Here is a 57,671-nt window from a genome sequence, read left to right as displayed (position 1 = left end):
TTGGTCCTGGCACGGTTGCACGGGCGGACGGTGGCGGGTGTGCCCCGTTGGGCGGTGTGGGTCGCGTACGGGATCTCGCTGACCGTGCTGCCCGCCGGGCTCTGGCGGATCCTGAGCGTCGACCTGCGGGTTCCGCTGATGGAAGCCCCGAGTGACGGCCGGCCGCCGCCGGCGTGGTTCGGCGGCGAGTGGTGGTACGTCATCGCGCTGAGCGGGGTCAGCGAGGCGCTGGCGTTCCTGGCGGTGGGCCTGGTCAGCGAGTGGGGTGAGGTGTGGCCCCGGTGGATCCCGCGCCTGGGCGGCCGCCGGATCCCGATCCTCGCCGCGGTCATCCCGGCCGGTCTCGGCGCGACGTTCAACACCCTGCTCTGGCCGTACGCGATGACCATGATCAGCATGGGACGGCGGGTCGACGGCGGCCTCGACCCCGGCGCGAACACCCACGGCTGGCAGGACGTCGCCTTCTACGGGGCGTACTGGCCGCTGGCCGCGTGGGGGCCGCTGCTCGGCATCCTCACCGTGCACTACTACCGCCGGCGCCGCGCCGCCGAGTCCACCGACGGCGAGACCCCTCGGCAGGCCGGCGGCGACGCTCGACGTCACGCCACGGCCCGTCGGCCGACCTGAGCCTGCCCGCGTCCGAGCCGTCCGCGGCTCGACCATCGAGGTCCGCACGGAGACGGCGGCGGTGTTCGAACGCCGAGAGGCGGCGGCTACTCGGCTCGACTTGCGGGGCCCCCGCCGCCCGGGGGCCCTCCCACCCGCAGGGACACGGTCCCGTGCAGCACACGGCCCGCCCTCTGCTCCTGTTCGAACCGCTGGTTGAAGACGTCCACACGTTCCTCGGGATCCAACTCGACCAGTCCGGGCGGCCAGGTCCTCGGCGGCACCAGGATCAGGATGACGCCGCCCCTGCCCTCGGCGGCTGCCAGCCAGCCCGGCGACGCCTCCACCCGGGTGTCCGGCTCCCAGATCTCGCGCCCGCCCACCAGCACCAGGCGCCGCACCCGACCGTCATCGATCTCGACGGCCCCGGTCGTCTCCGAAGGCTCGCCCGCCGCGAGCGTGAAGCCGCTGTCGACCGCGGCTTCGACGAACTCGGCGTAGAGATCGTCACCGACCTCCACGATCAGTTCCGCCAACGGCGGTCCCTGCGCCGTCTCCTTCACTGCCAGCGCCCACACCATCGGCGCCTGGGCCCGGTCGTCGTTCGTCTCGTTCGCCTCGTCAGCCACACCCACCCAACGAGCCGCGGACACCAATCGCTCCGGGGCACGCCACGATCGGCCGCCCCGTGCCCCGCGGCCCCGTGCCCCGTGCCCCGCGGCCCCGGACGGGCGGCGTGCGTCATCGGGTGACCGGGAGCCGTCCCGCAGGGAGCCGCGGAGGGGCCGCACGTCCGGAACCAACCGGCCCGGCCAGGCCGACGATGCCGTCCCATGGCCGCCAACACCGCGTCCCCCCTGGCCGCACCGTGGCCAGGGGGACGCGGTCGTTCCGGCGAAGCCGGGTAGCGGCCTACCTCAGCATTCCAGGACGCCCTTGGCGATGCCCTTGAATGCGCCGGTGAGCATCCCGATGGCGACTCCTTCGGGGCCTGTCAGCGCGCCCGTGACGCCTCCGACGACGATGTTGGTGCCGATCTTCTTGGCCATGCACTTGTCGTGCTCGTCGCTGTTCTTGTCGCCGGGGGCGGCCATGAGGGACTCCGCCGCCGTCATCGCCATGGCGGCCTTCGCCACGGCGGCGGGCTTGCCACTGCCCAGGGAGTAGGTCGGGGGCGTGATCGTGCCGATGACGGTGTCGCCGGTGATGCCTTCGATGGTCTGGGTGACAGTGTTGCCGTCCACGACGAGTCCAACCCGGTGGGTCGTGCCGTTGGTGTCCGTGACGGTCCCGGGCTGCACCGTGGCGACGGTGTTGCCGTTGGCGTCGTTGACCTGGACACCGCCCTGGTAGGCGGTCAGCCTGCCGCCCGCAGGCACGTCCATGGTGGCTTTCGCGGTCTTGGCGAGAGCGGCGGGCTTGACGTCGGAGCCGGAGCCACCGCCGGGCGCGTCCGTACTGGTTCGGGCGACGTACATCGTGGAGCCGGCCGCCGAGTTGATGACGGGGACGGTCACGGTGGCGTCGGAGGTCCACGGCTGGTTGTCGGTGTCGAAGGTCCACGTGCCGGTGACCTTCTTGCCGACGGCGGCGAAGTCGACCCATCCGTAGTTCTTGGGCGGGACGTCGATCGCGATGCCGTTCACGGTGGCCTCGTCGGACTGATAGGTCTGCGTCGCGGCGAGCTGGCTACTGATCATCGCCTGGACCGGGGTGGAGACGCCGACGGAGGTCGACACCCCCGCGGAGTACGACTGTGCCCAGCCGGAGTGGTAGATCGTGGTGAAGACCTGCTTCATGGTGCTGCCGGTGTCGTTGTACCAGACCGACGAGGCGGGCTGACGGGGCAGGACTTCGGGCTGCCCTTCGGACTTCTCGGTCCACGAGCAGGTGGAGGTCTTCTTCGCGCACAGGTCGGCGTAGTAGTCGAGGGCGAGGCTCCTCGCTTCGGCGGCCTTCGACGCGGGGACGGTCCATTCCTGGCTCGCACTGCCGTTGCAGACGTTGGGCTGGGCGAGGATGCCCCACAGGTGGAGGCCGCCGCGGTCGTCCATGCAGTACTCGGCGCCGCTGGTGTCGTCGCGACGCACGATGCCGAAGGTGTTGGGCTTGCCGTCGACGGGGCGGAAGTGCCACTGCTCGCCGTCCTTGCCGCAGGACTGCTGGATGGCGGGCTGGGAGGCGTACACGCACTTGCCGGAGGACGTACTGGCGAGGTTGAACATGCCGGGGGCACCGAGCTTGATCAGTCGCCAGTTGGTGTAGTTGGTGCCGTCGGGGGTGACGGAGATCTGGTTCCCGTCGTTGTCGCCCGTCGCGTTGAGGGTGCCGTCCGGGTTGGTGAAGGTGTAGGCGTCGGTCGTCGTCGCGGCGCTCGCCGGCATGGCGGCGAGGACGGGCGCGAGGAGGGCCAGGGCGACGGCCGGCGCGGTGAGGAGCTTCGCCGTCTTCTCTAGGGTCCGGTTCATGTTCTGCCTTCTCTGCTGGGCCGTGTCGTGGTCAGACGGTCGTCTCGCTGCTCGTGAGGGGGCGCAGGGCGGCAGCAGTTCGAACCGGGCGGTCCTGGCGGAACTTGCCTGAGTGGTGACGAAGCGAGCTGCCGCGAACACGTCAAGTCACGTTAACGAGGAGCGATGAAATCCCGGTGAAACGGCGCCGGGTGGGGCCGGGGCCGGTGTGCCGGCGCGGGGGCCGGGGAGCGGCGGACCGCCGTACTTGCCCCGGTTCGGGGCGCGGGATGACGCTGGAGAGGGGACGGGAACGGGTGCGGGAGGCGTTGGCCGTGGACGGTGACGGGACTGCGGGGCGGTCCGGCAGGGGCCACCGGAGCGTGCCGCACACGGCGGACCTGCGGGTGGAGGCGTGGGCGCCGACGGCCGAGGGCTGTATCGGCGAGCTGGTGCGCGGTGTGGTCGGCAGTTTCGCCGATCTGTCGGGGGCGCGGGTCGTCGGTGAGCGGGCTTGTGCGGTGCTCGCGGAGAGCGATCCGGATCTGCTCGTGGGTGTACTGGAGGAGGTCCTCTACCGGATGGACGTGCACGGCGAGCTGCCGGTGGCGCTCGCTTTGGGCGCGATCGAGGGCCTGGACGGGGCCCGGAGCATCGAGGTCCGGTTCCGGATGGTCGACGCGGCCACCGCCGAGCTGGTCGGCGCCGTGCCGAAGGCGGTCTCGCTGCACGGCCTGGAGCTGAGCGCGGGGCCCGGTGGTTGGACCTGTGCGGCCACGGTGGACGTGTAGGCGCGCGGGCGGCTCGGGTGGCGGGAGCGGGGTGAGTGAGGTGGAGATCGCACTGGCCGAGGCGGGCCACTGCCGCTGGCGCATCGAGCCGCGCCCGCCGATGCGGGTGCCGGGCGTGGTGTTCGCGAGCGGTGCGCTGCTGCCGCAGGCCGCCGGCGACCAGGCGCTGGAGCAGGTGGCGAACGTGGCGACGCTGCCCGGGATCGTCCGCGCCTCGTTCGCCATGCCGGACGTGCACTGGGGCTATGGCTTCCCGATCGGCGGGGTTGCGGCCACCGACGTCGGTCGGGGCGGTGTCGTCTCGCCCGGCGGGGTCGGCTTCGACATCTCCTGCGGCGTCCGGCTGCTGGCCGCCGGGGTGGCGCGGGAGGAGCTCGACGCCGAGCGGATCCGCCGCCTGATGGACCTGCTGGACCGCACCGTGCCGCGCGGACTCGGTCGCGGCGGTCTCTGGCAGCTCGCGGGGCCGCAGGAGCTGGACGACCTGCTGCTCGGCGGCGCCCGCTACGCCGTCGAGCACGGTCACGGCGTGCCACGCGACCTGGAGCGCTGCGAGGACCGGGGCGTGCTGGCGGGCGCGGCCCCCGGCGAGGTGAGCACCCGGGCCGTCGAGCGCGGGTTGCAGCAGGTCGGCAGCCTCGGCTCGGCCAACCACTTCCTGGAGGTGCAGGCCGTCGACGAGGTGCACGACCCGCAGACGGCCGCCGCGTTCGGGCTGCGGCCCGGGCAGGTCTGCGTGATGATCCACTGCGGTTCACGCGGGCTGGGCCACCAGATCTGCACCGACCACGTCCGCACGATGGACCGCGAACTGCACCGCTACCGGATCGAGCTCCCGGACCGCCAACTCGCCTGCACGCTGGTCGAATCGCCGCGCGGCTGCGCCTACCTGGGTGCCATGACCGCCGCCGCGAACTACGCGCGGGCCAACCGGCAGCTGCTCTCCGAGGCCGCCCGCCGTGCCTTCGCCACCGCGCTCGGGGTCGGGCTGGAGCTGGTCTACGACGTGTCGCACAACCTCGCCAAGCTGGAGGAGCACGAAGTGGACGGCGAGGTGCGCACGCTCTGCGTCCACCGCAAGGGCGCCACCCGCGCCCTGCCGCCCGGCGACCCCGACCTGCCCGGGGACCTCGTCGGAGCCGGTCAGCCGGTGCTGGTGCCGGGGACGATGGGCACCGCCTCGTACGTCATGGTCGGCCTACCGGGCAACGAGGCGTTCCACTCCGCCTGCCACGGCGCCGGCCGGGTGTGGAGCCGGCACCAGGCGCTGCGCGCAGTGCGGGGCGAGCGGCTCAGGTCGGACCTGGAGGCGAGCGGCATCGCGGTGCGGCCCGCCTCACTGCGGGCGCTGGCGGAGGAGACGCCCGAGGCGTACAAGGACGTGGACGCGGTGGCCGCCGTCACCGAGGCCGCGGGGCTGGCGCGGCAGGTCGTCCGCCTGGTGCCGCTGGGCGTGTGCAAGGGGTGAGGCCCGTCCGGAGGCCCCGCCCGGAGGGGCCCGTACGCGGCGCTGCGGCCGCGTCCTCGACTTCCCCGGCCGTGTCCCTCGACTGCCCGGCCCCGGCGCGCTTGGATGTCCGACACACGCCGACGCGCCGGGTGCGGCGCCGTCACAGGAGGTGGGCATGCCGGGGGACGCAACCGCGCCGGTGATCGAACTGAGCGCGCTCACCAAACGGTACGGCGCCACGGTCGGCATCAAGGACCTGGCCGTCACGGTCGCGGCCGGCGAGGTCTTCGGGCTGCTCGGCCCCAACGGCGCCGGGAAGACCACCACCCTGCGCTGCCTGGTCGGCCTGCTCAGCCCGAGCAGCGGCCGGGTGCGGGTGCTCGGGCTGGACCCGGTGGCCGACCACCGGAGCCTCGCCCCCGCGCTCGGCTACCTGCCCGGAGAGCTGCGGCTCTACCCCGAGCTCACCGGACAGCAGACCCTCGATCTGCTCGCCGCCCTCCAGGGCGCCCCGGTGCGTCGGCAGCGCGAACTGTGCGCACGGCTGAAGCTGTCCCCGGCCGACCTCGCCCGGCCGGTGGGCCAGTACTCGCGCGGCATGAAGCAGAAGCTCGGACTGGTCCAGGCGCTCCAGCACCAGCCCGCGGTGGTGGTGCTGGACGAGCCGAGCGAGGGGCTGGACCCGCTGGTCCAGGAGACCTTCTTCGAACTCCTCGCCGAGGAGACCGTGGCCGGTCGCACCGTCCTGCTCTCCAGCCACGTCCTGCCGGAGGTGCAGCGGACCTGCGGCCGGGTCGCCATCGTCCGGCGGGGCCGGCTGGTGACCGTCCGTTCGGTGGCCGAGCTGCGCCAGGCCCGGGCCCGACGCGTGCGCCTGCTGTTCGCCGACGGGCAGGGCGCCCGGCCGCTCGGGGCCGCCGAGCGGTGGTCGCCGCGCTGGGACGGCCGCCGGGTGGAGCTGCTGGTGCCGCCGGACGAGGTGGTGCCGGCCGTCCGCGGCCTGCTCGCCGAACTCCCGGTCGCCGACCTGACCGTGGAGGAGGCGGGGCTGGACGAGGCCTTCCTCGACCTCTACCGCTCCACCGACCGCGAGGCCGCCGAAGGGGAGGCCACTGAAGGGGAGGCCATCGCCGGAGGGGAGTCGACCGAAGGGGAGACCGCCGAAGGGGAGGAGCGATGACACCCGCGACCGTCAGCCGCCGCCTCCCGCTGGTCTGGCTGGCCCTGCACCGGCGCCGCCGGATGCTGCTCTCCCTGCTGTTTGGCATGATCGTCTTCGAGACCCTGATCGTGGTGATCGCGGGAACCATCCCGCCCACCGAACTCTTCGGCGCCCGCCGTACCCCGCCCGGCGCCTTCAAGGCCTTCAGCGGTTCCAACGGCGATGTGCCCATCGCCAGTTACCCCGGCCTGCTCGGCGCCGGACTGACCCACCCGTTCTGGATCGCGCTCCAGCTCACGGTGATCGGCTCGCTCGGAGCCGCCGCCGTCGCGGCCGATGTCGAGTCCGGCACCATCGAACTCCTGATGACCCGCCCGGTCTCGCGGCGACGGTTGCTCGCCGAACGGGCCGGTGCGCTGATCGCCGCCTCGGTGCTGCTCAACGCCGCCGCCACGCTGACCGTCGCGCTCGGCGTGGCCTTCTCCCCGCAACTGCGCGACGCGGTCCCGGAGGGCGGGGTGTTCGCCGCGGGACTGCTCGGCTGCGCCCTCGCGTTCTGCCTGACCGGCCCCGTGCTGGCGGTGTCCGCGCTCAGCCGGCGGCGGGCGCACGTGATCGGCGCGGCCGTCGCCTTCGGCGCGATCGGCTTCGCGCTCAACTTCATCGCGCTGGCCTGGTCCCCGGCCGCACCGCTGCGCTACCTCAGCCCGTTCCACTACTACGCGCCGGGCGACGTGCTCGCGCACGGCGGGGTGCCGTGGGCGGCGCTTGGCGTGCTCGTCGGAGTGGGGCTGCTCGGGTTGCTGGCCGCCTTCCGGCTGCTGGAGCGACGCGATCTGGCGATCTGACGTCGAACGGGTGACCGGAGGGTCGGACAGGTATGTGATGGCGTTCGGGTCGCTGCTCACCCACCTGGGTGGTGTGTTCAGGACAAGAGCCCGAATTTCCGATGGCCCCGATTCGCGGCCGCGAGCATACGGCCATGATCACCTTGCGCCGAACCACCGTCGCCGCGGCCGCCGTCTGTGCCGCGCTCATCGCCCCGCTGCTCCCCGCCACCGCCCAGGCGGCGCCGTTGCCCGCCGCCCAGGCCGCCCGAGCCGTCGCCGAACGCCGGGTCGACGCCTACCTGAACGGCATCCGGAACGACCCGGGCCGGCTGCGCGCTTTCCTGCGCGACCTACCCAAGGGCGGTGACCTGCACAACCACCTCTCCGGCGCGGTCTCCACCGAGCTGCTGATCCAACTGGCCGCCGAGGACGGGCTCTGCATCGACACCGTCACCCTGACCGCGCAGGTGGCGCCCTGCACGGCCACCGCCCGCCCGGCCGCCGACGCCGTCACCGACCAGGCGTTCCGCCGACAGGTGATCCGCGCCTGGTCGATGCAGGACTTCACACCCGGCGCCGAATCCGGCCACGACCACTTCTTCGCCACCTTCGGCAAGTTCGGCGAGGCCAGCTGGCGCCACCCGGGCCGGATGCTGGCCGAGGTCACCGAGACCATGGCCGACCAGAACCAGAGCTACCTGGAGACCATGCTCACCCCGGCCTCGTCGGGCACCGCCGCCCTCGCGGCCAAGGTCGGCTACGACCCGGACTTCGCCAAGCTGCGCGACAAGCTGCTCGCCGACGGCGGCATCGACGAACTCGTCACCCAGGCCCGCTCGGACGCGGACCGGATGCTCGAGGAGTACCGCACCACCGAGAACTGCGGCACCGCGAGCCCCGCGCCCGGCTGTTCGGTGACCGTCCGGATCATCTCCCAGGCCTCCCGCGCCGCCACCCCCGCCCGGGTGTTCGCCCAGCTCCTGCTGGGCATGGAACTCGCCAGCCGGGACGACCGGTTCGTCGCCGTCAACCTCGTCCAGCCCGAGGACTACCCGGCCTCGCTGGAGAACTACGAGCTCCAGATGCGGATGCTGGACTACCTGCACCCGCTCTACCCGAAGGCCCACATCTCCCTGCACGCGGGCGAACTGGTGCCCGGGCTGGTCAAGCCTGAGGACCTGCGGTGGCACATCCGGGAGGCCGTGCTGACCGGCCACGCCGAGCGGATCGGACACGGCGTCGACGTCGTCCACGAGGACGACTCCGAGGGGCTGCTGAACACCCTGGCCGAGCGACACGTCCTCATCGAGGTGCCGCTGACCAGCAACGAGCAGATCCTCAACGTCTCCGGCCAGGACCACCCCTTCCCGCTCTACCGCAGCCACGGCGTGCCCACCGCGCTGGCCACCGACGACCCGGGCGTCTCGCGCGGCGACATCACCGGGGAGTACCAGAAGGCCACGACCCGCTACGACCTCGGCTACCGCGACCTGAAGGACCTCGCCCGGAACTCGCTGGAGTACGGCTTCCTGCCCGGCCGCAGCCTCTGGAAGGACAGCGACCGCTTTCGCCCGGCGCCCGAGTGCGCGGGCGAGGCCCTCGGCAGCGACCGGCCCGGCAAGCGCTGCGCGGCGCTGCTGGCGGCCAGCCCGAAGGCGCAGCAGGAGTGGCGCCAGGAGCGCGGCTTCGCCGACTTCGAGACGGCAGTGCTGCGCCGCAGCTCCTGACGGGTGTCGCGGGGCCGCCGGGCCGCCTTCGTCACACCAGGTCGAAGGCGGTGGGGGCGTGCCCCGCCCGGATCCGGCGGGAGGCCTGTTCGGGGTAGCGGACCGTCTCCGAGTGGGCGTTCACCACCCGGGTGAGCTGCCGCTGCGGGTCGTAGGCGGCCCACCCGGGGTCGCCGGTGGCGACGAACCGGATCCAGGACCGCCGCAGCTCGTGGGAGGCGACGACGGCCTCCGGGCCGGGCGGGTCACCGAGGAACTGCCGGGCCGTCGGGCTGTCGAGGGTGCCGAAGGCCAGCGGGAGGTCCAGGCCGTGGCAGGCTCCGAGCAGCCCGCCCATGGCCGGGGCGGGGAGGGCCAGTTCGAAGAAGTGGGAGGTGTCGCCGGCCGCGGCGTTCCCTTCGGCCAGGTGTAGCGAGGGCATCCGGAACAGGGCGTCCGAGCTGACCGCCTCGAGCAGGTCCCAGGCGCCGGCCCCGGGTGGGCGGCGCGGTAGGCGTCCGGGCCGCCCGGCTGCGGGGCGAACAGGGTACAGCGGCTCGGCCGGGTGCGGCAGCTCGGCCGGGTGCTGCGGCTCGGCCGGCTCGTACGCGTGCGGCGCACCGGCCGGTTCGGAGGGCCGCTGACGGCGTGGCAGGCTAGCCGGGTAGCACCGCAGCCCGTGATCAGGAGCCCGCCCAATGGACCGACCCGCCGCCCTCCGCCTCGACGCCACCGCCTCCGGGCACCCGGCGGGCATCCTGGACGCCGCCGAGCAGGCCGAACGCCGGGGCATGGACCGGCTGGTGGTCGCCGAGACGGCGTACGACCCGTTCCTCCAACTGGCCCGGGCCGCCGACCGCACCGAGTCGATCGAACTGGCCACCGGCATCGCAGTGGCCTTCGCCCGCACCCCGATGATGCTGGCCTACCAGGCCTGGGGATTGCACGCGGCCTCCGGTGGCCGGGCCGTCATCGGGCTCGGCTCGCAGGTCAAGCCGCACATCGAGAAGCGCTTCGGGATGCCGTGGGACCGTCCGGCGGCCCGGATGCGCGAGTACGTGCAGGCGGTGCGGGCGATCTGGCACAGCTGGCAGACCGGTGAACGGCTGCGCTTCCGGGGCGAGTTCTACACCCACACGGTGATGACGCCGGTGTTCTCGCCGGACCCCGTCCCGGCCGGGGTGCCCCGGATCCTGCTGGCGGGCGTCGGGCCGCTGATGACCCGGACCGCCGGAGCGGTGGCCGACGGCTTCCTCAGCCACCCCTTCACCTCGACCGCCTACCTGGCCGACCAGGTGCTGCCCGGCCTCACCGAGGAGCGCGGCCGGGCCGAGGAAGCCGGCGCCGAGTGGACGCGGCGGCCGTTCGAGATCGTCGGAAACGTGCTCACCGCCACCGGCCGCACCGAGGAGGAACTCGCCGCCAACCGGGCCGGGGTGCGGGAGCGGCTCGCCTTCTACGCCTCCACCCCGGCCTACCGCCCGGTCTTGGCCCAGCACGGCTGGGAGGGACTGCAGGAGGAGTTGCACATCCACTCGGTGCGCGGGCGCTGGGCGGAGATGGCCGCGCTGATCGACGACGAGGTGTTCGACACCTTCGCGGTCTCCGGCTCGGTGGAGGAGGTCGCGCGGGAGGTCCATCGCCGCTACGCGGGGCTGGTGACCCGGCTGTCCGTGAACCTCCCGGAGGACGCGGACCCGGAACTCGGGCTGGATGTGCTGGAGGCGGTGCGGGCGCTGGGCTGAGCCGGTCTGGCGACCCCTTCCGGCGGGTGGGACCTGCCCGGCGGGCGGGACTGGTGGCCGAGTGCCTGCATCGGCTGGGCCGCCGGCCCGGCGCCTCGGCCGAACCGCGTCGGAGAGTCAACCGGGAGTCGCCGGCGCACTCGGACCGGTGAGCGCGGTCGGCGGTCGGCGCTCCATCGAGGCGGCAGGCGCCCGAGCCCAGCGCCCGGCGAGCACGGTGCCGACGACCAGTTGGAGCTGGTGATAGGCCATCAGCGGCAGCACCATCACCCCCGCCTCCGGCCCGAACAGCACGGCGGCCGTCGGCAGCCCGTTGGCCAGGCTCTTCTGCGAGCCGCACAGCACAGCCGCGATCGTCGCGGGGCGGTCCAGCCGCAACAGCCGGCACGAGCCGGTCATCGATCGACCCCTCTCCCCCGGCGGAGCGACGGGCCGACGCCCGCCTGGGGGCCGAGCAGGCCGCCGACCAGCGACCCGGCGCCGTCGTGGTCGCTGCCCGCCGAGCCGCTGCCGTTCTGCAGGTTGGCCGTGCGGTCGACCTCCAGCCAGGAGTCGGCGTTCGAGTTGTCGATGACCGTGATCAGGCTGCCGCCGGCCGAGGCGGGCGGAGCGCCGGCCGCGAGCAGGGCGCACGCGCCGGCCAGGACCAGCGAGAGAGCCCGCACCGCGTTGATCCGCACTCCGCTGATCCGCACCCCACTGGTACACGCTGCGCTGATCCGCCGTGCGCCGGCCTGAAGCGCGGCGCCCGACGAGGGAGGGGCGGGCCCGCGCGATCCGGCCGTCATCCCGTCACCGCCAGGAGCTGGCGGGATCGGGCGATGTTCCGCTCCAGCAATTCGGTGGATTCCCGCACTCCGACCTGCCGGCCCTCCCCGGCCGTCACCGGGAGCCGCCCGTCGGCGACCTTCAACCCGGCCAACGCCTCCTCCATCGCCCGGTGCGCCGCGAACAGACAGGGCGTGCTGTAGATCGCCACGTCCACCCCCAAGTCCGTCAGCTCGGAAAGCGAGAGCCGGGGGGACTTGCCGCCCGCGATCTGGTTGAACAGCAGCGGCTTGTCACCGACCACCCGGCGGATCCGGCGGATCCACTCCTCGTTGCGCACGCCGTCCACCAGCACCACGTCGGCGTCCGTCTCGGCGAGGGCGCGGGCCCGGCGCAGGATGTCCTGATCCTCGGACGCGTCGGTGCGGGCGACCACCAGGAGGTCGGTGCGGTTGGCGAGCACGAGGTCGAGTTTCTCCAGGTACTCCTCCAGGGGGAGGACCTGCTTGCCGTCGGCGTGGCCGCAGCGGCGCGGGCGCTTCTGGTCCTCCAGGATCACGCCCGAGGCGCCGATGCGCTCCAGCCGGCGCACCACGTGGCAGGTGACCTCGGGGTCGACGTAGCCGTCGTCGATGTCGACCAGCAGATGGTGCCGGGGGAAGGCCCCGCGCAGCCGTTCGACGAAGCCGACCATGTCGGGCCAGGCGATGAAGCCGATGTCCGGCAGGCCGTAGTAGGAGGCGGCGAAGCCGAAGCCGGAGACGAACATGCCGTCGTAGTGCTCGGCCGCGATGGAGGCCGAGTACATGTCGTAGACGCCGATCAGGGGCGTCGTGCCCGGGCGGGCGACCTCTGCGCGGAGCCGCTGACCGGGGCCGGCCTCGGTGAAACCGTCGAACACGGATCTCTCCTCACTCATGAAGTCTTTGCCTGGATTTGGCCTTTGCCAGACCGAACTGAGGTGTCTTCACTATGTGGGCTTTAGGGTTCCGTGGGCAAATCTTTAATGGCGATTCCACCGTAAGAGTGAAGCGAATTTGAAAATACGTCGGTCGTACCAACGGCGTGGAAAGCGTGACGCGCGCCAGCCTGGTCGGTGCAGCGTGCAGGGTGGAAGGGGGTGGGCGGGCATGGCCGCCGGGGCCGCCGGGTGCTGGGCTCGGTGTCGGCCCGCAGGCGCCCCGGACGGCGGGGCGGCGGCGCTCGCGTTGCGGGTCAGGCGTTCGGCGTCGGCCGGACGGCGCGGCGCTCGCGCAGCGTCCGCAGCACCCGGCGGGTCGCCCGGGTGGCGACCGGTGGCAGCAGGTCCAGGGCGAGGCGGCGGGAGGTGGAGCGCTGGACCGTCGCGGGCGACTTCATCTGGTAGTTGAGCCGCAGCACGCGCTGCCCGGCGATGGTGTCCTCGTCCACGGTGTAGCCCTCACCCTGCCAGTCGCGCTCCAGCAGGGCCTGCCGGACGGGCGCGGCGTCGCCCCACGTGCCGTAGAACTTCATCGGCGTGAGCAGCACCGGGCGCAGGCCACCGGTGAAGACCGCCTCCCAGACCGCCGCGGAGACGCCCGGGGTGTGCTCGGAGCGGTAGTCGTCCAGTGCGACCACGCCGTCCTCGGCCAGGGCGGCCCTGGCCACCGCTATGTCCCCGGCGACGTGTTCGTACAGGTGGGAGGCGTCCACGTGGACGAAGCGGCAGCTGCCCGCCGGGATCCGGCCATCGGCCAGCACCGAGGTGGGCGCCTGGACGATCTCGGGCAGCTCGCTGTGGAAGGCCAGGTAGTTGGACTCGAAGGCGCTGCGGGTGAGCGTCTTGCGGTAGGACATCGCCATCTCGGCGGCGTTGTCGGCGTCGCCCGCCTCGGAGTCGAAGAGGTCGCAGACGGTCAGCCGCTCGCCGGGTTGCAGGTGGTCGCCGAGCAGTACGGCGCTGCGGCCGAGGTAGCTGCCGAGCTCCAGGATGTCGCCCTTGACCCCGGCCGTGGACTGCCCGGACAGCAGGTGGGTGAAGGCCGCCCGGTCCAGACCGAAGAACCAGCCGGGTATGTCGTCCGGCTTCAGCGGCACGGGGCGGGCGGCTGCGGTCACTTCACTGGGCACGGCTGCCTCCAGGAGACGGGCGGAGCGCGGTGGTGGATCACGCCGCGGAGGGGCGCCGTGGACGTGAGGGAGGTCATCATAGCGACGCGCGCGCCGGGTTGGACCAGGTGCGGAACGGCACAAATCCGTTCCGCCGCCAGGCCGTTCGGCAGGGGACGAACGGCCTGGTCGTGGGCACGGTTCACGCGGCCCACTGTGCTGCGGCCACCGCCGCTGCGGCTGCTGCTCAGGACGGAAGGGTCGTACTACCGGTACTCCAGGCCGGCGATGGTCTCGATCAGCCAGGCCCGTTCGGCGGCGCTGGAGGCCCGGGCCACCAACAGGATGCCCCGCCGGAACGGATTCGGCTCGCGCTCGGCGGTGACCGGTTCGCCGGCGCCGTCGTAGAAGAAGCTGCTGGGAGCCTCCAGGAAGGCCAGCCGCCGGCGCAGGACGGCGGCCTGCCGGGGTGGGTCGGCCAGGTGGTGGAGAAAGGCGGCGAGCGCGAAGAAGCGCATCTGGTCGGTGATCTCCGCCTGTTCGGGGTCGGCCAGTCGCCGCAACAGTTCGGCCCGGCCCTGCTCGGTCAGTTCCAGAGTCTGGCGTGGCGCGGCCCCGGTGCCCGGTTCGGTGCGGCGGTCGAGCAGCCCCGCCTTCTCGAGTCGGCCGATGGCCGGGTAGAGCGCGCCGTCGCTGACCGGCTTGACGTGGCCGGTCAGGCCGGTGATCCGGGACTTGAGCTGATAGCCGTGCAGCGGCTGGTCGTAGAGGAAGCCGAGGATCGCGAGGGTCAGCACGGTCGGACCTTTCGTCGGAGTGCGCCCTGGTGCGCCGGCCATATTACCTCTTGCCGAGATACATCGATCCGATGTATCTCTCTTCGGGCATAGCTCGAAACGATGTAACCGCCTCGCGTCGGCGTCGGCGGTGGAACGAGGGGGGAACCATGGGCGGGCACCTGGCCCGACTGGGCGCACTGGCGGGGCCGGTCTACGTCGAACTGCTGTCAGGCGTGATCGCCTCGGTGATCGGCACCCTCTGGGTGGCCGGCCTCGGCGGAACCGCCGTCGCCGCCGTCACCCTGGCCGGCACCGTGGAGAACCTGCTGCTCGGGCTCGTCCTGGTGGTCTCCTCCGGCACCGCCGTCCGGCTCTCCCGGGCCCACGGCGCCGGAGACCACGACGAAGCAGCCCGTACCACCCGGGCCGCCTGGCGCCTCTGCGCCGCCGGCAGCCTCGCCCTCGCGGTGCCCGGCTTCCTGCTGCGCGACCGGCTCGCCGCCGCCTTCCTGGACGGCGAAGCAGCCACCCGGGCGGCCGACGACCTCACCGTCGCGTTCCCGGCCTTCGCCCTCTTCTTCGCCCAGCGCGTCGCCGACGAGCTCTTCAAGGGCACCGGCGACACCCGCACCCCCATGCGGATCGCCCTGCTCTCCAACGCCCTGCTGCTGGTACTGGACCCCCTGCTGATCCTCGGCCCCGGCCCGCTGCCCGCCCTCGGCGTCACCGGCGCGGCCCTGGCCCTGACGGCCTCCCGGGCGATCGCTCTCGCCGTCACGCTGCGCCTGAGATCGCGCGCCCGCGCGGCAGTACAGCAGTCCGGCGCGGTGGTCCGGGGCACGTACGCGGCGGCGCTGCGGATCGTCCGGGCGGGCGCGCCGTTCAGCCTGGACTTCACCGCCCGGATGGCCGTCGGCACGGCCCAACTCGCCGTGGTGGCAGGCTTCGGCGTGGCGGCGGTCGCGGGCTACGGCATCGGCTACCGGCTGCTGCTCGTCGTCACCATGGCCTTCTACGCCGTGCGCCAGGCGGCCGCACTCCGGGCCTCCCACCTCGCCGGCGCAGGCGACGGCGGCGCCCTGCAACCCCTCCGCCGAGCCGTCGTCCGGCTGGCCGCCGTGCTCGGCACCGGAGCGGCGGCGCTATCGGCCGCCCTCGCCGGCCCGCTGACCGCGCTGTTCACCGACGACCGCGCGGTCACCGCCCAGTCCGTCGGCTTCCTGCGCATGGCGGCGATCTACCTGCTCCCGTACTCCCTGGTCGTCACCCTCGGCGGAGTCCACCAGGCGACGGGCGCCGGGCGCTCGCTGGTGCTCTCGCTGCTGCTCGGCCTCGGTGCCCAACTCGGCTGCTCGCTCTGGCTGTCCGGCCCGCTGGGCGTGAACGGCGTGTGGCTGAGCCAGGCCGTCGGCGCGGCGGTGCAACTCGCGGCACTGCAGTTCCTCACCCGCCGCGAGCCGGCTCCGGCAGCGGCAGTCGGCGCGGCGCGGACACTGCAACCCGTCGAATGACGGGGCGGCGGCCGGTGCGGGCGGGTACGCGCGCGACGCGTGGCGTTCGAGCCGCGGGAGCGACCTACCACTTGACGAGCCGGCGCAGTTCGCCGAACGCTCCGCAGCCGCGACGCGGCCGGCCTGTTGCCGACGGACCGTACGGCCATGAGGCGGCGGGGCAGAGGGCGTTCATCTCCTCGGCGAGACCGCTGCACCGGGCACTGGCGGAATTCAGGGTACTTCTCGACGACCGCTCGCAGGGCGCACCGCAACGGCCCCTCGCGCGTACTCCACAGCCGACGCGCACGGACAAGCCTCCGGCCGGAGGCGTGATCGCGGGTCGCCAGCCGGCCAAACTTCGGTGAGACAGGTCAAGACTCCTTGAGACGAGTCACCTGTCCCGCGTCACCTCGACCGTTTCGTCAGGTGTAACTGACCGGCGCGGTCGAGCGCCTCTCGGTACGGTCAGCCCATGGAAGAGCTGCACGGCCTCGCCTCGGGTGTGGGGCGCCCCGTTCCCGCCCTCGTCGTTCGGATCTGCACATGGTGGTGAGCTGTGCAGTGTGCTCTGTCACTTGTACGCCGTGCTGAGCTGCACTGTTGATGGGGAATCGAACCCCTGCGTTGCTCTTCACGCGCCAAGGGCCGGATCAACCGCCGGCCGCGGTGTGTGCACGCCTCCGTGACGACTACCTGCTTCCCACACCCCGCCTTGGGGATCAGTCCTCGATCAGGTCGATCTCCCAGTTGGTGCGCTGGATCAGGGTGTCGACCTCTCGGATCTCCTTGGCCAGAACATCTGCCTGGGCGCGGAGCTCGGCGACCGGCAGGGCGGAGAGGATCCTGAGTTCCGACCGCAACTGCCGCACGGCTCCACGTTGATCACGCCCGGAGGCGGCGTCGGCGGCTGCCGTGATCACCGAGTGGCGCAGCCGCAGCACGTCCCGGCGGGCGAGGGCGTCGGTAAGGGGGCCGCCGCCCTCGATGATCGCGGTGGAGTTGGTCCGGTTGATCTGACGGATCAACCGCTCCAGCTCGTCCAGCACCTCCCCGGCCTGGACCAGGACCTCCGCCGCGTTCTCGGCCGGCTCCTCGCCCTCCTGGTAGCGGGCACTGCCGACAACGCGCGCTCGCAACTGCTCCACGTGCCGCACCGCGGCCGCGCGCTGGGCGAGCGCCTCAGCCAGTTTCACCGCGCCATCACCTCTACGTGCTGTTGATCGTCCGGTAAGCATGCACATCAGTGCCTGACCGCGCGGTCGGCGGGGTAGTGCTGAACTGCCGACCTGACCCGCAAGCACCGGGCGGGTTCATCGAACGGCACCACATTGACGGGGCCTCAGCAATGGAACCAAGCCGCCACATTGGTCGGCGGCGGTCGGAGCTGCGTGCTGCCGACCCCTGGGGGCTCCGGGCCGTCAGCCGGGGCGGACGGCCTCCCGGTGCGCCTCGGTGGCGACGGCGACCCGGAGGGCGGCGTCCACCCAGCTGCGGACGGCGGCCTGCGGGTCGCCGCCGCGCAGCGCGTGGGCGAGCGCCCGCAGCAGTCCGGTGGTGGTGGCCAGGCCGTCGCGGGCCAGCCGGTCGGCGGTGCGCTCCAGCCGGGTGAGGGCGGCCCCGTCCGGGTGGCGCAGTCCGCGGTGGGCGGTGTCGGCCAGGGCGGCGAGCGCCTCGGCGAGGCCGGCGGCGACCGGGTCGGCCGGCGGTGCTGCGGCGGGGGCGAGGGCGCCGGAGCCGCCGCCGGGTGCGAGGTCGGGGACGACCACGGTGCCGCCCGCGAGCAGTGCGACGGGTTCCAGCACGGTGCGGCCGGCGCGGCGCTCGACGGTGGCGCTGACGTGGGTGACGGTGTCGGAGGCGAGAGCCGCGGCGAGCGCGTCGAGCGCGCCGGGACAGGTCGGGTCGTAGGTGGCGGCGAGGGTGGCCGGGTGGCCGGCGGCGTCTCGGACGGTGGCCTCCAGCCGCTGCTCGGCCGCGTCGTAGCGGACGTCCTCGACCGCGGAGAGCGCCACCACGTGCACGGACTCGGCGGCGATCCGCGGCCGGACCAGTCGCGGCGGGCGGCCCTCCAGGCTGCGCAGCCGGGCGTCCAGGTCGGCGAGCAGCAGTGGGGCGGGCAGGTCGGTCCACGAGGTGCCGACCGGGGAGACGGTGGTGGCGGCGATTCGGCCCCGGCCGAGCCCCAGTTCGCGGGCGGCGCTGCGGACCGCGCTCTCGCTGACCACATTGCCGGCTGCGAGGGCGTCGAGGCGGTGGCCGGCGATCCGGCGGGCACCCAGCGCGTGCCCCGCGGGCGGACGGCCGTCCGCGGGCACCTCCCAGCTGCGGCGCAGCACCAGGACGGTCCCGGCGGACGGGTGGGCGAGGTAGACCTCGGCGGAGCGGATCGTCGCGGTGCCGCGTATCCGGCAGCCCAGCGCGGTGAGGCGCACCCGGCGCAGCGGCGTCTTGGCGGCCTCCCGGACGCCCAGCACCTCGGCCGGCGACGCCCCGGGGTGCGCGACGGCGCGGTGGCGGGCGTACAGCTCGGCCAGGAGCAGGGCCGCTTCCTCCGGCCGGTGGTCGGCGGCCCGGGTGGCGTACGCGTCGAGCTGGCCGATCAGGTCGGCGACCAGGCCGGCCGGCCAGTGCAGGGACCGGGCGGCGAGCTCGTCACGGACCCGGTGGAAGGCCGCGGTGAGGACGGGACCGGTGTGTACGGTGCCGTCGAGCAGCAGCTCGCGGGCGAGGTCGAGCGCGGTGTCCAGGGCGGTGCGCTGTGCGGCGTCCAGGACCGGTGCGGTGTCCGGGTCGGGCTCGGAGCGGCCGCCGAGGGTGACGGTCGGTCGGCCGTCGGCCGCCCGGAAGGCCCAGACCGCGAGGGTGATCATTTCGCCGCGGCGGTCCTGTGCCGCGTCGGTGACCGCGAAGCCCAGCTCGCCGGGGACCGGGAAGCGGACCGTGCAGGCGGCGAGTTCGGCGACCGGCTGCGGGGCATCCGGGCGTGCGTGGTGCAGCCGGGCGGTGTAGCCGCGCTCCAGCGTCCGGCGGGCGGCGGCCACGGCTCGGGCACCGACGGCGGCGGTCAGCGCTTCGTCGTCGAGCGCTCCGGGGGACCAGGCGGGGGCTTCGGGTGTCCGGGATTCGGGCGTCTGCGAGGGGTCGGGGGCTCCGGCGGCGCGCTGGTGGGCGACGACCAAGGCGATCCGGTGGCGGCACACGCCCGGCGCTCCGCAGGTGCAGCTGCCGCCGTCCAGCCCGGTGCCGGGCGGCAGGGCGACGGCGCTGCCGTCGGGGCAGGTGCCGCGCAGGGTGCCGTCCGGGTCGAGTACGGGCAGCGGCCCGTTGCCCGCCTCGACCTCCCGGGCGGCGCGCTTGACCAGACCGCGGTTGGCGAGGGCGGCCAGCGTCTCCGCGTCCAGCGCCAGCAGGTCGGCGCGGGGCACGGCGCTCATCGGCCGAGCCTCTCGGCGACGAACTCGGCCAGCATCCCCGGCGTCATCGCCCCCACGTGCGCGCCGGCGTCGGCGAGCAGCCCGGCGAGCTCGCGGTCGTACGCCGGGGCCGCCTCCTCGTCCAGCGCGGCCAGGCCCAGCACCGTGGTGCCCTGCCCGGTCAGCGAGCGGACGGTGCGCAGCAGCCGGTACCGGTCGCCGCCCTCGTAGAAGTCGCTGATCACCGCGAGGACGGTGCGCCGCGGGTTCTCCACCAGAGCGGCCGCGTAGTCGACCGCGCGGGCGATGTCGGTGCCGCCGCCGAGCTGGACCCGCATCAGCAGTTCCACCGGATCGGTGACGTCGGAGGTGAGGTCCATGACCTGGGTGTCGAAGGCGACCAGATGGGTCTTCAGCCCCGGCAGGCTCCACAGGCAGGCCGCGGTCACCGCGGAGTGGATCACGGAACCCACCATCGAGCCCGACTGGTCGACCAGCAGGATCAGCTGCCACTGCTCCAGGTGTCGGCGGGTGCGGGAGTGGAAGTGCGGGCGCTCGATCAGGATCCGGCGTTCGGCCCGACGGTAACGCCCGAGATTGGTCCGGACGGTCCGGCGGAAGTCGAAGTCGCGGGCCAGCGGGCGCCGGCTCGGGCGTGTCGAGCGCGCACCGGTGAACGCCTGGCGCAGCTCCGGGGTGAGCCGCTCCATCAGCTGACGCACCACGGCGGCGACGATCCGGCGGGCCTGGCCGAGCAACTGCTCGTTCATCAGGTGCTTGGTGCGCAGCACCGCCCGCAGCAGGGCGGGGCTGGGCTCGACCCGCTCCAGCACGGTCGGGTCGGTGACGAGCTCGTCGATGCCGTACTGCTCGACCGCGTCGCGCTCCAACCGTTCGATCGTCTCGCGGGGAAAGAGGCGGTGGATGTCGTCGAGCCAGTCGACGGCGGTCACCCGGGACGGTTCCAGTCCGGCGCCCCGGACGCCGCGGCGGTCGAGCTCCTGGTCGCGGCCGTACAGCCACTCCAGGGCGGCGTCGCGGGCGGCGCCGTCGGCGCTCGGGCGGCCGGTCCACGGCTCGGCGGGCGCACCGAGGACCAGGCGCCAGCGCTCGAGGGCGGGGTCGGTGACCGGCTCGAGGGTCGGGCCGGGGACCGGGGCAGGGGTCGATTCGGGCGAGGTCACCGGGTGCTCCGCAGGCCGTGGCGGTCGAGCAGGGCGGTCACGTTCTCCTCCAGGGCGCGGGCGGCGGCCAGGTGCAGGGGGTCGGCGGTGGTGCGGAGCAGCCCTCGGCCGGAGCCGCGCAGACCGCGGCGCTCGATCAGTCGGCGGGCGGTCCGCTCGCGCTCACGCGGCGGGAACCACGCGAACGCCTGGCGCAGCGCCGGGAGAGCGACCAGGAACTCGGCGTCGGTGAGCTCGGCGAGGACGGAGTCCAGGGCGGCCAGCAGGGAGCCGTCGCCGGAGTCGGCGGTGACCTCGTCGCGGGCGAGAGCGAACAGGCCGCCCAGCCAGTCGCCGAGCGAACGCGGGTCGCCCGCGGCGTCGAGGGCGGCGACGGCCGGGGTCGGGGAGGCGGCCGGTGCGCTGGGAGCGAGGGTGAGGTGGAGGCCGTGGGCGGCGCCGCGGAGGTCGGCCGGGGCGTGGGGGTCGCGGGTGATGCGGAGCGCGAGGGCGGCGGTGTCCGCGGGGGTGGCGGTGAGCTGGTCGGGAGCGTGGCGGAGCGCGTCGCGGACGGCGGCGAGGGCGGCGAGCCGGGCCGGGTCGGCGCCCGAGCGGCCGTGGGCGCCCTCCACCAGCCACAGGATGCGACTCACCGCGCCGTCCAGGACGGCCGCGAGCAGCGGGCTGCGGGCGGTGCCGAACACGCGGTCGTGCCGCCAGAGACCGAGCGCGGTGGCGAGGACGGCGCCGAGCGCGCCCGGGTCGGGGTGGCGGGCGACGGTGGCGGTGAGCGTGGTCAGCAGACGGTCGGTCAGGGCGGCGGCGCCACACAGGACGGTGTCGAACAGCAGGTCGGCGAGGCCGGCGTCGGCCGGCCCGGTGGTGCGGGCGCGCTCGGCGAGGACGGTGGCGGCGGCCTCCTCGAGGGTGGCACCGTACGCGCCCGCCTCGATCAGGGCGGCGTCGCGACCGCTCTCCGGCTCGGCCTCCCAGCGTTCGCTGGTGACCGGGTCGGCGCCGTGGGCGGGTCCGGCGGTGCGGTGGCGGCCCGGGACGGCGAGGACGCGCAGCCGGTGCAGGGTCCGGCTCGCCGTCAGGCCGCCCTCGGTGGTGAGGTCGCAGGTCAGCGGTCGGGCGCCGGTGGCGCCGATCGCGGCCAGCCGGGCGCAGGCGTCGTGGACCAGCGGCGGTGCGGGCGTGTCGGGGTGCAGCCGCCCGGTGCGGGTGCCGCTGCTGGCGGCGACCATCTCGACCACCACCGGGTGGCTGCCCGGCGCCAGCGGTGCCCGTTCCGACCAGGGCAGCGGCTGGGTCAGGTCGTCCTTGACCAGCGCGCCGGCCAGGCCGTCGAGCACGTCGGTACGGGACGGCACGGGGTGGCCGCGCAGGGCGGCGAGGCCGCCGGTGAGCGCGGCGGCGGCGACCAGGTCGGCGGTGGAGACCGGGTGGCGCCGCCGGCGCAGCCGGGCGACCACGGACCGCCGCAGCTGGTCGGCGGCGGCCTCGGGACCGTTCTCCCACAGCCGCTGGTAGTAGGCGGGCGAGGGCATGCCGGACTGGTAGCCGGCGAAGGCGTCGAGCTGCCGGAACGAGTACGGGACCAGGTGGCTGCCGTAGACGGCGCCGGACGGCGGCGCGGGCAGCGCGGGCCGGCCGGGCACCTCGGCGGGCTGTGCGGCGAGGGCGCGCAGGGCGGGCGTGTGGAAGCCGCCGGTGACCACCAGCACGGTCGCCGTCCCCGCCTCGGCGAGGACGGCGCGGACCCAGTCCGCCATGTACGCCTCGCGGGCCCGGTCGCCCTCGTCCGCTGCGGCGTCGCCGCGGACAAGGTCGAAGTAGGCGTCCAGGCGCTCGGCCAGCCCGTCCGCCGGTGCCACCTCGAACAGGCCGTCCCACAGGGTGTCCACCGAGCCGGCGCCGAACCGCTCGCACAGCCGGGCGGTGGCCTCCGCGTAGCGGGCCTCCGCATCGGCGTACCGGTTGGCGCGCAGCTCGAACGCCGGGTGCCAGGACGGCAGGTCGACGAACAGCACCTCCGCGCCGACCGCCCGCCCCTCCCGCAGCGCCACCCACTCGGGCGAGTAGTCGCACAGCGGCGCCCAGGTGGTCGCGGTGCGTTCAGCGTCGCGGTAGTGACTGAACACGGCGATCGGCAGGTCGTGGCCGAGCGCCAGCTCGTCGAGCCGGCCGTTGAGGTCGGCCGGGCCCTCGACCAGCACGTACGCGGGCCGCAGCCGTCGGACGGTGTCCACCACCAGCCCGGCGCAGGCGGGAGAGTGGTGGCGGACACCGAGGAAGACCGCGGGCATCAGCCGGCCAGCAGGTGGCGGGCGTCGTGCACGGCCTGCCAGTGCGGGCCGCGCCGCCGAGGCACGCGCTGTTCCAGGTAGCGGCGCAGCCGGGCCAGGTCCTCCGGACTGTCCTTGGCGGCGGTGCCGGCCAGGCTGGAGACCAGGTCGGCGGCGTTGCCCGGCTCGCCGCGCAGGTACCAGCCGCGCAGCCCGACCGCGTGGGCGACCGAGACCGCCTCGGCGGTGCTCATCACCGCGGTGGGCCGGTCGCCGCTCTCGGCGGCCCGCAGGTCGCGGAAGGCGGTGACCAGGACCTCCAGCAAGTCCCGGTCGGGCGCCGCGGTCACCCCCGAGCGGCGCAGCAGGTGTCCGGATTCGGCCTCGACCAGGGCGAGTTCGGTATCCAGGTCGGGAATCGGGAAGACCGTCTCGAAGTTGAACCGGCGCTTGAGCGCCGAACTCATCTCGTTCACGCCGCGGTCGCGGGTGTTGGCGGTGGCGATCACGTTGAAGCCCTGCTTGGCGAAGACCATGCCCTCGGGCCCGTCCAGCTCGGGGATGGCCACCACCCGCTCGGAGAGCAGGGACAGCAGCGAGTCCTGCACCTCCAGCGGGCAGCGGGTGATCTCCTCGAACCGGACCACCCGGCCCTCGGCCATCCCCCTCAGCATCGGCGCGGGCACCAGCGAGCGGGTGGACGGGCCCTCGGAGACCAGCAGGGCGTAGTTCCAGGAGTACTTGACCTGATCCTCGGTGGTCGCCGCGCCGCCCTGCACGGTCAGCCGCGAGGTGCCGCTGACCGCCGCCGCGATCAGCTCCGACAGCAGCGACTTGGCGGTGCCCGGCTCGCCGACCAGCAGCAGGCCGCGATTGGTGGCCAGCGTCACCAGGGCGCGCTCGACCAGGGCCGGATCGCCGACGAACTTGCGGGCGATGCCGGCCGCCTCGTCGCCGACGACGAACCGCCGGGCCGCTCGCAGGCTCAGCTCCCAGCCCGGCGGGCGGTGGTCGCGGTCGTCGGCGCGCAGCATCGCCAGCTCCTCGGCATACCGGACCTCGGCGGGCGGCCGCTGGAACTGCTCCTCGGCGGTGGTGGTCATGGCGGCCCTTCCGGGGTGGTACGTGCGGTGGTCGCTGTCGGTGGGCGGGTTCACAGCGTGGTCAGCTCCGTCAGGTCGGCGATCACCTCGGAGGCGGTCACCGGGTCGAGCTCGGCGAAGGTCGGGAACGTCCGGTTGTGCGTCCAGTAGTCGCCCGGGCGCATGTCGAGCCACACCGTCTCCACCCGCTGCTCGGGATACACGTCGTGCACGCCCACCGCGATGCCGTGCTCCGGGGCGAGCACCACGTAGCGGTCAGGGCCGACCCGGCGCGACAGCCAGCGCTCCACGCCCGCGTCCTGCGGCGCGCCGCGCTGCCAGCCGCGCCGCTCCATGCCGACCAGCCGGGCGGTCGGCAGGACCGGGCCGTTCTCGAAGCGGCTCAGGCGGTGCCCGGCCCGCTCCTCGTCCGTCAGCGCGTAGACTGCGCGGTCGAGCTGACGGAATGGCTGCAGAATCTCGTAGTCGGCGAACACCTCCGACCAGGCGGCCAGCTCGTCGCCCAGCAGCAGCGGGTGGGCCAGCCGGACGCTCGCCCCCTCCGGCAGCGCGAACACCTCGTCGTCGACGTCGGCCAGAGTGCGGTCCTCGGCGACCCGGAACGCGGTCGTGGCACCGCCCGCCTCGGCCAGCCACAGCAGCCGACGCACCAGGTGCCACAGCAGCGGATGCCCGACGAACAGCCGGCCGAACTCCTCCGCCGTCCACGACCGCTGGGTGACCATCGCGTCCTCCAGCCGGCGGATCTGGTCGCCGGCCACCGTACGGACGTCCTTCTTCAGCGCCGCGAAGCGCTTGCGCTCAGCCGGAGCCAGCTCGGCGTCGTCCCGCGCCCCCGGGGCCGGCAGGTCCTTGCGGCGGGCGCCGTCCGCGTCCAGCACGTACGGCTTGAGCTGCTCGTCGAAGCCCACCGTGAAGGTGCGGGTGCCGTAGTCGACGACAGTCGTCCCGTCGGCGTCCAGCCCGAAGTCCGGCACCAGGCGATCGGACAGCTGCTCCCCGGACAGGCCGAGCCCGGCCGCCACCTCGGCGATCTTCTCCTGCGCCCGGGCCTTGAGCGCCTTGAACTTCACCCGCTGCGCGATGCCGTGCAGATGCAGCAGGGCGATGTCGCTGCCGATCGCCGCCAGCACCTCCAGGCCGTCCACCGCGCGGTGGTGCGCCCCCTCGCCCGGCCACGCCCGGATCACCGGCGTCAGCCGACGGACCGTCTCGTCGTCACCCAGCCGCCCCAGCACGTGCAGCGCCCAGCCGTCCTGGGACGGCATGCCAGCCAGCCGCCACTGCTCGAACACCGCCCAGCCGAACGCCGTCAGCGACCGCGGCTCGCACAGCTCCGCCACCTGATCCAGGCCCGGGTAGAAGGCCCCCGCCCTGGACAGCGCGAGCATGGTGAGCACGTGCCGCACCGCCTCGGACGGCAGCGCACCCCCGCCGCCGCGCACCAGCAGCTTCGGCAGCATCATCGGCTCCGCCCATTCGCCGGGCTGGGGCAGCTTCGCGGGCAGCACGTTCACCAGCGGGTCGGCGGACAGCAACGTGCCCACCACCTCCGCCGCGTCCGGCCCGTACTCGCCGGCCACCGCACACACCGCGGGGACGCCGTGCGCCGCACCGATCAGCCGCAGGGCGTGCTCGGCGCCGCGCCGGGCCGCGCCCACCTTCCCGACTGCGGCGGGCACCAGCAGCCGGGCCGCGTCCAGGCCGTGCCGACCGAACCAGGCGCGGGCGGTGTCGCCCGTCGACTTCAGGCGCACCAGCCAGTCCGCCATCGCCTGGGCCACCCGGACGTCCAGGTACGGCAGCAGCAGCGACGCGTGGGCCGCCGGACTGTGCTGCGCGGCGGCCAGCATCGGCTCCAGCGCGTCCGCTCCGAAGCGGGCGGCGACCCGGCGCAGCGCGCCGACGGCGTCCCAGATGTGCTCGCCGCCGCGCCACCCCGCGATCAGCGGACGGCCCAGCTCCTCGTCGCCGTACGCGAACAGCGCCAGCTCCTGGTGCCGGTTGGAGTGGTACCGCGGGTCGCCGGTCCGCTCGGCCCCGGCCCGCATGGTTCCGGCGATCCGCTGCCAGTCTCCGTCCGACCAGCACGCGTACCAGGACTCGGAGGTCGCCCAGGCGTCCTGTTCGCCCGGCAGCCAGCGCACCTGCGGCCCCTCCGGGGCGGCGAGGCCGGTCAGCACGCGAGGCTTGGCGGTGGAGCGCGGCCGGGTCCACGGCGGGCTGGTGAACAACTCGGGCAGCGAGTCGAGGGGGACGTCCGGTACCCGGTCGGCCACCTCGGTGAGCGGCTGCACCACGGCGGCCTGCTCCGGCGTCAGATCGGGCAGCAGCTCGAGCGCGGTCGTGCGGTGAGCGGCGACGTGGGCGGTGAGGAGCTGGAGTGCGAGCCGCCGGGCGGCCGGATCGGTGCACGCCGTCGCGGCCTCGGCGAGCAGGCGGACGGCCCGGCGCGGGTAGCGGCGGACCGCCGACACGAGTGCGCCGCGGGCCGCCTTGTCATCGCCCTGATGGGCCAGCAGTCCGCGGAACGCGTCATCGGACGGCAGCTCGGCGACGGCGGCCAGCAGCTGCTTGCGCCGGTCGCTGTAGAGGTAGTCGTGGGCCAGTGTGTGCAGCAGCAGCGGTGCGGCGCCGCTGCCGAGGCCCTCCGCGACGGTGGCGATGACGTCCGCCGACCAGCCGTCCCAGCCGAGGCTCGGGAGGCGGTCCAGCTCCTTGAGCGGCTCGGCCGAGGAGAGCGAGCAGAGCAGCATCGACCACGCGGCCGTGTCGAGCCCCGCCGACGAGCGGAGGCACTCCTCGGCCCAGGCCGTCTCGGACGGTACCAGGTACACCGCCACCACCAGGCGCGTCAGGTCCTTCCGGCAGTCGGCCAGGGCCTCGACCACGGCGCCGTGGGTCTCCTCGTCGCAGACCGCCAGCAGTGCGCGGACCCGGTCCGCGGCCTGGCGGTGCACCCCCGACGCCCGGTGCCGGTACGTGGCCGCGCCGACCCGCGGATTGAACCGGCGCTCGTTGGACGAGTCCGCGGTCACGCCGATCTCCAGCAGCTCGACCACCGCCCGGGCCGCGAACGGCAGGCCGTGCTCCACCACCCAGCCGTCCACCGCCCGGCGGTAGCCCTCCGGCGAGTCGGCGACCAGCGCCGCCACCACCGCGGCACCGCGCGGGTCGGTGGCGCCGCCCAGGTGCGCGCGGGCGGCCTCGACCAGCTCGGCGTCACTGCGCGAGGAGGCGAGCGCCTGCTCCACCCACTCCGCCTGCTCCGCCACCAGGGCGCGGAGCTTCTCCGGCGCGTTCCGCGTCGGCGACGTCGTGGCACGGGCCACGCCGCCCCGGCGGGGAATCAGAATCCGCCGCCAGGCGTCCGGCAGGACGAAGGTGTCCTCGTCGACCGGGGCGTCGGGGAGGCTAGGGGTCCCGGCGTCCGGGATGGCGGTCGGCGGGGTGGCCGCGACCGGCTGCGCGGCGGGTGCCGCGCCGGCGGTGGTCTCGCGGTAGCCCTTGCGCTCCTTTTCGGCGACGGTCTTGGCGAAGTGCGCCTGCGCCGCCTCCGGGGTAGGGAACTCCTTGCTCTGCTCCCGCCCGTCGGTGCCGGACCGGCCGTAGCGCACGGTCACCACGACACCGTCGACCGCGGCCTCCCAGAACTTGTCCGAGCCACCCTCGACGAACTCCCAGCGCCGCACAGCTTCGTCCCTCTCCTCGAACGTTTGATCAGTCGATCAGGGAAGGAACAGTAGCGACGCCCACTGACAGCCCGTCCGGCGGAAGCAGAACCACCAGAGGATCCGGCTGTCCGCGCCGACCGGTGACGGTGCGTACCCGGCGAGGCTGCCGGCTTCCTGGAAGAGTTGTCCGGGCAGAGCGCCGTGTGCCCGGCCGCCACCCGCGGCGCGTCGTCGGTGCTCCGCGTCGGGGCCGCGACGCTCAAGACGAGGGTGTCGAAACCGGCCCCCGACCACCTCGGAACCGAAGCGGCGCTTGCCAGTCGGCCAGGACGCGGAGATCCCCGCGGTGACGTCTCCGTAGTTGACCGAGCCGGTTCATCCGCAATCGGACGGCGCCGCGAGCGCCGGCACCCGGCCGATCCGCGCGCCCGGCGCGGCGAAAGCGGGCGAGGCGGGCAGTGCCCCTGCGGCCAGGAAGGCTCCCGACGAAACCTGTACTTCTCGTTCGAGTCGAGGGCCCCGACATCAAAGGTGACGGAGGCCCTTGGCCCGCGCCGATGGCCTGGCTGAAGCGGCGGGGACGGGCGCGAGCCGGTACGCGTTCTCGTGGGTAACGACGAGGCCGGCGGTGGGCGGCGCGAAGTGCGTGCCGAGGACCAGCGTGTCCGTGTCGGCGAGGGAGCCGAGCAGCTTGCGGCGCGAGGCCTCGGACTGCGCCGGGTCGATGTCGACGCAGGCGCCGATGGCGGGGTGGGCGAGCTGGACCGGGTGGTGGATGCAGTCGCCGGTGATCAGCGCCGTCTCACTCTGGCTGGTCAGTTCGACGGCTATGTGGCCGGGGGTGTGACCGGGCGTGGGTCGCAGGCGCACGCCCGGGATGATCTCGACCCCCTCGGCTGGGACGTCGACGAGGTCGAGCAGCCCCGCCTGCTCGACCGGGATCACGGAGTCGCGGAACATGTGCCTGCGTGCCTCCTCCATGTCGTACGTGGCCCAGAACTCCCGCTCGACGCGGGAGGTGACGTAGCGGGCGTTGGGGAAGGTGGGGACCCACTCGCCATTCACCTCCTGCGTGTTCCAGCCGACGTGGTCGGCGTGCAGGTGGGTGAGGATCACCAGATCGACGCAGTCCGGGCGGAAGCCGGCAGCGGTGAGGCGCTCGAGAAAGTCGGTCCGCAGGTTGTGCCACGCTGGGTTGGCCCGCTCCTTGCCGTTGCCGATTCCGGTGTCGACGAGGATGCGAAGCCCACCGAGGGTGAAGGCGAAGCTGTGGCTGTCGATGTGCAGGATGCCCTCGTGGTCGGCGAAGTCGGGGTGCAGCCAGTCCTGGTGCTTGACCACGTCCGCGGTGGCGTCCGGCAGCAGCCAGGGGCCGGTCGCGGGCGGCAGGAGGACCTCGTCGATGCGGTGGACGGTGACAGCGCCCACGGTCCAGGAGGGGATGGTGGTGGTCTGGTCGGCCGGTGAGGTGTTCATGGCCCGTCGTTCCTTTGTTCTGGGTGGCGGCGCCCACGGCGATGGCGGGCAGGCTCATGGAGAGGTAGCTGAGGACGTAATAGGCGGCCAGGGTCGCGGCGCGGTAGACGGCGGTCAGGCTGGCGCTGTGCAGACCGAGCAGGCTCAGGGCCGTGGCGGGGATGACCGCCAGGGTTCCGCCGGTGGCGGCGGCGAGCGGCGCGGTCCCGCGCAGCCTCCACACGGTGAGCGTGGCCCCGGCGCTGACGATGAAGAAGATCATCCCGGAGAACAGGTGCGGGGCGCCGGGGGGCCACCAAGCGTGATCGTCAGGGCGGTCAGGCCCCATCGGTCCTGGTACAGGGGTTACAGCGGCGTCGGCGCACTGGAGGCGGCCAGGAGGAGTGCAACGATCGACACGTTGAGAGCGAAGGAGGCCGCGCGGGTGCGGGCGGCGGGGCATAGGCACTGCGCGGCTGCGTCTGACGTGGCGTTGGACATGGGACCCTCCCGCTAAACGCAATCGGTTTGCTTTAATCCACCGTAGGTCCTAGTGTCGACTAAAGCAAACCGTTAGCTTTTGGTGCGGAGGGTTGCCCGGGACTGCTCCGTCGCCCCAGTCCGGTCAGGAGAGAACGTTCATGCCCGCTGCCGAACTCACGCCATCGGAGGCGGCCCGCTGGGCCGACCACGCCGGGCTCCCACTGCCAGCTGACCAGCTCGCCGCGGTGGCCGCCACCGCCAACCACATCCAGTCCGTCGTCGCGGTCCTGCGGGAACTGGACTTCGGAGACACCCCGCCTGCCGCCGCCTACCGCGCCGGAGAGGAGAAGAACGATGCAGCCGTATGAACTGTCCATCGCCGCAGCCGCTGACGCGATCCGGGCACGAACGCTGTCCCCCGTCGAGCTGGTGGACTCCGTCCTTGACCGACTCGGGCAGGTGGAGCGGCAACTTCAGGCCTACGTCACCGTCATGGCGGAGGAGGCCCGCCGGGCGGCGCGCGAGGCCGAACAGGATGTCGCGGCCGGCCGGCTGCGCGGTCCGTTGCACGGCATCCCCATGGGGCTGAAGGACCTGATCGACGTCGCCGGCGCGGCCACCACGGCCAGCTCCCGGGTCCGGGCGGACCACCGCGCCAAGGCCGACAGCACGGTCGCCGCCCGCCTGGCCGCGGCCGGCGCGGTCCTGCTCGGCAAGACGCACACTCATGAGTTCGCCTACGGTCTGACCACCCCGCAGACCCGCAACGCGTGGGATCGCGACCGGATCGCCGGAGGCTCCAGCGGCGGTTCCGCCGTCGCCGTCGCCGCGGGCGCCGCGACCTTCGCCCTTGGCACCGACACCGGCGGATCGATCCGGGTGCCCTCCGCGCTCAACGCAGTCGTCGGCCTCAAACCGACCTACGGCCTCGTTCCCCGCCACGGTGTGACGTCCCTGTCCTGGTCGCTGGACCACGTGGGCCCGATCACCCGCACCGTGGAGGACGCCGCCCTGGTCCTGTCCGTCCTGGCCGGCCACGATCCCCGCGACCCCGCCTCCCTGATCACCTCCGGCCAGGACTACCGGCCGGGCGGCTCCACGGAACTGACGGGTCTGCGGATCGGAGTGCCGCGCAACTACTACTTCGACCACGTCGCCCCCGAGGTGGAGGCCGCCGTCCGGCGCGCCACAGTGGAGCTCGAGAGCCTCGGAGCGCAGCTCGTCGAGGTCGAGATCCCGATGACGCGCTACATCCAGGCCACCCAGTGGGGCCTGATGGTGCCGGAGGCCACCGCCTACCACGAGCGCACCCTGCGCGCCGTCCCCGACCTGTACCAGGCCGACGTGCGGATCCTCCTCCAAGCCGGCGAGCTGATGTCGGCCGGGGACTACCTGCGCGCCCAGCGCGCGCGCACCCTTATGCAGCAGGCCTGGGCCCGCCTGCTGGAGGAGGTCGACGTGATCGCCGCCCCGACGGTCCCGGCCACCGCGGTGAAGGCGGACGACGAGGCGATCACCTGGCCGGACGGCACCGTCGAGGGGGTCTCCGACGCCTATGTACGCCTCTGCGCCCCCGCCAACATCACCGGAGTGCCCTCGCTGTCCGTCCCGGTCGGCCACGACGCGACAGGTCTGCCCATCGGCATGCAACTGATCGGCCGCCCCCTCGGGGAGCCGGTGCTGCTGCGAGTCGGCCACGCCTACGAGCGGACGCGGCCCGCGCGCCCACTGGCAGCGGTGTGACGAACCGGTGGAGCGGCCCGGGCCGCACCGCCCGGTGCCGCCGGGCGGTGCGCGGACGAGCACCTGAAGCAACATATTTGCTTTAAGATTGGTTCCATGAGCCGAAAGACCATGGTGCGCCCCGGTGGACGCAGCGCCAGGGTGCAGGCATCGGTGTACGCCGCCGTGCGCGAACTCGAGGCGGAGGTGGGCCGCGAAGCCCTCACGGTCCCCCTGGTGGCCACCCGCGCCGGAGTCACCCCGTCCACGATCTACCGCCGCTGGGGCGACCTGCAGGAACTGCTGTCGGACGTGGCGGTCGAGCGTCTGCGGCCCGAGACGGCTCCGGAGGACAAGGGAAGCCTGAGGTCCGACCTTGAGGCCTGGGCCGAGCAGTTCCTGGAGGAGATGTCCGCCCCCGCGGGCCGCGCCTACATCCGCGACGCCCTGCTCGGCGACCCGGACGGCACCAACGCTGGCCAGTGCTCGGCCTACGCGGCCGAGCAGATCGACGTCATCCTCGACCGCGCGGCCGGCCGCGAGAAGAAAGCACCCGACGTCGAGACAGTCCTCGACCGCGTCGTCGCCCCGATGATGTACCGCATCCTCTTCCGTCCGGAGGGGCTCGACACCGCGTACGCGCGTCAGTTGGTGGTCGGGCTCGTCGGGTCGAACGACCGCTGACCGAACGCTCCCGCGGCCGACTCCCCCGCTCCCGCGCCGGACTGTTGCACCCCCGGCAGCCGTGGCCACAACACCGCCGCCAGGGGTGGGACGGCTGGCGCGCCGCCTTTTCTCACCCGAGCCGTCTCGCGGTCCCGGTCCCCAGCCGCGTCGGTGCCGCCTCGTCATTCGTTCCGGCGGTGGCGGCCCCTGCGGCCCCTGCGGCCCTGCGGCCTCAGCCCGGCCGGGCCGTGGCTTGGCTGTTCGACGCCGCTGCGCCGAAGGCGGCGGGCCTGGGGATCGAAGCAGACCAGCCCCGGAGATGCGACCGACTCCCCGGCGTAGGCCGAGACCTCCTCCGCCATGCTCCATCGCATCGGGACGTAGCCCAGCGGACCGGCGGCCTCACCGATCAACGGCCCCGTCGACCACGGGAGAGTTCGTCCTCCTCCTCGGCGAGATCGGGCCACCGCTCCAGCAGGAGCGCGACGTACCTCGCGATGGCCGCCGTCGGCGGGTGGTCGACATCGGTGTCGATGGACTGGTCATAGAGGCTGCGGAAGAGCTCGCGGGGCACCGGTGACGGGTATCCACCCGGTAAGTCCCGTCCGGTGCCCCGCCGAGCGGCGACTCAGTTTCGGGAAGCGATCACTCGCCGCCTGGGAAGCGATCTCCGATTAGGTCTTCCGATGCCGGTCAGCCCGACTCGTGAACACCCCTGCCCTAGGTGCCCGGTCCTACGGCTGCTGGGCGCGCCCCACCAGCCTGGCCAGGGCCCTGACGAGCCCGCTGCCGGAGGTGTAGACGACCTCCCGCTCGTAGCGCAGCACGCCGTCGTCGCCCAGTTCGAGCTTGGTCCGCTCCTCTGCCTTCCCCTTGCTCAGCACCACCGCGAGTCCGGTGACCACGAGTCCGCCGACCGCGATGATCTCCAGGCCCCCGAAGACGAACGCCTTGCGGCCCACGGCCTCGACGGCGTCCCGGACGTCGTCCTCCCACTCTTCGGTGGCCGCAGCGCTCAGCAGCAGGATGCGGGCGAGGTCGTCGATGTCGGCGACCAGGCCGTACGGATCGTTCTCGATCTCGCGCAGGAGGTCGGCGGTCTCGGTCTTCCCCGGATGGTCGGCGGGGAACAGGTCTTCGAGCGCCAGGACGGCTTCGAAGGCCTCCTCCCGGTTGAGTCCGACGATGCGGGCGGCGAGATCGGCGGTCGTGGTCATGCGGATCCTCCTCGTGGTCACAGCCAGCTTCCCTTCAGGGCGAAGGGAGCCCAGTGGAAGGCTTGTTGGTAACGGTTTCTGGTCTCCAGGACCGCCGTGCGGTAGTGACGTGTCAGCGGCACCGCCGGCGCGGCGCACCAGTGGGTGTAGAGCGATTCGACGAAATCCAGCGCGGAGGCCTGGTCGACGTCCCACAGCGGCGCCACCAGAGCCCGGGTGCCGCCGGCGAACAGGGCGCGCTCCAGTCCGACCCTGGTGCCGCCCGCACCGGGCCGGCTGCGTCCGGACGAACACGCGATCGACACGACGGTGTCCGGGCAGGCGGTGGTGGCGGTGATGTCGGATGAGTCGAGGATGAAGCGCCGCAGCTCGGCGGCCTGTTCGACCGGCAGCAGTGTGGGCGGCAGGACTTTTCCGTCCGAGACGCAGACGCCGCGTCCGTTGGCCGTGGTGGAGTTGGCACCGTGGGCCAGCAGGAGCAAGTGGTGTACGTCGGGGAACTTCTCCAGAACGGCGGTCTTGGTGGCGGCCCTTCCGTCCAGCCGTTGCGCGGTGGGGCCCAGGAGCGCCGTCAGCCGGGCGCTCACCTGCCGCAGCCGGGCGGAGAACTCCGGACGGTCCCGTTGCTTGGAGACGCTCAGGACCGCCGCCGCGGTACTGCCCGGGACCGGCAGCGGTCCTGCGGCGAGCACCGACTCGGCCGTGGCGAGGTTGGGGGCGTAGCTGAGGCCGTTGCGTTCCAGCAGCGCCCGCCCGTCCGACAGCGTGGCCGCGTGCAGGGGGATTCCGAGCAACTCCGCGCTCGGCAGCAGCACCAGGTGCTCGTCCTCCCCGGTGTGTTCGGCGACGGTGTCGGCGAACCGACGCAGGAAGTCCCCGACCGGAGCGAGCGCGGCGCTCTGCTGTCGGCGCGTCACGCAGCCGGGGCCGGCGCTTCGGTCGAAAGCGGTTCGCATGGCTCGTAAGCGGTCCGGCAGGACCGGGAGCGGGACGGCGCGCACCACTCCGGCGGAGCCGGCCAGGACCATCCGCAGACCGTCCGGTGCCTCGACGAAGGCGGCCAGGGAGGCGGTGACACCCTGTTCCCGGCTTCGGTCCAGCAGTGCGGCCGCGCGGTCGACCACGGTCGTGGGGGGCCGGCCGCCGCGGCGCGGAGCGGTCCGGGGCCGGACCTCGCGGCCGTTCGCGAACTCGAAGACGCGCAGGTAGTCCCCGGGCCCGGCAGCCCCGCGGGCGGCCGCTTGCGTCACGCAGGAGATCAGTTCGTCCTGGACGTCCTCCTTGTCGATGAGCCAGGAGCCGACCAGGTCGATGTCGCCCGGTGCGTCCACGCCTCCCTCGTCCAGGGTGTCCAGCACCAGGCGGGCCGCTTGCCACCGCCGGAGCGGATCATCGCGGTCGACCAGCTGGTACCGCTGCCACAGGAACTGCCAGGGCAGACCGTGTGCGGCGACCACCGGTTCGAAGCGCTCCACGATCGCACGGGCCGCGTCGTGGTCTCCGCGGGCCACTCGGAACTGGAGCAGGCGCAGGACTCCCACCATGTCGGCCGGACCGTTGCGGAACCGGTCGTCGAGGAACTGCTCCGCGGCCGTGACCAGATGTCCGTCGAGCGACGTCCGGGAGGCGCAGAACAGGATCGCGGCGCTGACCATCGTCCGCGGCCCCCGCGTCCCCTCACTGAGGTCCCAGGCCTCCTGCAGCTCCGGTAGTTCCGGATCTTCTTCGAGTAGCGTGCGGAGTTCGGCGACCTTCAGCAGGACGGGCACCCGCTCCCCGAGGTGCGTGGGCGACAGCGGCACGGCGGCGGCCTCCCGGGCGACCCGCAGCGCCTCGGCGTGCCGGTTGACAGCCACGTGGCATTCGATCAGGCTCGTCGCGTAGCTGACCCGGGCCACCGAGTCGTGGCTCTCCTGCGAAAGGGCCTCGGCGAGCAGGGTGAGCGCCAGGTCCACCCGGCCGAGTTCGCGAAGCACGATCGCGCGGTTGACGTTCAGGGTCTGCCGCTGGTCTGGGGTGATACCGCCCGGGGCCGTGCGTGCCAGTGCTTCCGAACTCCCGTAGGCCTCGAGCGCCTCGCGGAGGCGACCGACGTGACGCAGGACGTTTCCGCGTTCGTTCTCCAGGGCCGAACCTAGTCGGGGTGAGGGGCCGGAGCGCACCACGCGGGCTCGGAAGCGTTGGAACAGTTGCCGGGCCAGGCGGAACTCCCGGAAGGTGGTGAACGCCGCCATCATCGACACCACGGCTCCTCCGAGTTCCTCCATGCGCCCCTCGTCGCTGAGGCGGTTGCACAGTGCCCAGGCGTAGGTCTCGGCCAGCGACACCCTGCCGGCTCCCAGCAGCCATCGGCAGACCGCCTTGGCCTCCAGGGACCAGTCGTTCGGCGGCTGTTCTCCGCCCTCGGCCTCGAAGACCCGGTTGAGAAGCGCCTGCGCGAACTCCGCGTCCTCCTGGCGACCGATCGCGCGGGGGTCGAGAACTCCGCCGGCCACTTGCTCCTGGAACCGGTCCCACTTGCCGATGTGCACGAACCAAGCCTCGATGTGGTCCCGAGCATGCTCGTCGTCCCATTGGCGCATCGCCGCATTCCATGCATCCGGGAACGTGATCGTGCGTCTCGACACCTCGCTGTTCAGCAGCAGGGCGGGATCGACGTCGAATCCGGGGGTCCGGGAGAGGCAGAACAGCAGGAAGCAGAGCGAAGCCCAGGTCTCCCCCCGCGGATTGGGTCGGCCCGCGACCGTGTGGACGGCGCTGTTCAGGTACTCGAACCTGGCCATCCGGTCCGTCACGGCGGGGCTCGCCAGGTTCTCAGGGGTCGGCGGCAGACAACGTTGAAGTAGGGCGTCGAACACCTCCGGTCGCAGGCATTCGGCAGGCACCCGCTCTTCGATGATCCGCAGCAGCTCGGTGGAGCCGCCGTGATGGAACGCGTAGGTGAAGGACCGGTCGACGGCCTCGACGACGCACGCGGCCAACAGGCTGTACCCGGGGGCACTGCGGGCTTCGGCGGTCTCCGGGTCCTGCCCGGCGACGACGACCTTCGACGTGATCTGGAACCGGGTCAGGAGCAGTCCGAGCGGTGACAGCAGAAGCGGTACGGTCTCCGACCGGAAGGGAGGGAGCTCGCCGTCCACGTACTGCCGCAGCGCGCGGGCTATGAAGTCGTCGCTCCACGCTCTGACGGCCTGCGCCAACTCTCTCACCGAGGCATAGCCGGTCACGTGCGGCACAGAGCCTCCCGGCGGGCGGCTCTGTGCCGCCAGCCTCGACGACAGGTGTTCGGGAACCCCGCTGGTGGCCACTTCCGAGCAGTCGTCCCGCACCACCACGACCGGGGCGTCGACCTGCGTGCGTGCTCCGCAGACCGGGCACGTGTGCACGTTCAACCGGCCCAGCACCAAGTCCAGGACGGCCCGCGCGTCACCGGGGAAGTGGATGAATCTCCGGAGCCTGACCGCTGTCCTGACCGAGCACCTCGGGCAGGAGACCTCCCCGTCGTCGCTCCAGGACTCCCCGACCTCATCCGTGCCCCGAACCGACATCCACCCCCGCCTCTCGGACCCAGCCAGCGTAGCTTCGCCGACGGGCGACGAGTAGTCATATCGGCGACTGCGAAGACCAGTCAGCGGGCTGAACACCGTCATCACGGTTGTGCTGAGTGTCGAGCGCAGGGCGTGGGGGAGTCGTCGCCGCCGCGTCCGGCGGGTGATCGAGCCGTTCAGCCCGCCGATCTCGGAGATGCTGCGCAAGCGCCGCACCGGCCGCCGCCGCACCTTCCACATGGTCGTGGCCGGGCCGTCGGGCTCCCGAGGTGTGCCCGGGCGCCGTCATCGGCGCCTGCGCGGGTGGTCAGCCGGTTCGGCCGAGGTGGATCACGACGATGGTGACGGTGGCCTCGGTGATCTCGTACATGACGCGGTAGAGGCCGACGTACATCCGGCGCAGGTCAGGCGAACCGTACTCCGCGGTGCCCGGCGGGCGGGGGGAGTCGACGAGTAGGTCCACGGTGTCCATGACCTGCCGCAGGCCTTCGGGGTCGTCCTTGAGGAACCGGGCGGCAGCGTTGATGGCCGGCTCGTCCCAGATGATCGTGTAGCTCAAGCGGCGGGCCCCAGGCCGAGCTGGGCGCGGACCTGCTCGTGCGGCACGGCCGTGGTCGCGCCGGCCGCCTGCCGGGCCCGGTACTGGGCCAGGGCAAGGGCGTCCTCGAGGTCGGCCAGCTCCTGGGGGTTGATGAGGACGGCGGCGGGCTGGCCGTGGTCGGTGATGGTGATGCGCTCGCGGGCGTGGGAAGCACGCCGGACCAGCGACCCGAGGCGGGCCCGGGCTTCCGTGATCGGCAGGGTGTCACTCATGGCCAAACTGTACACTTCATTCTTCTTCTGTATAGAAGACGCCGCCAAGAGCCCGATGAAGCCGCCGGGGCGGTCACATCACGCGGCACCCGGGAGCCACGGTCACCGGATGGGGCGCGGCGTGCGGCTCCGTGCCGGCTGATCATGCTGACGCGGGCCGGGGTGAGCGGGATCGGTCCTGAGACTCGGCAGCAACGAAGCTCGGCACGGACAAGCAGGACAGGGTGGCGGGGACGGTCGATGGTTGCTCGGTCTTGGCGAGGACGTGTGGGAGCGCAGACGCCGCAGGGGGTGACCTTGCGGCGGTTGTTGTTCAAGGCGGCGTATGGGGATAGGGCGCGGGCTTGGTTCCTCACCCTGCCCGGCGCGGAACCCCAGGCCGATGCCGCCCAGGCGGAGATCCTCCGGTTCCTCTGCCCGGCCCTGGCCACGTGACGGAGGCGCGATGCGCCCCAGCCCTGGCCCCGACGGCCCAGCGACCTCCCCACCGGCCCCGGCCGCAGGAGCGTGACCGGCACCCGTAGGCCCACCACCCGTACAGCGAGAACAACCTCGCGAGGAGAGGGCCACGGCAGGAACACCGCGCCATCCACGAAGCCACGCGGGTTTCGGCCGCCGGCGTGCCGGTTAAGGTCTGTCCGGCGCAGGTGGTCCGGGTGAGCCGCGGCTCAGACCGGGCCCTTCTTGAGCTGTTGCTGGTTCTCGTAACCGAGGGTGCCGGTGTGGAGCTCGCCCCGGATGTACGTCCAGGCCGTCTGCGGGTCTCCTTTGATGATCTCGACAATGCCTTTGGAGAGGCGGATCTTGGAATCGAAGTGGACGTGCCCAGAGTGCACCAGATCGGTGTTGACGCTCTGGACGCGGAGATTTGCGTCCCTCGCGGTGCCGTTCGAGTCCCGCCCGTTGTTGATTCCGATGCCGCCGTTGTCGAGCTCGATCTGGCTCGAGTACAAGTAGCTGCGGATCTTTCCCGTTGTGACGAGCTGGGTGGCCGTGAGCTCTTCATACTCCGGGTTGGTGGCGGTGAGGGTCAGGGTGGCGTACTCGACGACGGTGTGGGCGTGGAAGCCGCCGGGGTCCACGGCGGAGGCCAGGAGGGTGAGGGTGGTGTCCCGGGTGAGCGGAGCGGTGAGTTCGTGGGTCGTCTGGTCGCCCTCCCACAGGATGTCCCCGGTGCTGTTGTGGAGGCGGAAGAAGGTGCCGTTGCTCTCCCAGGTGAGGCGGACCTTCTCGTCCCGGCCGAACCGGGTCTTGGGTACGAGCTTGCGCGCGGTGTCGGTGGCGATGAAGTTGGCCAGGTAGAGCGTCGGCGAGCTGACCGGGAGATGCATGGTCCGCCGGCGCTGGTCCCGGTTTCCCTGCTGGTCCGGGGCGGAGTGTTCCTGGATCCCGTATTCGAGCCGCCCTTCGGTGTGGTGCAGCGGGCCGTGGAGCAGGACGGTCACCGGCTTGCTGAAGGGGGTGTCGGCGCCCTTCTTGCGGGTCAGGACGTAGCGCCAGTACGTGTGGCCGGTCGCCTGGGAGATTTCCGAAGTGGGCGGCGCGATGCTCCAGTCGTCGTTGCTGACGGAGCTGTCGGGCTTGGTGGTGAAGTGGGCGCGGCCGTCGCCTCCGCTGCCGGCGACGGACAGGTCGATCCGGTCGCAGTACACCGTGTCGTTCTTGGTGGGCAGCATGATGCTGAGGGAAAGGCGGTTGTAGGTCGGGATGGTGGGCCCGACGCCCGCCTGGAGGGGGGAGGGGCTGCTCGCAGGGAGGTAACGCAGCAGCAGACGCTTGTCGGGGGTGTCGGAAGGGGTGGGGGTGGACATCGTGTGACCTCTCGATGGGGGGCGACGGGGTGTCATGGATTGACGGATGTCAGGACTTCGGGCGGGGGGCGGTGACGTGCAGGAAGCCGTCTCTGAGCGCGGGCACCGCGTCGGGGAATTCGGCGTCGGGTGGTGCCTGGGTGAGGGCGTGGTGCACCCATGACGGCGTGGCGCGTTCGGACCACGTCCAGGTGGTGTGCTTGCTGTCGGGGTGCGGGACGGGAAGGGCCTTCGTGGCAGCGACGGCCCTTGGCTGGGTGAGCAGCGGGCCGAACGTGAAGGTGGCCTGGAACTGCGGGAAGGCGGTGTCGAGGATCTCGGCCGGTACGCGCAGTTCGGTGGTGGGAGTGAGGCCGGCGGTGGCGTGGACGGGGGCACGGGGGTCGACCAGGAGGAGGAGAGGGGTGGGGTGGGTGTCGGCGAACGCCAGGCTCGGATAGTTGCCGTGCTGGGTGGTCCGGCCGAGGGGTCCGATGGGGACGACGTAGCCGCCGGCCGTTCGGGGCGTGCTGACGCTGTGGAAGCGCTGGAGGTTCCAGTCGGTGCCGGTGTGGGTGTAGTAGCCGATCAGACCGTCGTCGCGGGCGGCCCGGTCGCCCAGGCGCACTGGGAAGCGGTAGCGGGCGAACGGCGGCGTCGGTCGCTTGGTTGGGTCCGTCTCCGGAATGGTGGTCTTCCAGCCGGCGTCGTACAGCGGCGGGCCCTGGAGGGTGAGGCGCAGGTGGGCGGGGATGAGGGCGAGCGGGCGGCCGAGGAGCACCGAGAGGTTCTGGTCGGCGCGGTGGCCGAGCGGGTCGTTGGTCCACAGGGTCGAGTCGATGGCGTCGAGGAAGGCGGTGAAGCTGCCCGCCGTGCGCAGGGCTTCGGAGCCGACTAGGGCGGCCAGGAGTGGTGCGCGCCGTGCCACGTGGTCGAGGGTGGTGATCGGGCCGGTCGGCGGTGGCTGCCAGGCGGCCTGGTCGGCGGCGGTGCGTCGGACGCTGCCGAGGGGTGAGCCGTCGGCCGCGTGCAGCAGCAGGCTGTGGTCGAGGTGGTTGGGCAGCAGCCAGCCGGCGACGGGTGCGGCGGGTGAGGCGGGGGTGAGGTCGAGACGGGCGGGCTGGAGGGCGCGCGGGGGGAACTGCGCGACCGCGGCGACGCGGTCGTTGAGGCGGCGGCTGGCCGGGGTGGCGAGGGGGGTGTCGATGACCAGGGGGAACTTGTCGGCGTCGTGCAGACCGCCTGCCTCAGGGGTGATGACGGACAGGACGCGGCCGAACTTGTCGTAGACGGTGAGGCTGGTGAAGTACATCTGGCCGGAGCGCATCGCGACGAAGGGCGCCGAGTTGCCGGCGTCGAGGTACGCGGTGGTGCTGACCGCGCCGCGGTAGCGGGTGGGGACGGGGCCGTCGGCGCTGCCCTCGGGGTAGCCGACGAGGTCGGCGATGCGCGCGTCGTGGTGCGTGCCGGGGCGGCGGAACGCCCGGGTGTCGCGGGCCGTGAGGCGTTCGTTGAAGCCGGTGAGTTCCTGGGTGAGGTAGCCCCAGCGGTTGATGTCCTTCAGCCAGGTCTCCAGCGGGTGCTGCCCGTCGGCGTGGTAGCGGGTGACCGCGTCGCGGAGGCGGGCGCCGAAGAGGGAGCGGGCGTGCGGGCCCAGGGGGGTGATGCCGTCCACGGGCACGGTGACGAGGTCCTGGCGGCGCGGTTCGCCGGTGTAGTGGTAGTCGGTGCCGTCGAACGTCCAGTACGGACCGCCCGTGCCGTCGGGCGTGTGCGGGATGTGCTGGTAGACGGCCTTCCATTCCAGGAGGAAGGGCTGCCACGGCTGGGACCACGGGGCCAGGCCGAGGGCGGGGAGTGTGCCCCGGTAGGCGCTGCGGGAGGTGATGGCCTCCCGGACGGCCTTCTCGGTGACGGTGCTGTGAGCCTTGGCCAGGGCGGCGGCGTTGCCCGGGTCGAGGAGGAAGTGCTCTTCCAACAGGCCGCAGGTGGGTTCGGGCATGGCGGGGTGGAGGGTGGTCCTGGGCATGCCGCCCTCACCGGTGCACTTCACGCTGATCGTGGTGGTGTTGACGGTGAGCTGCCGGATCAGGGGAGTGGACGCGTCGGAGACCAGGCGGACGGGGAGGGGCTGGTCGTCGACGGTGGTGTCCGGGGGCGGCTGGAGGCCGGCCAGCGCGATGACGGGGTTGGTGGGGAGCCAGTAGGACTGCCGCGGGACGGCCTTGAGGGTGGCCCCGGTGGGCAGCCCCTTGGCCCTGGCGAAGGCCGCGATGCCGGCGCGCAGCGCGTCGTTGCGGTCGGGGTGGCCCGGCAGCGGCTGAGGCACCTTGGCGGCCAGCCCCCGGACCTTCTCGCAGAGGTCGGCGAGGTGCTTGACCATGGTGGTGCCGGTCTCGGTGTACAGCTGCTTCTTCATGGCCGCCGCATCGGGAAGGCCGTCCTCGTCCGGGTAGGGGAAGAGGTTGGGCAGCAAGTGGTACTTGTGCCACAGGGAGTTGACCAGCCACTGGTGGGTGTGCAGTTCCGCGAGCGCGGCGTCCAGCGCCTCCTGGTCGTCGTTGAGCTCGGCGAGCCAGGGCAGCAGCGTCAGGACCTCCGCGGGCGTCTCGGCCGCGGGGGGCGGGTCGACGACCCAGCGGTCTCCTCCGCCGACGGCGGTGAAGGTGGCGTGGTGGAGGCGCCGGGCCACCCGGGCGTCGCCGCCCGGCTCGTCGGCTGTGGGCAGCAGATCGTGGAGGAAGGTGCGCAGCAGCTGGAGTTCGGTGGCGGTCGGTGGCTCCTTGGCCGAGTGCAGGGCGCGCGCGGCCAGGGCGTGGAACGCGTCCTCAGTGGTGTTCCCGAGGGCCACGTCCAGGTGCGCGTCGCGCTTCACCTCGGCCAGCGGATCGGGGCTCGGCGGGCTTCCGGTCGGATCCCACAGGACGGACAGGGCGTTGCCCGCGTAGACGCTGCGGACGGCGCGGGTGCTCGAGCTGGTGCTCCAGCCGAGGCGGGCCAGCAGCTGCGGGTAGTCCTTGTCGGGAGTGTGCCCGGGCGCCAGGACGTCGGCGGCGGGGTTGGCGTACCAGCCGATCAGGCTGTAGCCGAGGGTGTCGGCGGACGTGACGTCGGAAAGGTCGTCGTAGTACGAGAAGACGTTCCCGTTGTGCGGGACGTAGGTGGCGAAGTGGGGGTTGGCGGGGCCGACGGCGGTGAGGAACTGCGGCAGTGCCGGGGCGCGTTCCTGCCATGACTCCAGGGGGAAGGCGAGGCCCAGGGAGACGAGGTTCGTATCCTTCACGTCGTTTCCGTCGCGGTCCGTGACCCCGCCGGGATCCACGTTCCTGCGGTACGGGTCCTGGCAGCGGCCCCAGTCGACGACGACGGCGTCGGGCACCAGGAAGGGACTGGACCGGTCGGGCGAGTGGTTGCCCGCCTTGTCGACGTACGGGCAGTCGCTCTCGATGACCCAGGCCCGGGCCTGGCGGGTCGCGCCGCCGCTGAATCGGGTGAGGAGCCAGCGGTTGGGCACCAGAGGGAAGTCCACGGTGCCGGTGGCGGGGTCCTGGATGCCGTGGCGCAGGCCGGCGGGGAGCGTCCAGTGCAGGTGGACCCCCGTGCCCCGATGCACCTCGTCCTCGCTTCCGGCCTGGCCGGCCTGGGGTTCCGGGCTGCCGTACCACTCGAGCGCCTGGTACGTGGGCTGCCAGGCGCGGAAGGCGTCCCGCTTGCTCACCTGGGCGTTGACGACGAGGGCGTCGAGGGAGAGCGGGACGACGAGTGTCGGTTTCATGCAACGACCCTTCCTGGGGCGGCTCGCGCGGCGGAGCCGGTCGCGGTCACGGGCGGACGAAGGTGAGCGATTCGGGGGAGCGGACCAACTGGCACGCCAGGTCCGCCGCGTCGACGGTGACTGTGGTGTTGTCGTGCAGGCGCGTCAGCTCGCCCGCCAGGTGCTTGCGCAGCGCCATGACGTCGAGGACCCCGGAGGAGCCAGCGGGTCGGCGCAGGTGGTCGGTGATCCGCACCCACACGTTGGTGGCCTTGCCGACCTCGTTCTTCGGTAGGAGGCGGCGCAGCACGACCGACCCGGTGTCGTCGGTGCCGAAGCGGAAGCCGTCCGCCGGCTCGGCGAGCTGCACGCTGTGCGGCGTGCCGTGGAAGAGGCAGAGAAGAACGGTGGGCGAGAGGCGGGCCATCCGCAGGACGGGCAGCGTCGCCTCGCGTCTGGCGTCCTTGAAGGCGCGGACGGCGAGGTGGGGCCAGCCGGAGACGAGGTCGGAGCGCAGCAGCAGCCCGCTGATCGCGGCGAGGTTCTTGAGTGGCGGGGTTTGCTCGGCGACCCCGCGTTCCTCGCTCCGCTGAGCGGCGACGGCCGTCAGCGCGGCGTCGCGGATGACGTCGTTGATCGTCTCGGCCTGGAGGGTGTCGCGGCTGGACTGGGTGCCCAGGCTGAGCGCTCCGCTGACGAGCGCGTGGGCCCAGTTGGCGTCGTACTGGAAGAACCGCAGCGAGGCGAAGGGGAGCATGGCGGGGTTCGGCACCAGGTAGCCGAACGGCACTGGGTGCAGGAGGAGCAGCCGGGCGATCCACCGCGCCAGTGGGGTGAGCGCATCGCCCAGTGCCTCCTTGATCGCCCGCTTTGTCGCGTCCTTGGCCAGGAAGTCCGCGAGGGACAGGGACGACGGCTGGGGTGTCGGCGGCGACCAGCTCTGTGTCGGCCTGGCGGGCCGGCCACCGACCGTGGCCAGCAGCTTGCGCTTCTCCAGGAGGGTGAAGAAGGCCGCCTGGGTGCTCGTCGGCCGGACGCTGTCCGTGGTGGGGAAGTGGACGCTGACCTCCCGGTGGTAGAGCTCGTCGGCGATCGCGCGGGCACGGCGTTTGAGGTCTAGGAGGCGCTGGGCGAAGGCGGTGTCCGCGAGTGCCAGCACGCGGCCGGCCTCGAAGGCCGCGGCCAGGGACAGGTCGAAGGTGCCCCAGGCGGGCTCGTAGGCGGCCAGCGCGTCCGCGGTCCGTGCCGTCCTCGCCCGGTCGACGGTGGCCGGGGCCACCGGTGTGAGCGGGCCGCGGTACCACGCGAAGGTGCTCTCGCCGGAGCGGGCGTGGTAGGGCAGCGGGACGAACCCGTCGGCCAGCCGCTTGCGTACCTGCCGGTGCGCGGTCTCGTCGCGGGTCGCGGGCAGGGGCAGGCGCAGCAGCATCCGTTCGCGGGTGTTCTTCGTCCCGTCCGGTTGGCGGGTGAGCCCTTCGGCGAGGGCGCGGAACGCCTCCCGGTCGTCCCGGCCGGACCAGAACGTCCAGGAGTGCAGCGAGAGCAGGGCCACCGCGGTGTACGCGCCCAGGTCGGGCTTGTCGACGAGGTGTGGCTTGTAGCCCTCCAGGGACACCAGGTGCGCGATGTTCTTCACCGCCGCCGCGCCGTCTGTGGTGCGGGGTGTGGTGGGGAAGCGGTTGGCCGTGACCACGGAGAACAGGCCGTCCTCCCGCAGACCGAGGACCGGGCGGTCGCCGGTGTTGGCCGCGCGGCAGTGGGTGAGGAGGGCCACCTCGGCGGCGCGCGGCAGCAGGCGGGCGAAGTGCGCGGTGGCACTTGGATGTAGCCGCACGGGTCGGTGTCCCGCACCCCCTTGGCCTTCTTCAGGCCGGTGGGTCTGAGCACCGGGGAGCCCGCCTGCGAGAGGAAGGCGCCGACGGTGCTGGAGAGTGTCCGCGTGGGGGACTGCTCGCCGCCGAGCAGCTCGTCGTCGGTGAAGACCAGCAGCGCCAGCCACGGGTGGTCGCGGCTCGAGTCGCCGGGCGCCATTGCGCGTTCCCAGGGCAGCATGGGGTCGGCGAGCACGGCGTGCGGCAGGACGTGGCCGTAGTGGCCGCGGCTGTTGGCCGGGGGTGAGGTGGCGAGCACGCTTCCGGCGTCCAGGGAGAACTGGGCGCCCCGTACCTCGATTTCCTGGACGTTGGTGTACCTGTCGGAGACGGCCGCGCCGTTCTCCTCCAGGATGTGGGAGGCCGTCACGCGCCAGGTGCCGGACAGCAGCGCGGGTGTGTAGTGCGGGTGCAGTTCGATGTCTCCCGGCGCGATGCCGTCGCTCGCGGCATGCCGGAGGGCGTCGGTTGTCACAGGGTGCTCGCCTTCTGGATCAGGGGCTGGTCGTGGAACCGTTGTCCGGCCTCGGCGGCCATGTTCCGCATGCTGTCGTCGGGCAGGACGTGCTGCACCACGCTCTGCGCGGCGTTCCGCAGCTCCGTGCGGTCGGCGCTCACCTTGGTGCTCGTGATGGTGCTGCTGATCGTCTTCACCGCATCCTGGGAGCCGGTGGGGAGGAAGGCGCTGCTGGCGGTGGTGGGCAGCGGCAGCAGCGCGCTGTCCGGCAGCGGTGCGTCCGCGTACGAGCTGATCTTGAACTCCCCGCGCGATGCCGCCAGTTTGGGCCGCGGTGCGCGCAGCTCGTAGCCCGTGTACCGGCGGGGCACGCGCTCCGCACCGGGCCCGGCCGGGGTGTGGGTGAAAGGCTTCGGGGGCTTGCCCCACAGCGCTGCGGGGAGGTCCTGGTGCTGCGGGCGGACGGTCCAGCCGTCGTCGGCCGGGCGGTCGCCGTGGTGGACGGTGACGCGGTGCACGCCGACCAGTCCGGTGCGGTCCATCGGCCGGACGTCGACCGGGCCCTGGGTGAACGTCCGCTTGAGGGGGTCGTCCTGGTCCTTGGTGTCCACGGACGTCGTGCCGACGCGCAGGTGGCTGGCGGGGATCGCCGACTGGGTGATCAGCCGGAGGTCCCTGGCCCGTACGTACCACGTCCCGGTGGCGTCGTCCCTGTGCTCCAGGCCGCTGAGCGCCGTGATCGTCACCACCGCCGACTTCTCCGGCAGCATGCCGGCGACCTCGGCCCACTTCAACGCCGTGACGGGCAGGGCCGTGGGGCCGGCGCCGAAGGAGATGGTCTTGGAGAGCGGGCCGAAGTGCGCGGTGACCGTCCCGCCCGTCGGCGGTCCCCACAATCGCAGGTCGGCGTCGGCGGAGACTCTGATCGTCTTGTGCGTGATCCCCAGGTCCATCCGGTAGGAGGCGCCGACGCTCACCGTGACCTTCGCGGCGAACGCGAACGGCTGCCAGGACATCAGCACGTCCGCCCGGGCTCTGAACCAGGCCCGCACGTCCCCAGAGTGGAAGGAGACGTCCAGGCACATCCCGGCCATCGCGCACGACGGTGTGACCGCCAGGTACGCCTCCGCGGTCACCGACACCGTGTCGCTGACCGCCCAGTCGATCCCCAGCCGGGGTACCGCCGGATAGTGGGCCGGCACCCTGAACGCCGGGTGGTAGCCCCCGAGGGACACCACGAAGTCCCCGGCGTGCGGGCTCGTGCCGAACCATGCGCCGCACGCGAAACCGCCGGTCAGATGACACTCCGGGGTGAGCAGGTAGGAGGTCGGGGACAGCTGCGCCGCCAGGGTGAACACTCCCTCCGTCGGCCGGCACACCCCCTCGATGCCGAGCTCGGCGAACACGTAGGGGCGTGTCGCGGGCAGACCCTCGGCCTTGAGGGGGAGCTGGAGGGTGGAGACGCCGAGCAGCGACAGCACCACCTCGTTGCCGAACTCGGCCGCCACCAGCAGCCGGGAGTCCACGATCTTGAACGAGGTGAACTCCACACCGACCGCCAGCCAGTAGCTGCCTTGTCGCGGTGCGATCCAGGGCCGGGCCCGGCCGCCCTCGACGACCGGCTTGCGGCCCGCGAGTACGTCGAGGACGTCGGACGGCTTGTGCTGCTTGCCCCGGCCCAGCGCGAGCAGCGGAAAGCCGGTCACCTCCTCGACCGTGGGCAACGTCAGCGTCCGGTTGAAGCCGAAGCCCGCCATCAGCCCGGTCAGGTAGGCGAAGGGCGGCCCGCCGAGCGGGCGGCTCAGCTGGGCGAAGACGAACAGCGAGGGCTCACCCGAGGTCAGCTGCGCGTACGAGCCCACTGCGGCCAGCGCGAACGACGGGGCGCTCAACGTGGCCGTTCCGTCGAACTGGAACGCCACGTCCTCGCGGAGCGCGCCCTGCGGCAGCCGCAGCAGCGCGCCGCTGATCTTCACGGGCGGCGCCTGGTAGGACAGCCCGAGCCCGGCCAGGTCGAAGGCGGGCCGGAACCGGTCCAGTCGCGAGCCCACCGCCAGCCCGTCCAGCGAGAACTCCAGCGGGCCCATCGACAGTGCGGCGTCCAGCGCGAACAGCAGTGCGCCCTCCTGGTACAGCAGCCCGACGCGGTTCAGCTGGACCACGCCCAGCTTGCGGTTCACCGTCACCCACGCCGCCGCCGGGGTGGCGCCGCCCCCGTCGGTGGGGGAGACGATGCGGCCCTCCAACACCTCGCCGGCCGCCTCGTGGGGGGCCGGGCCGGGCCGCGGCGGAAGGGCCGGGGCCGGCGGAAGGGCCGGGGTCGACGCGGGTGGGATGCCGGCCGTCAGCGGGGTGGCTCTGCCCTCCACCCTCAAGGTCGCACTGGCCGCCAGCCCCTTCGCGACCCCTGTGCGGGGCAGCGCCGGCGCGGCGGCCTCCGCCAGGGCCCTGTTGACGACTTGGGCCGCGTGCGCCGTGATCGTGCCGGAGCTATAGAGGATCTGTACGTCCTCCAGTCCCAACGCGTCGCCCGCAGGCAGGAGATCACCGACGAGCGGGAGGGCGGACAGGCCGAGGCGCCCGGTCAGGTCCACACCCAGGCAGGTGGTGCGCGTCGAGTCGGCGACCACCCGGACCACCTTCAGTCCCGCGGGCTCGATGGCCAGGTCGGCGGGGATCCGGGCGGCCGCCTCCGGAGCGAGGGCGCCCACCAGGTCACGGAGCGAGAGCCTGCCGCCCCGGCCGGCCATCCGGTACGTTCCCACCAGCACCGAGGTCGTGCCCTCGCGGCGGTGACGCACCTCGAGTGAGAAGTCCCCCACCTGGAGCGTGCCGCCGTAGGTGACCGTCGAGCCCCGCTTGACCGCGGAGAGAGCGGCGTGCGTCGTCATGCCCGGTGCCAGGGCCAGCGACCCGCGGCAGCGGACGGCCGTCTCGTTCCCGCCGTGGGTGAACGACAGGAGCGTCGCCTTCAACGACCGCAGTGGCTCCGGGAAGTCCTTCACCTCGACCCCGAGCGTCTCGGCGGCGGCCGCCAGCAGCTCCTCGTCCGTTCCGGTGACCGTGCCGGAGAACGCCCAACCACCCTCCTGGCCACTGGTGCGCCAGGCACTCACCTTCATGGTGAGCGGCTTCTTGCGGCCGATGGCCACGGTGCCACCGAACCGTGCGCAGACCCGGCTCCCCTCCCGGATCACGAGCAGTTCCAAGGCCTCGACGGTGGGCCCGCCGCTCAGGCTCCAGGTGCCGCCGAGCCGCATCGACAGGCTCTGGGTGCCGCCCAGGCCGGCGGTGAACTCCAGGCCGGTGACGGTCAGCCCGTCTGGAATTCCGTCCCGCGGGGCGCCCAGGCCCTCCAGGAGCTGGCTGAGGGTGAGCGTGGTGAGGAGGGAACCGTTCACTTCCAGGTCCCCGACCCGTACCGCCCCTTGGAAGGCCAGGGTGTGCGAACTCTTCGGCAGGGCGAGCGTCAGCTGGAGCATGATGTCCGCCCAGACCACGGAGAACGTCCTCCGGTCGCCGGAACCCTTCATCAGGCCGTAGGTGAAGCCACTGATGCCGGTGGCCTTGTACACCTTGACGAGCTCGTCCCGAGCAGTCTGGTCCAGCGATGTGCCCCCGGGGAGTCTGCTCGCCAGGTCCGCGAGTGCGAAGGCGTTCTTCGCCGAACGTACCGTCACTTCCCACAGGAGGGGGCCCAGTGCCGCCGCGGACACGGTGACCGCGACGCCCGCGAACGAACCGACGGTGAAACGGAGCGAGGCTTCGCCCGCCGCGGTCACGGTAAAGGTGACCTCGGAAACGGTCGGACGGTGCGCCAACTCGGAGGGCACCACAGACGGCCACGCCTGGGACTGCAGCGCCAGCCGCAGGGTCAGCGCGGTGCCCTCGATCCGTGCCTCGCCGGACCCCGCTCGGCCCTGTGCCTGCTGCTGCTCGAACGTGGCCAGCAGATCGCGCAGCCGCGTCGGCAGCTGGGTGTCCGACGCCTTCAGGGTCGGGGGCGACCCGAGCGTCTTGTTGATGTGTTCCTGGAGCCGCTTGAGGTCCACCGACTCCTGGGCCGGCACACCCGCCGCCCGCTGACCTGCACCGCCGTGGACATCGATACCACTCTTCCCGCCTGACCGCTTCTTGTAGAGGCAGCCATCGCCAATGATCTTCAGCGCGGCAGAACGCGGGAACGGTTTGCCTTGGTAGTCGGCCGATCCTCCCTGGTGTACCGAGCTGATGTCGTTCCACTTCCTGACGACCGTGTCGAAATCCGGGGGCGTCACCTTGAACAAGTGCCCGTCGAATCTCGGTCCGATGGCCTTCGTCTGATCGATCCCCTCTCCCCAGGAGCTCCTCTGGAGTTCCTGGAACCCTCCGAAGCGGGCCATCTCGGAGGTCATCCTCATCAGGAGGTGGGCCGACAGCTCCGCCGCGGCGGTGTCCTTGATGTTGGCGGTCTCCTTGAGCACCGCGTCCCGGTAGCGCACCAGGTCGCCGAGCCATTCGTCCACGCGGCTGGGGCCGAGCTTCGCGTCGGCGATGCCCGTCTGGTACTGGTTGCGGAACCAGCGGTTCTGGTGTTTGGCCTTGTCCGGTACCTTCGTGCCCTTCGGGTGGCGTGGCTCCGATGTCGCTTTTCCGGAGCCGTCCTTGTCGACGAAGGGCACGTAGGGATCGCTGTCATCGACCGTGTAACCGGTGCCGTAGAGACTCCGGGTGGACCAGTAGATCTCGACGGTTCGGTGGCTGCCCGAGACCTCGAACACAACCCTGCAGAGTTCCTCGTCCTCCTTGCCCTGCGCCGGCTCCCGCCACTGCTCGTACCTCTGTCGCAGCCACCGGATCATGTGGTCGTACCGGGCGAAGCGCGGGATTCCGGCGCCGGCCGAACGGAGGACCGCTTCGGCTTCCGCCTGTCGGCCGGTCCGGTATTTCTTCACATCGTCTTTCCCCATGGAAGGCACTCACTTCCCGCTCATGACGAAACGTCAAGGGCCGGCTCTGCGGCCGGAACCTCCGGTGGGAGGGCGATAGTCAGGGGAAGACGAGGGCCCCGGTCGGCCGGAGGCCGAGGATGAGCAGCCGGAAGAGAGCCGGACGAGACGGCAGGTCGGAGGCCTGCGATGACCGCTCCCGAGGAGGAGGTCGTGCGGCGCCCGTGGTGAAGCCTTGCCCAGTGCTCCGGGGTCGGAGGCCCGGTAGGGCACAAGACCACCCGGCCAGCGGAGCCGGGGCGCGTGCAGCGGGGCGAGCTGCCCGGCGCCGGGCGGGGCCCGGTGACCTCGGCTACCACATCACCGGAAGCCGCTCTGGAATCCGCTTCCTGAAGCCCGTTCGTCAGACCAACTGGCTGACCGGGACCGCGAGTTGACCGCTGGAAGGGCGCGCCGTGCCCTACCCGCCGTCGTCCACGGGCGTGCCGGGCCCGAGCCCGAGAAAGTAAGCGAAGGCTTCCGGAGCTTCCTCGATCATGGCCTGCTGCTCCTCGGCCGTCGGACGGTCGCGGTGGTGTAGCAGGTGCGATGGGTTCCTCATGCGGGCTCGCATGTATCCCAGTCTGCGAGAGCCCCGCGACAGCTGCGGACGGCGCAGGAGCATGAGGACTTCGAGCAGGAGCTCATCGACCAGTACCTGCTGACCAAGGTCGGTCTCTGCTGATACGGGAGGCGGCCCGGCACGCTCAGCAGCGGACGCTGTTGGTTGATTCGGGCCCGGTTGCTTCGCCCCATCGATCGGTTGGTCGGCGGGGCGAAGTGCTGCGAAGTGGCTGGTGCGGGCCCGGGGTGTGCCGGTGAGGTGGGCGTCGATGCGGGCGAGGTTGACCGCGGCGCCCCATCGGCTGCATCGACATCCGCACCCACCCCATACGACAACGCCGGCCTTCAAGACCACAACCGGGTCTTGAAGGCCGACGTCATGCTGGGCTCGAATTAACCAACGGCGTCCGCTCAGCAGCGTGCCGGGCCCCTCCCGCGTCGCCGTGTGGCCTACAGGCCGCCACGCTTGGCGGGGAACTTGTGCAGGACAGCCACCACCTTGTCCGGGTGCGCCGGGTCGACAAGGTCGACGGGCTTCTCCAGCTGGTACAGGTCTCCGCGGGACGGGTACTGCGTGAGCGTGGCGCGCAGGATCATCGGCTCCCTGCTCTCCAGCACGAGCGGCTGCTCGCCAGGCTGGTCGATCGTGGCGGTGAACGGGATCACGTCGCGTTCCTCCAGCCGCGGTGGGAACTGCTGCGTCACCCGCAGGGTGCTTTGAGGATCGGTGTCCGCATCCTTCTGTTCGAAGGTCACTGTTCCCCCGTCGGGGAGCTCCGCCGTGACGCGGAAGCCGACGGTCCGCAGCCGGACGCTGTTGGTCGGGTCGGAAGGGTTGGGCTCGACGCGCTGCCTGATGCCGCCCCTGAAGTCGATGCTCACAAGGTGCGTCCCGATCTGGAACGGGGTGTTGACCGCGAGCATCGAGGAGGGGACCTCCGCGCCGAGGGGCGGGAGCGGGGCGGCGGCGCGTTGCGCGATGGAGGACGACACCGCCGGCGCAGCCGTAGCCGTGCCCATGGCGGCAGGACATGCGGCGAGGGCTAGCAGGGCGGTACAGGCTGCGAACGCGCTGCGTGAACGAGGGGACATGGCTCCTCCGAGTCATCACTGAAAGATCAGGTCAGAAGGAGTGCAGCGCACCGGACTGCACCACGCCCGGCTTGATCAGATAAGTCACCCGATGGTGTGAGGGAGCCAAGTGGTGGTATGCCGAAAGGATGGTGGGCCTCGCCGTGTCGTCCAGGAGGACAGGAGGACTGGGGCCCGTGCTGTCGTCCTGCCGAGTTGTTCTGGGCGGCTTCGTTCCCCGTGCCGTCGCCTGGGTCCTATCCTCCAGCGATGCTCATAGGGTTAATGATCGGCTTTTTGGTCGTTGGTCTGGGTCTGGCCTCGTACCAGGCCTTCAAACGGCAGTGGCTCGATGCCGCTCGGCATCTGTGCAGTACCACGATCGGGGTCGCCGGCTACGCGGCGATCCTGCTCCACAAGCCGTGGATCGGCATGGCCGCTCTGCCTGTAGCAGTCGTCGCCACCGTGGCCTACATCGCGATCGCCAGGTCCCAAGCCGCTAAAGCTGTCGCGGCTGACACGACCTGACGAAGCCGATGTCGGGTCGTCCGGAGGCGGCCCCGTCCGCCCAGGCTACTGGCCGTTGGGCCTGTTCGGGGTGGTGAGCGGTGACCGGCCGGCAGGCCGGTCTCCGGCTTGTGGTGCCCGGCAGCACTGGCTGCCGACTGCACCGCGGGGTTGCAACGCGATGTTGTCCTCGTCCTGCGTGGCGAATTCGGCGATGAGGCCGGACAGTGCCCGGTCTTACGGGTGCGCGGCCCATGCCGCGCGCAGGTGGGCGATCCCGCCCCGCAGCACCTGCTCCCGGTCGGCGTGGAAGCCGCGCATCGCCGGGTGCAGCATGCGATCGAGCTCGGCCGGCCGCACGACCTGCTGGCGAGCGACCACATCCGCCGGGTGACCACGGGCGGCCTGCGGATCGGGGACCCGCCGCTGACGGCCGGCGGGCCGGCCGTCAGCGGCGGGAGCCGAGGCCCGAAGCCGCGGTCAGTTCACCCGGTTCACCGTCCGGGCGAGCCACGTCCGGATCGCCTCCGCCGTCGTCGCCACGTGCTCGTCGAGCATCGAGTAGTGGTCTCCCGGGATGTCGCCGGGGCGCAGGTGCAGGGTGGGAACGGCCGTCTCCTCGGGCCGGCCCAGGAAGATGCGCATGTACGCGCCCATCGCCGCGAGCGCGGGCTCGTCGAGCCTGACGGCGGTACGGGCCGCCAGAGCGGTGAGCCGTTCCTCGTCCCTGACGGGGTGGGTGTCCAGCAGCACCACGGCCTGGGCGCCGACGCGCTCGGCGACGGCCTGGGCGACCAGGCCGCCGGTGGAGCGGCCCAGCAGTACCACCGGCCGGCCGAGCCGCCTGATCGAGGCGGCGTGCGTCCGCACCAGCGCCTCCACGTCCTCCGGTACCGGGCCGCCCTCGCACCCCGGGTGCGGGAGCAGCCACAGGCTCGGCAGGTGCCGGGCCAGCGGGCCGTACTCCCCGGGAGGTGAGGCGAAGGCGGGGAAGCAGACGATCGCCGGGCCCTCGCCGTCGCTGAGCCTCGTCGGGGCCGCCGACGGGAGCGTCGCCGCCGACGGCAGCGCCCACGAAGCGGAGACGAGCAGGTGCATGGCCTCCTGGTGGCGGCCCAGCCCGCACAGCTGGTGGTAGAGGAAGGCGAGCGTTCCCGGGGCCGGCGGCGGGCGCAGCTGCTCGGCGATCGCTCTCGGCGTGGGGGAGTCGAACACCACCGTGGCGGGCAGGCGCAGGCCGGTCCGCGCCTCCAGCCTGTTGCGCAGTTCGATCGAGGTCAGCGAGTCGAAGCCGAGGTCGGGGATCGGGGTGTCCGGAGCCACCTCCGGGTAGCTCAGTACGGCGGCGATCTCGGTGCACACCAGTTCCAGCAGGTTCGTCGGCCCGGCCGGTTCCGGTGCGCGCCGTGGCTGCGGCCGGGGGGCGCGGTCGAAGGCGATCGGCACCAGGACCGGCTCGTCGGTGCCCAGCGCCGACTCCAGGAGCGCCACGCCCTCCGCCGGGGTGAGCGGCAGCAGGCCGCCACCGGCGGTCCGGTCGGCCATCATCCCGACCGTCCACGGGCCCCAGGCCAGGGACAGCGCGGGGAGCCCCGCCCGCCGCCGGTGGCGGGCGAGTTCGTCCAGGTAGCTGTTGGCCGCCGCGTAGTTGGCCTGCCCGGCGTGGCCGAGCACGCCGGACGCCGAGGAGAACAGTACGAAGGCGTCGAGGTCCCGGTGCGCGGTCAGCTCGTGGAGGTGCCAGGCGGCTTCGGCCTTGGGGCGCCACACGGTCGCCAGGCGTTCCGGAGTCATCGAGGCCAGGACCCCGTCGTCGAGGACCCCGGCGGTGTGCACGACGGCCCGCAGGTCCTCGATCGAGTCGACCAGTGCGGCCAGCGCCGCCCGGTCGGTGACGTCCAGACGGGTCTCACCGCTGCGGCCGGCGACGACGACGCGCACCCCCTTGTCCCGCAGATGGTCGGCGACCGCCCGGCCCAGCGCGCCGCCGCCGGTGACCAGGACGGTCCCGCGCCAGGCGAAGGCGCCGCCGCCGGCCACGGGGACCAGCTCCGCGCGCTCGGCGACGGTCTGCGGCCCCCCGTCGCCGAGTTCGGCCAGGGTGAACCGGCCGGGGTGCTCCGTCTGCGCGACCCGGACCAGGCCGGCCACCGCCGCTCCGGCGAGGTCGCCGGGCCGCACCAGGACGGTCAGGTGCTCGTGACCGGCCTGCAACTCCCGCAGCGCGAGGGCCAGGGCGGCGGGCGCGTCCCCGGCCGGCACCTCCAGCAGCTTGCCTTGCGGGGGGCCCGGAACCCGCTGCCACTGCGGGCGGAACAGGGAGCCCCGGCCGGTTCCAATCGTCCGCGCCGTGAGCGACTCGACGCAGGCCACCGGTCGGCCCGTCCGGTCGGTCACGTCGATCCGCCCCGCCCGGATGCGCACGCGCAGGGCCGTCGCGCCCCGGGCCAGCACGTGCACGCCGCGCAGGACGAACGGCACCCCACCGGTGAGCAGCCGGGCCGGGTGCAGGGCCGCGTCGAACAGGGCCGGGTGCAGGGCGAACCGTCCGGCGTCGGGGAACTCCCCGCGCACCTCGCCGAAGAGCTCGTCGCCGCGGCGCCACATCCGGCTCAGCCCGCGAAACGCCGGACCGTAGTCGGCGTGGTCGACATCGAGTTCCTCGGCGCCCGGCGGGGGCCACTCGCCGACCTCCACCCGCGGGGCCGGCCCGGAGCCGAGCCGGCCGCTCGCGCAGCGGACCCCGTTCGCGTGGACCTCGAACGGCCGTGCGCCGTCGGGCTCCGCGGGGCGGACGACGACCTCGGCCCGCCGGGTGCGGGGCAGGGGCATCGCGGTGTGCAGGACCAGTTCCTCGACGCCGCCGCATCCGGCCCGCTCCCCGGCGTACAGCACCAGTTCCAGGACCGCCGTGGCGGGCACCAGCGCGGTTCCGTCGACGACGTGGTCGAGCAGCCAGGCGGGGCTGAGGTCGGCGACGCACACCACCTCGCCCGAGCCGGGCACGACGACGGTCGACTCGATCAGCGGATGCTCGGCGCCCCGGTCGAGCCAGTAGCGCCGACGGCGGAAGCCGCGGGTGCCCCGCAGCCGGGCCGCCGCCCGCTCGGGGTCGGTGGTGGGGACGACGCCTTCGACGAGGGCGCCCAGGGTGTCGCCCGGGCCGAGTTCGACCAGGGTGGCGCCGGCGACCGCGGCCACGTGGTCGGCGAAGCGGACCGTCTCGCGCAGGTGCCGCACCCAGTGGCCCGGATCGTCCGGGCGGGCGCCGATGACCGGGATCGCCGGCGGACGGTACGTCAGGCTCTGCGCCACCTCGGCGAACTCCTCCAGCACGGGGTCCATCAGCGGGGAGTGGAAGGCGTGGCTGACGGCGAGCCGGGTGGCGTGCTCGAAACCGGCGGCGATGGCGAGCACGTCCTCCTCCGGCCCGGACACGACGACGGAGTCCGGGCCGGAGACGGCCGCGATCGCGGTGCGCGGGGTGAGCCGGACCTCGCCCTCGGCGGCCCGGAGGGCGACCATGGCCCCGCCCGGCGGCAGCCGCCGCATGAGCCGTCCGCGGGCGGTGACGAGCCGCGCCGCGTCGGGCAGCGACAGCACGCCCGCGACGTGGGCGGCCGCGATCTGCCCGACGGAGTGCCCGATCAGCGCGTCCGGCCTGTACCCCCAGGACTCCAACAGGCGGAACATGGCGACCTCATAGGCGAACAGGGCCGCCTGGGCGACGTCGGTGCGGTGCACCAGCTCGGTGTCGAGCGCCTCCCGCACCACCGGGTCCAGGTGGGCCAAGACCTCCTCGAAGGCCGCGGCGAACACCGGGTGCCGGGCGGCCGACTCCCGCCCCATCCCGGGCCGCTGCGGCCCCTGCCCGGGGAAGAGGTACACCGTCCGCAGCTGCTCGTACTCCTCGACGATCACGTGCGCGTTGGTCCCGGAGATCCCGAACGCCGACACCGCGCCCCGGCGCGGACCCTCCCGCGCCGGCCAGGGCGTCGGCTCGGTGACCAGGTGGACCCGGCCGGCCGTCCAGTCGACCTCGCGGGAGGGCTCCTCGATGTGCAGGGTGGCGGGCACCGTGTGGTGGCGCATCGCCATCACGGTCTTGATCACCCCGGCGACCCCGGCGGCCGCCTGGGTGTGCCCGAGGTTGGACTTGACGGTGCCGACCAGCACCGGATCCGGCCGGTCCTGGCCGTAGGTGGCGAGCAACGCGGCCGCCTCGACCGGGTCGCCCAGGGCGGTGCCGGTGCCGTGGGCCTCGACCACGTCCACGTCGGCGCCGGTCAGTCCGGCGTCGGCCAGCGCCTGCTGGATCACCGCGGCCTGGGCGGGGCCGCTGGGCGCCGTGAGGCCGTTGGAGGCCCCGTCCTGGTTGACCGCCGAGCCGCGCAGCAGGGCCAGGATCGGGTGGCCGTTGCGCACCGCGTCCTCGACCCGCTCCAGGAGCAGCAGTCCCACCCCCTCCGACCACACGGTGCCGTCGGCGGCCGCGGAGAACGGCTTCACCCGTCCGTCGGGGGCGAGACCGCGCTGCCGGCTGAACGCGACGAAGCTGTCCGGGCTCGCCATGACCGTGGCGCCCCCGGCCAGGGCCAGGTCGCACTGCCCGCTGCGCAGCGACTCCGCCGCGAGGTGCATGGTCACCAGCGAGGAGGAGCAGGCGGTGTCCAGGGTGAGGGCCGGCCCGTGCAGGCCCAGGCCGTAGGCGATCCGCCCGGACGCCATGCTGCCGGCCGAACCCAGGGCGATCTGGGGCAGGAGCTCGTGGTTGGTGCCGCGGAACCGGCCGGCGTAGTCGCTGTACATCAGGCCCACGAACACACCGGTGTTGCTGCCGCGCAGCGACTCGGGGGCGATGCCCGCCCGTTCGACCGCCTCCCAGGCCGTCTCCAGCAGCAGCCGGTGCTGGGGGTCGGTGGCCAGCGCCTCCCGCGGTGACATGCGGAAGAACGCCGCGTCGAAGTCGGCCGCGTCGGCGAGGAAGCCCCCGCGCGTCACGTAGCTGGTGCCGACGTGGTCGGGGTCGGGGTGGAACAGCTCGTCGAGGGGCCAGCCCCGGTCCGTGGGGAAGTCGGTGATGGTGTCCTGGCCGGCGGCGACCACCCGCCACAGGTCCTCGGGGCCGGCGATCCCCCCGGGGTAGCGACAGGCCATGCCGACGATCGCGACCGGCTCGGTGGCCCTGGGGGGGGGGGAAGGGCCGCCCCCGGCCCCGCCGGTCCGAGGGTCCCCCCCCGCGCGGGGCGTGGGGTTGTCGAAAAACAGGGACGGGAGCCACGCGACCCCCAAGTCTGT

At 72.8% G+C, this 57,671-nt stretch carries 38 protein-coding genes and 2 pseudogenes (1 of these 40 cut by a window edge); 12 read left to right on the top strand and 28 right to left on the bottom strand.

The genetic code is table 11. The annotated features are described in order from the left end of the window. Positions 1-627 carry the 3' portion of a hypothetical protein gene (locus ACZ4WV_RS14575; RefSeq protein ID WP_465746403.1) on the top strand. Its footprint begins 12 nt before the window's first position, so only the last 627 of its 639 coding nucleotides appear in the window; the start codon falls outside the window, past its left edge; its stop codon occupies positions 625-627. Between the two features lie 86 nt (positions 628-713). Here the strand turns inward: ACZ4WV_RS14575 and ACZ4WV_RS14570 are convergent, their stop codons facing one another. Continuing rightward, a complete protein-coding gene (locus ACZ4WV_RS14570) occupies positions 714-1,235 on the bottom strand; it encodes a hypothetical protein (RefSeq protein WP_465746401.1) in 522 nt (173 codons plus the stop codon). A 288-nt stretch (positions 1,236-1,523) separates the two neighbouring features. Next, the gene (locus ACZ4WV_RS14565) at positions 1,524-3,074 is read right to left on the bottom strand and encodes an RICIN domain-containing protein (RefSeq protein WP_465746399.1); all 1,551 of its coding nucleotides are present in this window, start codon (positions 3,072-3,074) and stop codon (positions 1,524-1,526) included. A gap of 362 nt (positions 3,075-3,436) precedes the next feature. Between ACZ4WV_RS14565 and ACZ4WV_RS14560 the strand changes: the two genes are divergently transcribed. From ACZ4WV_RS14560 to ACZ4WV_RS14540, 5 genes are all read left to right on the top strand, one after another. Further along, positions 3,437-3,844 (top strand): archease, encoded by a 408-nt coding sequence (locus ACZ4WV_RS14560; RefSeq protein ID WP_465746397.1) that lies wholly within the window; start codon positions 3,437-3,439, stop codon positions 3,842-3,844. A 40-nt stretch (positions 3,845-3,884) separates the two neighbouring features. Next, positions 3,885-5,312, top strand: a complete 1,428-nt coding sequence (locus ACZ4WV_RS14555; protein WP_465746395.1) for an RtcB family protein — start codon at positions 3,885-3,887, stop codon at positions 5,310-5,312. A 157-nt stretch (positions 5,313-5,469) separates the two neighbouring features. Continuing rightward, positions 5,470-6,474 carry an ABC transporter ATP-binding protein gene (locus ACZ4WV_RS14550; protein ID WP_465746393.1) on the top strand — a complete coding sequence of 335 codons (1,005 nt, stop codon included), beginning with the start codon at positions 5,470-5,472 and terminating at the stop codon, positions 6,472-6,474. After that, positions 6,471-7,304 carry an ABC transporter permease subunit gene (locus ACZ4WV_RS14545; RefSeq protein WP_465746391.1) on the top strand — a complete coding sequence of 278 codons (834 nt, stop codon included), beginning with the start codon at positions 6,471-6,473 and terminating at the stop codon, positions 7,302-7,304. The genes ACZ4WV_RS14550 and ACZ4WV_RS14545 overlap by 4 nt, the downstream gene beginning before the upstream one ends. Before the next feature lie 134 nt (positions 7,305-7,438). Next, positions 7,439-9,013, top strand: a complete 1,575-nt coding sequence (locus tag ACZ4WV_RS14540; RefSeq protein WP_465746389.1) for an adenosine deaminase family protein — start codon at positions 7,439-7,441, stop codon at positions 9,011-9,013. A 31-nt stretch (positions 9,014-9,044) separates the two neighbouring features. On the opposite strand, the gene ACZ4WV_RS14535 is transcribed toward ACZ4WV_RS14540, so the two are convergent. Further along, on the bottom strand, positions 9,045-9,434 hold the full coding sequence (locus tag ACZ4WV_RS14535; protein WP_465746387.1) for a hypothetical protein: 390 nt from the start codon (positions 9,432-9,434) through the stop codon (positions 9,045-9,047). A 256-nt stretch (positions 9,435-9,690) separates the two neighbouring features. Here ACZ4WV_RS14535 and ACZ4WV_RS14530 point away from each other — a divergent pair, with 256 nt between their 5' ends. After that, on the top strand, positions 9,691-10,737 hold the full coding sequence (locus ACZ4WV_RS14530; protein ID WP_465746385.1) for a TIGR03617 family F420-dependent LLM class oxidoreductase: 1,047 nt from the start codon (positions 9,691-9,693) through the stop codon (positions 10,735-10,737). Positions 10,738-10,854: 117 nt separating this feature from the next. On the opposite strand, the gene ACZ4WV_RS14525 is transcribed toward ACZ4WV_RS14530, so the two are convergent. The 5 genes from ACZ4WV_RS14525 to ACZ4WV_RS14505 form a co-directional block, all read right to left on the bottom strand. Further along, positions 10,855-11,136: a bile acid:sodium symporter gene (locus tag ACZ4WV_RS14525; RefSeq protein ID WP_465746384.1), complete on the bottom strand. Its 282-nt coding sequence runs from the start codon at positions 11,134-11,136 to the stop codon at positions 10,855-10,857. Next, the gene (locus ACZ4WV_RS14520; protein ID WP_465746382.1) at positions 11,133-11,432 is read right to left on the bottom strand and encodes a hypothetical protein; all 300 of its coding nucleotides are present in this window, start codon (positions 11,430-11,432) and stop codon (positions 11,133-11,135) included. The genes ACZ4WV_RS14525 and ACZ4WV_RS14520 overlap by 4 nt, the downstream gene beginning before the upstream one ends. A gap of 89 nt (positions 11,433-11,521) precedes the next feature. After that, entirely contained in the window at positions 11,522-12,406 is an 885-nt protein-coding gene (locus ACZ4WV_RS14515) for an isocitrate lyase/PEP mutase family protein (protein ID WP_465746380.1), read from the bottom strand. 314 nt (positions 12,407-12,720) lie between these two features. Next, positions 12,721-13,596, bottom strand: coding sequence for a class I SAM-dependent methyltransferase (locus ACZ4WV_RS14510; RefSeq protein ID WP_465746378.1), 876 nt, complete (start codon positions 13,594-13,596; stop codon positions 12,721-12,723). Positions 13,597-13,841: 245 nt separating this feature from the next. Beyond that, on the bottom strand, positions 13,842-14,372 hold the full coding sequence (locus ACZ4WV_RS14505; RefSeq protein WP_465746376.1) for a PadR family transcriptional regulator: 531 nt from the start codon (positions 14,370-14,372) through the stop codon (positions 13,842-13,844). Positions 14,373-14,521: 149 nt separating this feature from the next. Between ACZ4WV_RS14505 and ACZ4WV_RS14500 the strand changes: the two genes are divergently transcribed. Next, positions 14,522-15,865 carry an MATE family efflux transporter gene (locus ACZ4WV_RS14500; protein WP_465746375.1) on the top strand — a complete coding sequence of 448 codons (1,344 nt, stop codon included), beginning with the start codon at positions 14,522-14,524 and terminating at the stop codon, positions 15,863-15,865. A 701-nt stretch (positions 15,866-16,566) separates the two neighbouring features. On the opposite strand, the gene ACZ4WV_RS14495 is transcribed toward ACZ4WV_RS14500, so the two are convergent. The 7 genes from ACZ4WV_RS14495 to ACZ4WV_RS14465 form a co-directional block, all read right to left on the bottom strand. After that, positions 16,567-17,040, bottom strand: a complete 474-nt coding sequence (locus ACZ4WV_RS14495; RefSeq protein ID WP_465746374.1) for a DIP1984 family protein — start codon at positions 17,038-17,040, stop codon at positions 16,567-16,569. A gap of 225 nt (positions 17,041-17,265) precedes the next feature. After that, entirely contained in the window at positions 17,266-19,281 is a 2,016-nt protein-coding gene (locus ACZ4WV_RS14490) for a hypothetical protein (RefSeq protein WP_465746373.1), read from the bottom strand. Next, complete coding sequence (locus tag ACZ4WV_RS14485) at positions 19,278-20,444, bottom strand: VWA domain-containing protein (RefSeq protein ID WP_465746371.1); 1,167 nt, start codon at positions 20,442-20,444, stop codon at positions 19,278-19,280. Before ACZ4WV_RS14485 ends, ACZ4WV_RS14490 begins: the two co-directional genes overlap by 4 nt. After that, a complete protein-coding gene (locus tag ACZ4WV_RS14480; protein WP_465746369.1) occupies positions 20,441-22,732 on the bottom strand; it encodes a DUF5682 family protein in 2,292 nt (763 codons plus the stop codon). Before ACZ4WV_RS14480 ends, ACZ4WV_RS14485 begins: the two co-directional genes overlap by 4 nt. Continuing rightward, positions 22,732-23,814, bottom strand: a complete 1,083-nt coding sequence (locus tag ACZ4WV_RS14475; protein WP_465746367.1) for an ATP-binding protein — start codon at positions 23,812-23,814, stop codon at positions 22,732-22,734. The genes ACZ4WV_RS14480 and ACZ4WV_RS14475 overlap by 1 nt, the downstream gene beginning before the upstream one ends. A gap of 50 nt (positions 23,815-23,864) precedes the next feature. Next, on the bottom strand, positions 23,865-27,506 hold the full coding sequence (locus ACZ4WV_RS14470) for a DUF4132 domain-containing protein (protein ID WP_465746365.1): 3,642 nt from the start codon (positions 27,504-27,506) through the stop codon (positions 23,865-23,867). A gap of 507 nt (positions 27,507-28,013) precedes the next feature. Then, positions 28,014-28,964 (bottom strand): MBL fold metallo-hydrolase, encoded by a 951-nt coding sequence (locus ACZ4WV_RS14465; RefSeq protein ID WP_465746363.1) that lies wholly within the window; start codon positions 28,962-28,964, stop codon positions 28,014-28,016. A 620-nt stretch (positions 28,965-29,584) separates the two neighbouring features. Between ACZ4WV_RS14465 and ACZ4WV_RS14460 the strand changes: the two genes are divergently transcribed. The 3 genes from ACZ4WV_RS14460 to ACZ4WV_RS14450 all read left to right on the top strand — a co-directional run bounded on the left by ACZ4WV_RS14460 (position 29,585) and on the right by ACZ4WV_RS14450 (position 31,832). Continuing rightward, positions 29,585-29,794 (top strand): hypothetical protein, encoded by a 210-nt coding sequence (locus ACZ4WV_RS14460; RefSeq protein WP_465746361.1) that lies wholly within the window; start codon positions 29,585-29,587, stop codon positions 29,792-29,794. Continuing rightward, complete coding sequence (locus ACZ4WV_RS14455) at positions 29,781-31,169, top strand: amidase (RefSeq protein WP_465746359.1); 1,389 nt, start codon at positions 29,781-29,783, stop codon at positions 31,167-31,169. The genes ACZ4WV_RS14460 and ACZ4WV_RS14455 overlap by 14 nt, the downstream gene beginning before the upstream one ends. Before the next feature lie 96 nt (positions 31,170-31,265). Then, positions 31,266-31,832, top strand: coding sequence for a TetR/AcrR family transcriptional regulator (locus ACZ4WV_RS14450; RefSeq protein ID WP_465746357.1), 567 nt, complete (start codon positions 31,266-31,268; stop codon positions 31,830-31,832). Between the two features lie 391 nt (positions 31,833-32,223). Here ACZ4WV_RS14450 and ACZ4WV_RS14445 read toward each other — a convergent pair whose 3' ends face one another. The 11 genes and pseudogenes from ACZ4WV_RS14445 to ACZ4WV_RS14395 all read right to left on the bottom strand — a co-directional run bounded on the left by ACZ4WV_RS14445 (position 32,224) and on the right by ACZ4WV_RS14395 (position 51,815). Further along, complete coding sequence (locus ACZ4WV_RS14445; protein ID WP_465746355.1) at positions 32,224-32,388, bottom strand: hypothetical protein; 165 nt, start codon at positions 32,386-32,388, stop codon at positions 32,224-32,226. A 160-nt stretch (positions 32,389-32,548) separates the two neighbouring features. Continuing rightward, positions 32,549-33,031: a hypothetical protein gene (locus ACZ4WV_RS14440; RefSeq protein ID WP_465746353.1), complete on the bottom strand. Its 483-nt coding sequence runs from the start codon at positions 33,029-33,031 to the stop codon at positions 32,549-32,551. A gap of 17 nt (positions 33,032-33,048) precedes the next feature. Continuing rightward, complete coding sequence (locus tag ACZ4WV_RS14435; RefSeq protein ID WP_465746480.1) at positions 33,049-36,267, bottom strand: CHAT domain-containing protein; 3,219 nt, start codon at positions 36,265-36,267, stop codon at positions 33,049-33,051. 45 nt (positions 36,268-36,312) lie between these two features. Further along, positions 36,313-36,579: pseudogene (locus tag ACZ4WV_RS14430) on the bottom strand (CpXC domain-containing protein); the annotation flags it as partial. Between the two features lie 307 nt (positions 36,580-36,886). Then, positions 36,887-37,138: a type II toxin-antitoxin system RelE family toxin gene (locus ACZ4WV_RS14425; RefSeq protein ID WP_465746351.1), complete on the bottom strand. Its 252-nt coding sequence runs from the start codon at positions 37,136-37,138 to the stop codon at positions 36,887-36,889. Next, a complete protein-coding gene (locus ACZ4WV_RS14420; RefSeq protein WP_465746349.1) occupies positions 37,135-37,392 on the bottom strand; it encodes a type II toxin-antitoxin system Phd/YefM family antitoxin in 258 nt (85 codons plus the stop codon). Before ACZ4WV_RS14420 ends, ACZ4WV_RS14425 begins: the two co-directional genes overlap by 4 nt. Positions 37,393-38,060: 668 nt before the next feature. Then, complete coding sequence (locus ACZ4WV_RS14415) at positions 38,061-39,203, bottom strand: hypothetical protein (RefSeq protein WP_465746347.1); 1,143 nt, start codon at positions 39,201-39,203, stop codon at positions 38,061-38,063. Between the two features lie 49 nt (positions 39,204-39,252). Continuing rightward, complete coding sequence (locus ACZ4WV_RS14410) at positions 39,253-42,957, bottom strand: hypothetical protein (protein WP_465746345.1); 3,705 nt, start codon at positions 42,955-42,957, stop codon at positions 39,253-39,255. 46 nt (positions 42,958-43,003) lie between these two features. Beyond that, positions 43,004-44,770 (bottom strand): hypothetical protein, encoded by a 1,767-nt coding sequence (locus ACZ4WV_RS14405; RefSeq protein ID WP_465746343.1) that lies wholly within the window; start codon positions 44,768-44,770, stop codon positions 43,004-43,006. A gap of 508 nt (positions 44,771-45,278) precedes the next feature. Continuing rightward, entirely contained in the window at positions 45,279-50,213 is a 4,935-nt protein-coding gene (locus ACZ4WV_RS14400; protein WP_465746341.1) for a DUF6603 domain-containing protein, read from the bottom strand. Between the two features lie 1,032 nt (positions 50,214-51,245). After that, positions 51,246-51,815: a hypothetical protein gene (locus tag ACZ4WV_RS14395; protein WP_465746338.1), complete on the bottom strand. Its 570-nt coding sequence runs from the start codon at positions 51,813-51,815 to the stop codon at positions 51,246-51,248. A gap of 321 nt (positions 51,816-52,136) precedes the next feature. On the opposite strand from ACZ4WV_RS14395, the gene ACZ4WV_RS14390 reads away from it, so the two are divergent. Continuing rightward, positions 52,137-52,394 carry a hypothetical protein gene (locus tag ACZ4WV_RS14390; protein WP_465746336.1) on the top strand — a complete coding sequence of 86 codons (258 nt, stop codon included), beginning with the start codon at positions 52,137-52,139 and terminating at the stop codon, positions 52,392-52,394. A gap of 216 nt (positions 52,395-52,610) precedes the next feature. On the opposite strand, the gene ACZ4WV_RS14385 is transcribed toward ACZ4WV_RS14390, so the two are convergent. Then, the gene (locus ACZ4WV_RS14385) at positions 52,611-52,754 is read right to left on the bottom strand and encodes a hypothetical protein (RefSeq protein ID WP_465746334.1); all 144 of its coding nucleotides are present in this window, start codon (positions 52,752-52,754) and stop codon (positions 52,611-52,613) included. A 99-nt stretch (positions 52,755-52,853) separates the two neighbouring features. After that, a pseudogene (locus ACZ4WV_RS14380) lies at positions 52,854-57,644 on the bottom strand (beta-ketoacyl synthase N-terminal-like domain-containing protein); the annotation flags it as partial. Between the last annotated feature and the right edge of the window lie 27 nt (positions 57,645-57,671).

It is taken from the genome of Kitasatospora sp. NPDC029312, assembly GCF_055569215.1.
Note: the sequence above shows the minus strand (reverse complement) of the source record. Positions and strands in the feature narration are given on the sequence as shown.

Coding starts and splice junctions, on each gene's coding strand:
- ACZ4WV_RS14440 (WP_465746353.1), bottom strand. CDS start 33,031: ATGACCACGACCGCCGATCTCGCCGCCCGCATCGTCGGACTCAACCGG.
- ACZ4WV_RS14395 (WP_465746338.1), bottom strand. CDS start 51,815: ATGGGCACGGCTACGGCTGCGCCGGCGGTGTCGTCCTCCATCGCGCAA.
- ACZ4WV_RS14455 (WP_465746359.1), top strand. CDS start 29,781: ATGCAGCCGTATGAACTGTCCATCGCCGCAGCCGCTGACGCGATCCGG.
- ACZ4WV_RS14540 (WP_465746389.1), top strand. CDS start 7,439: ATGATCACCTTGCGCCGAACCACCGTCGCCGCGGCCGCCGTCTGTGCC.
- ACZ4WV_RS14480 (WP_465746369.1), bottom strand. CDS start 22,732: ATGCCCGCGGTCTTCCTCGGTGTCCGCCACCACTCTCCCGCCTGCGCC.
- ACZ4WV_RS14530 (WP_465746385.1), top strand. CDS start 9,691: ATGGACCGACCCGCCGCCCTCCGCCTCGACGCCACCGCCTCCGGGCAC.
- ACZ4WV_RS14460 (WP_465746361.1), top strand. CDS start 29,585: ATGCCCGCTGCCGAACTCACGCCATCGGAGGCGGCCCGCTGGGCCGAC.
- ACZ4WV_RS14390 (WP_465746336.1), top strand. CDS start 52,137: ATGCTCATAGGGTTAATGATCGGCTTTTTGGTCGTTGGTCTGGGTCTG.
- ACZ4WV_RS14545 (WP_465746391.1), top strand. CDS start 6,471: ATGACACCCGCGACCGTCAGCCGCCGCCTCCCGCTGGTCTGGCTGGCC.
- ACZ4WV_RS14415 (WP_465746347.1), bottom strand. CDS start 39,203: ATGTCCACCCCCACCCCTTCCGACACCCCCGACAAGCGTCTGCTGCTG.
- ACZ4WV_RS14400 (WP_465746341.1), bottom strand. CDS start 50,213: ATGGGGAAAGACGATGTGAAGAAATACCGGACCGGCCGACAGGCGGAA.
- ACZ4WV_RS14550 (WP_465746393.1), top strand. CDS start 5,470: ATGCCGGGGGACGCAACCGCGCCGGTGATCGAACTGAGCGCGCTCACC.
- ACZ4WV_RS14525 (WP_465746384.1), bottom strand. CDS start 11,136: ATGACCGGCTCGTGCCGGCTGTTGCGGCTGGACCGCCCCGCGACGATC.
- ACZ4WV_RS14500 (WP_465746375.1), top strand. CDS start 14,522: ATGGGCGGGCACCTGGCCCGACTGGGCGCACTGGCGGGGCCGGTCTAC.
- ACZ4WV_RS14475 (WP_465746367.1), bottom strand. CDS start 23,814: ATGACCACCACCGCCGAGGAGCAGTTCCAGCGGCCGCCCGCCGAGGTC.
- ACZ4WV_RS14450 (WP_465746357.1), top strand. CDS start 31,266: ATGAGCCGAAAGACCATGGTGCGCCCCGGTGGACGCAGCGCCAGGGTG.
- ACZ4WV_RS14410 (WP_465746345.1), bottom strand. CDS start 42,957: ATGAAACCGACACTCGTCGTCCCGCTCTCCCTCGACGCCCTCGTCGTC.
- ACZ4WV_RS14565 (WP_465746399.1), bottom strand. CDS start 3,074: ATGAACCGGACCCTAGAGAAGACGGCGAAGCTCCTCACCGCGCCGGCC.
- ACZ4WV_RS14465 (WP_465746363.1), bottom strand. CDS start 28,964: ATGAACACCTCACCGGCCGACCAGACCACCACCATCCCCTCCTGGACC.
- ACZ4WV_RS14535 (WP_465746387.1), bottom strand. CDS start 9,434: ATGCCCTCGCTACACCTGGCCGAAGGGAACGCCGCGGCCGGCGACACC.
- ACZ4WV_RS14490 (WP_465746373.1), bottom strand. CDS start 19,281: ATGAGCGCCGTGCCCCGCGCCGACCTGCTGGCGCTGGACGCGGAGACG.
- ACZ4WV_RS14420 (WP_465746349.1), bottom strand. CDS start 37,392: ATGAGTGACACCCTGCCGATCACGGAAGCCCGGGCCCGCCTCGGGTCG.